The organism is Streptomyces sp. NPDC059851, from assembly GCF_042732005.1.
Classification (GTDB): Bacteria; Actinomycetota; Actinomycetes; order Streptomycetales; family Streptomycetaceae; genus Streptomyces.
Genome location: NZ_JBHWJJ010000061.1, coordinates 1 through 42,492 on the forward strand (window position 1 = coordinate 1; position 42,492 = coordinate 42,492).

General features: G+C 70.9%; 36 protein-coding genes and 4 pseudogenes. 22 read left to right on the plus strand and 18 right to left on the minus strand.

The genetic code is table 11. The annotated features are described in order from the left end of the window. Window positions 1–596 (plus strand): LuxR C-terminal-related transcriptional regulator (locus tag ACFV7Q_RS21155; protein WP_385430493.1); only part of this gene is annotated, 596 nt, incomplete at its 5' end. Here ACFV7Q_RS21155 and ACFV7Q_RS21160 read toward each other — a convergent pair. The 4 genes from ACFV7Q_RS21160 to ACFV7Q_RS21175 form a co-directional block, all read right to left on the minus strand. Then, the gene (locus ACFV7Q_RS21160) at window positions 561–812 is read right to left on the minus strand and encodes a transposase (RefSeq protein ID WP_385430548.1); all 252 of its coding nucleotides are present in this window, start codon (window positions 810–812) and stop codon (window positions 561–563) included. The two genes, ACFV7Q_RS21155 and ACFV7Q_RS21160, sit on opposite strands and share 36 nt — an antisense overlap. A gap of 130 nt (window positions 813–942) precedes the next feature. Then, a complete protein-coding gene (locus tag ACFV7Q_RS21165) occupies window positions 943–1,224 on the minus strand; it encodes a transposase (RefSeq protein ID WP_385430495.1) in 282 nt (93 codons plus the stop codon). Further along, complete coding sequence (locus ACFV7Q_RS21170; protein WP_385430496.1) at window positions 1,221–1,427, minus strand: transposase; 207 nt, start codon at window positions 1,425–1,427, stop codon at window positions 1,221–1,223. Before ACFV7Q_RS21170 ends, ACFV7Q_RS21165 begins: the two co-directional genes overlap by 4 nt. Next, window positions 1,396–2,001, minus strand: coding sequence for an ankyrin repeat domain-containing protein (locus ACFV7Q_RS21175; RefSeq protein ID WP_385430497.1), 606 nt, complete (start codon window positions 1,999–2,001; stop codon window positions 1,396–1,398). The genes ACFV7Q_RS21170 and ACFV7Q_RS21175 overlap by 32 nt, the downstream gene beginning before the upstream one ends. Window positions 2,002–2,222: 221 nt before the next feature. Between ACFV7Q_RS21175 and ACFV7Q_RS21180 the strand changes: the two genes are divergently transcribed. After that, entirely contained in the window at window positions 2,223–3,053 is an 831-nt protein-coding gene (locus ACFV7Q_RS21180) for a helix-turn-helix domain-containing protein (RefSeq protein WP_385430499.1), read from the plus strand. A gap of 132 nt (window positions 3,054–3,185) precedes the next feature. Beyond that, complete coding sequence (locus ACFV7Q_RS21185; RefSeq protein ID WP_385430550.1) at window positions 3,186–4,157, plus strand: methyltransferase; 972 nt, start codon at window positions 3,186–3,188, stop codon at window positions 4,155–4,157. A gap of 120 nt (window positions 4,158–4,277) precedes the next feature. Here the strand turns inward: ACFV7Q_RS21185 and ACFV7Q_RS21190 are convergent. Beyond that, window positions 4,278–4,458: pseudogene (locus tag ACFV7Q_RS21190) on the minus strand (DUF3291 domain-containing protein); the annotation flags it as partial. Between the two features lie 326 nt (window positions 4,459–4,784). Here ACFV7Q_RS21190 and ACFV7Q_RS21195 point away from each other — a divergent pair. From ACFV7Q_RS21195 to ACFV7Q_RS21225, 7 genes and pseudogenes are all read left to right on the plus strand, one after another. Next, window positions 4,785–6,257 (plus strand): sialidase family protein, encoded by a 1,473-nt coding sequence (locus tag ACFV7Q_RS21195; protein ID WP_385430501.1) that lies wholly within the window; start codon window positions 4,785–4,787, stop codon window positions 6,255–6,257. Window positions 6,258–6,592: 335 nt separating this feature from the next. Next, window positions 6,593–6,721 (plus strand): hypothetical protein, encoded by a 129-nt coding sequence (locus ACFV7Q_RS21200; RefSeq protein WP_385430502.1) that lies wholly within the window; start codon window positions 6,593–6,595, stop codon window positions 6,719–6,721. 174 nt (window positions 6,722–6,895) lie between these two features. Further along, the gene (locus ACFV7Q_RS21205) at window positions 6,896–7,519 is read left to right on the plus strand and encodes a hypothetical protein (protein WP_385430504.1); all 624 of its coding nucleotides are present in this window, start codon (window positions 6,896–6,898) and stop codon (window positions 7,517–7,519) included. A gap of 282 nt (window positions 7,520–7,801) precedes the next feature. Next, a complete protein-coding gene (locus ACFV7Q_RS21210; protein ID WP_385430506.1) occupies window positions 7,802–8,023 on the plus strand; it encodes a hypothetical protein in 222 nt (73 codons plus the stop codon). 367 nt (window positions 8,024–8,390) lie between these two features. Next, entirely contained in the window at window positions 8,391–8,855 is a 465-nt protein-coding gene (locus tag ACFV7Q_RS21215; protein WP_385430508.1) for a barstar family protein, read from the plus strand. A 411-nt stretch (window positions 8,856–9,266) separates the two neighbouring features. Beyond that, window positions 9,267–9,464: pseudogene (locus ACFV7Q_RS21220) on the plus strand (site-specific integrase); the annotation flags it as partial. Window positions 9,465–9,491: 27 nt separating this feature from the next. Further along, window positions 9,492–10,121, plus strand: coding sequence for a hypothetical protein (locus ACFV7Q_RS21225; protein ID WP_385430510.1), 630 nt, complete (start codon window positions 9,492–9,494; stop codon window positions 10,119–10,121). 5 nt (window positions 10,122–10,126) lie between these two features. Here the strand turns inward: ACFV7Q_RS21225 and ACFV7Q_RS21230 are convergent, their stop codons facing one another. Continuing rightward, window positions 10,127–10,273 carry a hypothetical protein gene (locus ACFV7Q_RS21230; RefSeq protein ID WP_385430511.1) on the minus strand — a complete coding sequence of 49 codons (147 nt, stop codon included), beginning with the start codon at window positions 10,271–10,273 and terminating at the stop codon, window positions 10,127–10,129. Window positions 10,274–10,351: 78 nt separating this feature from the next. Here ACFV7Q_RS21230 and ACFV7Q_RS21235 point away from each other — a divergent pair, with 78 nt between their 5' ends. From ACFV7Q_RS21235 to ACFV7Q_RS21245, 3 genes and pseudogenes are all read left to right on the plus strand, one after another. Continuing rightward, the gene (locus ACFV7Q_RS21235; protein ID WP_385430513.1) at window positions 10,352–10,975 is read left to right on the plus strand and encodes a TetR/AcrR family transcriptional regulator; all 624 of its coding nucleotides are present in this window, start codon (window positions 10,352–10,354) and stop codon (window positions 10,973–10,975) included. Next, on the plus strand, window positions 10,972–12,345 hold the full coding sequence (locus tag ACFV7Q_RS21240) for a carotenoid oxygenase family protein (protein WP_385430514.1): 1,374 nt from the start codon (window positions 10,972–10,974) through the stop codon (window positions 12,343–12,345). Before ACFV7Q_RS21235 ends, ACFV7Q_RS21240 begins: the two co-directional genes overlap by 4 nt. A gap of 38 nt (window positions 12,346–12,383) precedes the next feature. Further along, window positions 12,384–13,017, plus strand: a pseudogene (locus tag ACFV7Q_RS21245) (transposase); the annotation flags it as partial. 333 nt (window positions 13,018–13,350) lie between these two features. Here the strand turns inward: ACFV7Q_RS21245 and ACFV7Q_RS21250 are convergent. Further along, window positions 13,351–14,232: a LysR family transcriptional regulator gene (locus ACFV7Q_RS21250; RefSeq protein WP_385430516.1), complete on the minus strand. Its 882-nt coding sequence runs from the start codon at window positions 14,230–14,232 to the stop codon at window positions 13,351–13,353. Between the two features lie 60 nt (window positions 14,233–14,292). Between ACFV7Q_RS21250 and ACFV7Q_RS21255 the strand changes: the two genes are divergently transcribed. Further along, complete coding sequence (locus ACFV7Q_RS21255; protein WP_385430518.1) at window positions 14,293–14,658, plus strand: DoxX family protein; 366 nt, start codon at window positions 14,293–14,295, stop codon at window positions 14,656–14,658. Window positions 14,659–15,420: 762 nt separating this feature from the next. Here the strand turns inward: ACFV7Q_RS21255 and ACFV7Q_RS21260 are convergent. Then, on the minus strand, window positions 15,421–15,546 hold the full coding sequence (locus ACFV7Q_RS21260) for a hypothetical protein (protein ID WP_385430520.1): 126 nt from the start codon (window positions 15,544–15,546) through the stop codon (window positions 15,421–15,423). 360 nt (window positions 15,547–15,906) lie between these two features. Then, window positions 15,907–16,758, minus strand: coding sequence for a LysR family transcriptional regulator (locus tag ACFV7Q_RS21265; protein ID WP_385430522.1), 852 nt, complete (start codon window positions 16,756–16,758; stop codon window positions 15,907–15,909). 95 nt (window positions 16,759–16,853) lie between these two features. On the opposite strand from ACFV7Q_RS21265, the gene ACFV7Q_RS21270 reads away from it, so the two are divergent. After that, window positions 16,854–17,585, plus strand: coding sequence for an SDR family oxidoreductase (locus ACFV7Q_RS21270; protein ID WP_385430524.1), 732 nt, complete (start codon window positions 16,854–16,856; stop codon window positions 17,583–17,585). Window positions 17,586–18,161: 576 nt separating this feature from the next. Here ACFV7Q_RS21270 and ACFV7Q_RS21275 read toward each other — a convergent pair. Beyond that, a complete protein-coding gene (locus ACFV7Q_RS21275; protein WP_385430526.1) occupies window positions 18,162–20,621 on the minus strand; it encodes a SpoIIE family protein phosphatase in 2,460 nt (819 codons plus the stop codon). Window positions 20,622–21,251: 630 nt separating this feature from the next. Next, the gene (locus tag ACFV7Q_RS21280) at window positions 21,252–21,635 is read right to left on the minus strand and encodes a VOC family protein (RefSeq protein ID WP_385430527.1); all 384 of its coding nucleotides are present in this window, start codon (window positions 21,633–21,635) and stop codon (window positions 21,252–21,254) included. Between the two features lie 440 nt (window positions 21,636–22,075). Here ACFV7Q_RS21280 and ACFV7Q_RS21285 point away from each other — a divergent pair, with 440 nt between their 5' ends. Both ACFV7Q_RS21285 and ACFV7Q_RS21290 read left to right on the plus strand, forming a co-directional pair. Continuing rightward, on the plus strand, window positions 22,076–22,375 hold the full coding sequence (locus tag ACFV7Q_RS21285) for a hypothetical protein (protein WP_385430528.1): 300 nt from the start codon (window positions 22,076–22,078) through the stop codon (window positions 22,373–22,375). A 617-nt stretch (window positions 22,376–22,992) separates the two neighbouring features. Beyond that, entirely contained in the window at window positions 22,993–23,271 is a 279-nt protein-coding gene (locus tag ACFV7Q_RS21290) for a hypothetical protein (protein WP_385430530.1), read from the plus strand. Between the two features lie 9 nt (window positions 23,272–23,280). Here ACFV7Q_RS21290 and ACFV7Q_RS21295 read toward each other — a convergent pair whose 3' ends face one another. The 3 genes from ACFV7Q_RS21295 to ACFV7Q_RS21305 all read right to left on the minus strand — a co-directional run bounded on the left by ACFV7Q_RS21295 (window position 23,281) and on the right by ACFV7Q_RS21305 (window position 25,331). Beyond that, on the minus strand, window positions 23,281–23,478 hold the full coding sequence (locus tag ACFV7Q_RS21295) for a hypothetical protein (protein WP_385430552.1): 198 nt from the start codon (window positions 23,476–23,478) through the stop codon (window positions 23,281–23,283). 342 nt (window positions 23,479–23,820) lie between these two features. Beyond that, window positions 23,821–24,522 (minus strand): NADPH-dependent F420 reductase, encoded by a 702-nt coding sequence (locus ACFV7Q_RS21300; protein ID WP_385430551.1) that lies wholly within the window; start codon window positions 24,520–24,522, stop codon window positions 23,821–23,823. Further along, window positions 24,519–25,331 carry an inositol monophosphatase family protein gene (locus ACFV7Q_RS21305; protein ID WP_385430531.1) on the minus strand — a complete coding sequence of 271 codons (813 nt, stop codon included), beginning with the start codon at window positions 25,329–25,331 and terminating at the stop codon, window positions 24,519–24,521. The genes ACFV7Q_RS21300 and ACFV7Q_RS21305 overlap by 4 nt, the downstream gene beginning before the upstream one ends. 114 nt (window positions 25,332–25,445) lie before the next feature. Between ACFV7Q_RS21305 and ACFV7Q_RS21310 the strand changes: the two genes are divergently transcribed. After that, window positions 25,446–26,387: a LysR family transcriptional regulator gene (locus tag ACFV7Q_RS21310; protein ID WP_385430533.1), complete on the plus strand. Its 942-nt coding sequence runs from the start codon at window positions 25,446–25,448 to the stop codon at window positions 26,385–26,387. Between the two features lie 351 nt (window positions 26,388–26,738). Here the strand turns inward: ACFV7Q_RS21310 and ACFV7Q_RS21315 are convergent, their stop codons facing one another. Beyond that, entirely contained in the window at window positions 26,739–27,698 is a 960-nt protein-coding gene (locus ACFV7Q_RS21315) for an alpha/beta hydrolase family protein (RefSeq protein WP_385430535.1), read from the minus strand. 156 nt (window positions 27,699–27,854) lie between these two features. On the opposite strand from ACFV7Q_RS21315, the gene ACFV7Q_RS21320 reads away from it, so the two are divergent. From ACFV7Q_RS21320 to ACFV7Q_RS21335, 4 genes and pseudogenes are all read left to right on the plus strand, one after another. Beyond that, a complete protein-coding gene (locus ACFV7Q_RS21320; RefSeq protein WP_385430537.1) occupies window positions 27,855–28,445 on the plus strand; it encodes a TetR/AcrR family transcriptional regulator in 591 nt (196 codons plus the stop codon). Window positions 28,446–28,635: 190 nt separating this feature from the next. Beyond that, window positions 28,636–29,058 (plus strand): annotated as a pseudogene (locus ACFV7Q_RS21325) (winged helix-turn-helix domain-containing protein); the annotation flags it as partial. Window positions 29,059–29,172: 114 nt separating this feature from the next. Continuing rightward, the gene (locus ACFV7Q_RS21330) at window positions 29,173–29,616 is read left to right on the plus strand and encodes a hypothetical protein (RefSeq protein ID WP_385430539.1); all 444 of its coding nucleotides are present in this window, start codon (window positions 29,173–29,175) and stop codon (window positions 29,614–29,616) included. 8 nt (window positions 29,617–29,624) lie between these two features. After that, a complete protein-coding gene (locus tag ACFV7Q_RS21335) occupies window positions 29,625–30,275 on the plus strand; it encodes a hypothetical protein (protein ID WP_385430541.1) in 651 nt (216 codons plus the stop codon). 464 nt (window positions 30,276–30,739) lie between these two features. On the opposite strand, the gene ACFV7Q_RS21340 is transcribed toward ACFV7Q_RS21335, so the two are convergent. From ACFV7Q_RS21340 to ACFV7Q_RS21350, 3 genes are all read right to left on the minus strand, one after another. After that, the gene (locus ACFV7Q_RS21340; protein WP_385430543.1) at window positions 30,740–31,270 is read right to left on the minus strand and encodes a flavin reductase family protein; all 531 of its coding nucleotides are present in this window, start codon (window positions 31,268–31,270) and stop codon (window positions 30,740–30,742) included. A gap of 51 nt (window positions 31,271–31,321) precedes the next feature. Continuing rightward, entirely contained in the window at window positions 31,322–32,896 is a 1,575-nt protein-coding gene (locus ACFV7Q_RS21345) for a tryptophan halogenase family protein (RefSeq protein ID WP_385430545.1), read from the minus strand. A gap of 131 nt (window positions 32,897–33,027) precedes the next feature. Continuing rightward, window positions 33,028–42,492 (minus strand): amino acid adenylation domain-containing protein (locus tag ACFV7Q_RS21350; protein WP_385430546.1); only part of this gene is annotated, 9,465 nt, incomplete at its 5' end.

Sequence of the window (42,492 nt, forward strand, 5' to 3'; positions counted from 1 at the left end):
GACCCTTCCGGGGGCTTCCTGCTTCACCGCGCTGTGCGGGCACGTGTGCCCGTCTCCTCGACTCCTACGTATACGCCGCCCTCGCCGCCGGGGCCAGCGGCTTCCTCCTCAAGGACGTCACGCCCGCCCACCTGGCAGCCGCCGTACGCCTCGTCGACACCGGCGACGCACTGCTCGCCCCCTCGATCACCCGCCGCCTGGTGGAACGCTACGCCTCCACCACCGGCCGGACCGCTACGGGCCTGGCACCCCACGCCGTCCACCGCGACCTCGCCGTACTGACACCACGCGAACGCGAGGTACTGACACTCATGGGCAAGGGCCTGTCCAACACGGAACTCGCCCGGGAACTGACATTGAGCGAAGCGACGGTGAAGACCCACGTGGCCCGTATCTTCGCCAAGCTGACCCTGCGCGACCGAGCACAGGCGGTAGTCCTCGCCTACGAGACAGGACTCGTCGCACCCGGCGAATCCGCGCAACCTGCCGACGTTGATCGCGAGGGCCGCTATCACCCTCGGTCGAGGACACGTCAGGCTTCTTGTGTAAGTCGGTTGGTGTCATTGGATGCTGAGCCGGTCCTCGAAGAAGAGTGAGAACTGGTTCAGTGCCTGTCCCCTGTGCGGCGACATGGTTCTTGCCGCGCGCTTTCGGGTTGATCTGCTCGCGGCCGGGAGGTAGAGGACCTTCAACGCGGCCTGTTCTGAGGGGAAATGGCCGTGGATGCGGGTGGCCTTGCGCAGGCGAGCGTTCATCGATTCGACCAGGTTTCTGGAGTAGACCACCGTCCTCACGGCCGGCGGGAACGTCAGGTGGGGGCGGTGACCGAGTCGGCCAGCCCTTCAACCCGTCGCAGGCGACGATGCAGACGTCCTCGATGCAGACGTCCTCGATGCCCCTGTTCCGCAGCTCGACAGAACCGCCATTCAGGTTGTGGCGCCTTCACCCTCGGCTCCGACCCACAGCCCCAGCACGTCCTCGCGGCCGTCCATATCGACGCCGACGCCGTACGGCCAGGTAGACCAGCTTGGAAACCACGGACCCGGACCGGATCTTCACCCACGGCGCGTCGATGTAGATGATCGGCCGGACTGCGTCGAGGGACTGGTTCGGCCAGGCCACCAGCTCGTCGATCACCGCGTCGGTCACCTTGCTGATCAGGTCGGGGCCGACCTCGACCCCATAGATCTGCGCGAGGTGGGAGCGGATGTCACGCACGCTCATCCCGCGCGCGTAGAGCGAGAGGATCCGGTCGTTGGACCCCGCGAGCCGGCGGGCGTTCTCGGGACCGACCGCGGTTCGAAGTCGCCGTTGCGGTCCCGAGGAACCGCCAGCGTGACCGCGCCAGCGTCGGTCAGGACGGTCGTTCGTCGCCGAAGATGGATGGCCCGAGGTTCAGTCCTCGACGCCCGCGGCGTGCAGGGCATCGACGACGAGCGCGTACTCAGCTGCGGCCCTCGGGGACCGCTTGGCGCCGGCCCGGGCCGCGCTCAGCGCCTTTGCTGTGGGTGTTGCGCCTAGGGCAAGCAGGTGGTGCAGCATGCGCACCTGTCCGAAGGCGGCCGCCCACTCAAGGGGCGTCTTGTCCTTCATCGCCCCGTTGATGTCCGCTCCGTGGTGCAGCAGCAGGTCGACGGTCTGCGGATGGCCTTGTGCCGTTGCGGTCGCTGCCAACACCAGCGGTGTATGGCGCAATCTGCCCTGGGCGCCGGTGGTGGCGCCGGCCTCGAGAAGGGTCCGTACCACGGCCGTGTGTCCGTGCATCGCCGCCAGGTTCAGCGGCGTGGACTCGCCGTACTCTCCTGCGTCCTGCTGCGGGTCTGCTCCTGCGGCAAGGAGCACACGAAGAACGCCGGTGTGCCCTGCATGCGCCGCGAGGTCCAGCGCTGTACGCCCATCGCTGCTCGGGGCGTCCACCTCCGCGCCCTCACCCAGCAACTGCGCCACCACGCTCACGTCGCCATTTCCTGCAGCACATACCAGCTGATCCGTCATCTCCATACGTCGATCATGCACGGCCATTCGTCTTCGCTGACAAACGGTCCAGGCGGCCGTGCGCCGGTGCTTCTGCTGCTGCAGGCGTCTCCGGCCGGACGCGGCCGTCGGCCGACCGGCCCGCCGCCCGATCCGACCCGTACACGGCAGGACCGCTGAATCGACCGCGGAACGGCCGCGGAACTTTCGTCCAAGACAAGGCCTGCGACTTCAGCGAGCCTTGAGCCATGCCCAGAGACGACGCGGGGGACGCGCCCCCACAGCGCACTGCCGATGACCGCTGGGAGGTCGCCCGCCCGCTGGGCGGCACCTCTCTCGACGGCGTTCGCATGGCCGGGTTCCGGGACCGCATGGCCAGCGGACTGGACATGCGGGTGCTGCCGCAGCCCGCCGTGATCATCGTCATCGGGCTCGGAGCCGGCCCGGTCACAGTGGAGAGCGCTTCCGGGCACCGGCCGCTGAGGGGTCTGGTCGCCTCCCTGTCGCCCGGTGCGGCCCGTATCCACGGCGAGGGCGTCGAATGCATCGAGGTGGCGTTGTCACCCCGGGCCGCCTATGCCCTGCTGGGCGTATCCCCGCTCGAACTGGATGGCTTCATCACCGGACTCGAGGACCTGTGGGGGCGGCACGCTCGGCTGCTGCGCGAGCAACTGGCCGACACTGCGTCGTGGCAGGAACGCCTCGCGCTTACGGACGCATTCCTCAGGCAGAGGGCCGCAGGGGCCCCGCCCATGGCGGCCGAGGTCGCCGCCGCCTGGGACGCCATCGTGGCCGGCCGGGGCCGAGTGCGGGTCGGCGACCTCGCCGCGTCCTGCGGGTGGAGCCGCAAGCGGCTCTGGGCCAGGTTCAGCTCCCAGGTCGGCCTGACCCCCAAGCGCGCCGCCATGCTGGTCCGCTTCGACCACGCCGCCCGGGCGCTCCTTGCGGGCGAGCGCGCCGGCGACGTCGCCGCGGCGTGCGGATACGCCGACCAGTCCCATCTCCACCGCGACGTTCAGGCCCTCGCCGGGTGCACGCCCGGCGCACTGGCCGGCCTGACCGCGTCCACCGAACCCTGACTGTCCCTCTCCAGACCGATCGGTGATCGGTCGACTCCGAGGAAGGAAGTAAAACCTGTGGTGAACACCGAGGTCCGAGCAGCACAGACGGCGGCAGGCCGGGAGCTCGTCGTCCGGCTCGCGTTCGGGAGCATGGCCGCGCACACCCTGCGCGCGGCGGTCCGCCTGGGGGTCGTGGAACTGATCGGCGACGGGCCGCGCACAGCTGCCGAGGTGGCCGTCGGAGCCGGGACCGCGCACCAGCCCATGACACGCCTGCTGCGTGCCCTGACCGCCCTCGGCCTGCTCGCGGAACACGCCCCCGACACGTTCTCGGTGACCCCGGCGGGCGCGCTCCTCGCCCCCGGCCACCCCGACTCCCTCGCGTCGTTCGTCCGGATGTTCACCGATCCGGCGATCACGCGCGCATGGGAATACCTGGACAGCAGTGTCCGTACGGGGGAGACCGCGTTCGACTCCGTCTTCGGCACCGACTTCTTCAGCCACCTCGCCCGGCACCCCGAGCTCTCCGCGGACTTCAACGCGGCAATGAGCCAGGTCGTCTCCGAGACCGCCTCCGTGCTGCCGCGCGCTTTCGACTTCGGCCGGTTCGCCTCGGTCACGGACGTCGGCGGAGGCAGCGGCACACTCCTGGCCGGCGTCCTCGAAGCGCACCCGGGTCTCACCGGCGTGGTCTTCGACACGGCCGATGGCCTGGCGGAGGCTGCGAAGACACTGGCGCGGCACGGCCTGGAGGAGCGCGGCTCCCTCATCGTCGGGGACTTCTTCCATTCGGTCCCGCAGGGATCGGACGTGTACCTGGTGAAGAGCATCCTGCACGACTGGACGGACGACCGTGCGGTCACGATCCTGCGTCACTGCCGCCAGGTGCTGCCGCCCGGCGGCGTCGTGCTGATCGTGGAGCCGGTGCTTCCCGAGGTCGTCGGCGCCGAGGATGAGGGCACCTACCTGAGCGACCTCAACATGATGGTCAACGTGGGCGGCAGGGAACGCACCCGCGGGGACTTCGAGGAGGTGTGCCGCCGGGCGGGCCTGCGCGTCACGTCGGTCACCCCGCTCGCGGAGGCCGCCCCGTACTCCCTGATCGAGGCTGAGGCCGGCTGACCACAGACCGTGCGCCGAGTAACCGCGCACCCGGTTGAAGCGGCGCGCGTGGTGAGTGGCTTCGGTGCTTCTGGCGGGACCGGTGACGGAGAGGACCGCCCAGTTGTTTCGGCTTCCTTGTCAGCGGACCTGGTCGCTCTTGGGCCCCGCCGCCCGCTGCCCGCTGCCCCTGATCCTGGTCGGGGTTCCGTCTGAGGCGAACGGGTGGTGGAAGGTGAAGGCGTGCGGCGCGGAGCCGTTGTCGTGGAGGTGCTCCAGTCTGCAAACCCCGTCCTGCCAGGGGCATCGCACCGTCGGAGACCCGCTGACCGCCACCCCCTCGCCCCAACCTGACCCCTGCCCAGGACGGCGAGTACCTGGCTGAGGGGGCGGTGGTGTAGCGCGCTCCCGGCACGGTGCACCACCGCTCGGCACCACCGCTCGGCCCCGCCGCTCGGCCCCGCCGTGTTCCTCGTCGACGCCAGGGAGGGCTCCGCCGTCCGGCCCATCAAGGGCACCGGCCACGACGCCGAAAAGGATCAAGCGGAGTCGTCCCACCCCCGCGTCCCGGTATGCCTCCGCGCCCCACCGCCGCCCCGATGACGGCGGTTCCGCACCCCGGCCGCCGAGGCCCGGAGGAGATCCCACATGCGCGCCGCCCTGCCCTTTACCGCTGTCGCCACCGCCGCACTCCTGATCACCACGGTCACCGGCGCCACTCCCGCCGCGGCAGACCGCAGCCCCGACGGCGCAGCGCTGACCAAGGTCTCCCACGGTGACCCGTACGCGGACTGCACCATCGGCGCGAGGTCCCCCGAAAGTGTCGTCTATCCGGGCACCGAGGTCGAGCCGTACCTGTCCGTCGATCCGCGCGACCCCAAGCGCGTGGTTACCGTGTTCCAGCAGGACCGCTGGAACGACGGCGGCGCCCGTGGCCTGGTGGCCAGCTGGACCACGGACGGCCGCACCTTCCGCCGCAGCACGCTGCCGTTCAGCCTGTGCGCCCCGGGCGGCGCGAACTTCGAACGGGCCTCCGACCCCTGGGTGAGCACCGGACCGGACGGCACCGTCTACGCCGGCGGGGAGGGCGTCGACTTCACGAGGAGCACGCGCAGCGCCCTCCTGGCTGCCACGTCCCGCGACGGCGGCCGCACCTGGCAGAACCTCACCACCACGCACGTCGACGAGCAGCCGTTCTTCAACGACAAGCCCTCACTCACCGCCGACCCGATCCGCAAGGGCACCGCCTACCAGGTCTGGAACCGCCTCGACAACGACCCACCCGGCTCCAGCTCCCTCGACGGTCCGGGCTACATCTCCCTCACCCGCGACGGCGGCCGCACCTGGAGCGAGGCCCGGCCGTTCGTCGACACCAGTACCGTGCCCAACACGCAGACCATCGGCCATGTGATCGTCGTCGACCGGCGCACCGGCACCCTGTACGACTTCTTCGACCGGATCACCTACTCCGACGACCTGAGCACCGTCGTCGAAGCCCACTACGCGGTGGTCACCTCGACCGACGCCGGGAAGACCTGGAGCGCCCCGACCACCGTGGCGCGGGACACCTCCGTACCGGAGGTCAACCCGAACGACCCCACCGAGCTGCTGCGCGCCGCGGCCACCCTGCCCAGCCCGGCCGTCGACCCGAAGACAGGCACGCTGTACATGGCCTACGAGGGCTCGGACTTCTCCGGTGGAAAGTTCGACTCCGTCCAACTGGTGCGCTCCACCGACGGCGGACGCACCTGGGGGACCCCGGAGCTGATCAGCCCGGAGGGCGTGCCGGCCTTCTCCCCGTCGATCGCGGTCGACGAACGAGGCACGGTCGCGCTCACCTACTACGACCTGCGCTTCCTCAAGCCGGGCGACACCACCACCCTGCCCACCGCCTACCAGCTGGCCACGCTGCCGCACGGAAACCCGAAGCTCCGGACTGAACGACGGATCTCGCGGGTCTTCGACTGGCTGCAGGCGCCGTTCGCCGGGGGCTACTTCCTCGGCGACTACCAAGGCCTGGCGGCAGACGGCAAGGGAGTACGGGCGGTGCTGACCGAGACCCACTCCGGAGCACCACAAAACCGTACGGACGTGTACAGCGGCCGTTTCCGCACCCGGTGACCTACCCGGGCGCCGTCGCCGCCGCCCGCCCCGAAACCGCTTGAACCGATCGTGTGGCCGCTGAGCAGCGCCTACCACCATCTGCCTTGGATCACAGTCATTGCCTTTCACCGGTGGTGGCGGCTGGGAGTGCCCGGAGCCTTCCCCGTCCATCCGGCGGCCCAAGCCGGCTGCCTCGTACACTTTCACCGCCAGGGCGAAGAACCCGAAGCAGGATCTGCGCCGTGCCCACTGGGCCGGCTGGACGTTCGGCCATGCCGTACAACCCGTAGCTGGACGGGGCCGAGGCCTTCGACAACCTGCACACCCGAACCGGCGCACTCGCGGACGCCACAGTGCTGTACTACCACCCCGACGAGGACGGCTGGAGCCCGTCCAACATCTGGCCCCGGGACCGGTCCTGGGGCTTCTGCACGGACTACGAGCTCTGGGCCACCGAGGTGGCCGCCCCGCGCCACTCGTAGAGGCCCTCCTCGACGACACGGAGATCGAGGCGGCACGACTGCCCTGGGCCACCTGACCTGATCCCGCCCACCCGCCAACGGTCGGCGTACCAAGGGCTCGCGGGGTGCTGCCGGCGTGCAACGGGAGGGGCGGCCCGCGTCGGTGCTGCGCGGGGGCCCGCCTATGCTGCGGTGATGGGTTTGGATCTCTCGTTGTTCATGGCGGACTGGGAACGGTTGTGCCGTTTCCCCGTCGAGGACCGGATCGAAGCACTTCACGACACGACCTGGCCGCCGGAGCTCGACGACGGCCACCTACGGTACGAGCGGGCCGGCGGCTGGCAGTGGCCCCCGGTGCCTGGGGTGGCATGGTGCGCTGAGTACGACTTCTTCTCCACCACCGGCGCCTACCGCCCGCATGCACACGCGGGCGAGGCATGGGACGACTTGCGCCTCTTGGTCGACCCGTCAGTGCGCGAGGCGGTGGACACCTTTCTCGGTAATCTGATCTGGGATGCGGATCCGGCCGACGATCCTGCGCTGACGGGGGGCGGGGGATTCTTCCCGCCGGTCACCGACCGCTGGCGTCCGCATTTTCTTCTGGTCTGCCCGCCGGAGACAGTTGCGGTCAAGGCCGCCGCCTGGAAGCGAGTCGAGCCCCACCTTGAGGCGTTGCGCGAGCCGTTCGCGGCGGAGTGCGCGGGCTGGGCAGGCCGCCCGGACACCTTCGAGGCCTTCACCGCGCTGCTGCGTGAATGGGGCGACGTGACCACGGAGGCTGCTGCCCGCCGCGGTTGGGGCCTGGTGGGTCTGCCCTAGCCGTCAGCAGCGCGGTGCACGCGACCTGCTCGCGCTGGCCACACCGAGCCGAGCGCCACAGCTGGCGAGCGGTGCCAACTGGGAGCGCATCACACCCACTGGTGCAGTCGAGGTGACCGGGCAAAACAGCGTCTGGGATGGTGTCCCTCGAAACCCCAGGTGATCGCCGTCGCAGGGATTCGGCCGAGGGCGATGGCCTGCGTGACGCTCCACCCGGAGACGCATCCATTGGCTGGACGTGGTGTACGAAGCCGTGCACCATCCCGACTGGGATGCGGCCGCGTGCCTCGCGCGGACGACGGTCACTTCATTGGCCCCGGCCTGTCGTGGCCCAAGCTGATCCGCGCAGCGGACAGCGGCCTGTCCGGCGGCAGCACCACCAACCCCCATGCCCGCCTGCTGCTCTTGCTGCCGGCACTCGGCGACGATGCCCTGTCGGACGACGATGCGCCGTCGATCGCCTGCCGGCGACGTGCACGCCTGCACCGCGGTCGCTGCACCTGAGCGGATCGTCGCCGCGCTCCTGGAGGATCAGGGGCCGTAGGGTCCACTGCACCGAGGATCGGGGCGGCTACCCGATCAACGACGGCGGCTCCTCCGACCGCAACCCGGCCAACCCCTTCCCGTGTCCGGGCGCCCGTCAGGCTCGGGTCGCCGACGCGTTCGTGCTCCTCCCCGCCGGTGACTGGCAGCCGTGACCGCACATGTGCACATGCTGCGGGCGGCGTCCGAAGGCGTACGGGCTGACGGCAGCTGCTCGGAAGCTTGCTGACTCATGCGCCGTAGAGCCGTTCGTTCGGATCTAGACTTTGCAGCTCAGCTGTCAGCGGTCAGCAACGGTCCGCGGCCTGGTGAGGGAGGGAGGGCGGCGATGCACACCGTGCCCTGGTTGCACGTGGTTCCGGAATCAGGCGCTGTGCCAGTCGAGCTGCTGCTTCCCGCGACCGGCAAGACGTACGTAGCTCGGCTCGACGGCCGTGAGATGCGTGACACGGACGCCGTTTTCCAACAGTTCTACGACGGTTTACGGTTGCCCGATTACTTCGGCTGGAACTGGAATGCCCTCCACGACTGTCTGCGTGATCTGAACTGGCTGTCTGCGGACCACCACGTACTGATCATCGAGGCTGCGGACGAGATGCTGCCGGGCGACATCTCCGAACAGCGGACGTTCTTCAAGGGCTTGCTGCGGGCCGGACGGCGATGGTCGTACACGCAGAAGCCCGAGGGCATCGAACTCGGCAGGCTCGTGGTGGTCATGTCGTGCGCTGCCGCATCCGTCGCGCCCCTGAAGGAACAGTTGCGGTCATACCTGAAAGAGACGCCCTCATCGTAGGACGGGCTACATCTTGCGGACCTGAGGAAGATGCCGGTTACGTGAAGTTCGGCCCGGTAGATGGACGTGGCGTGGTCTTCCCCCACGGCCGACTTGGACAGCTACCAGCCGGTCCGTGACCAGACGCTCCGGAGGTAGTGAGGCATCCGTCTGGCACAGGCCCAGGTAATGAGTCGTCAGTGGTGGACGATGTCTCTACCCTGAGTCGGAACGGGAGTGCGCGCATTCCCACAGGTTGCGGTGCCGTGGCAGAGCGGCCCATTGCGATCGACGTGGGCGAGGTCCCGCTCACGGCGACTGACGGGGACGGGGCGGGCCTGCCCCTATCTGTCCGCGGGTTCAAATCCCGCCGGTGCCGCAACCGACCTGAGCTCTCACGGTTCGACGCGGAGCACGGGCTCGGCGGGATCGCCGGACACGGGGTGGGACCTGCACGAGTACCGGCACTCCTCCCTCACCCACCTCGGCGAACAGGGCGCCTCCGAGCTGATGCTGATGGCCGGGTCCCGGCACAAGAAGCCGGAGAACGTCCGCCGCTACTTCAAGCCCTCGGCGGAGGCCGTCGCGGGCATCACCAGCCTGCTGGCCCCGGGCGACGGCCGCCGCTGATCGGCCGCCGCCCACGAGGCCACCGCGGTGCTGGTGCGCGAGGGCAAGGCCTCCGAGGCAGTCGGCACGGTGATGGTCCCCGTCCAGCGCGGAGGCGTGCTGTTCGTGGTCGGCGGCCGGGACGCTGAACTGTACGTCAACAGCCGGCCGCTGGCGCGTGCAGGGCGAGGCCATCTTGCTGCGGCGCCGCTGCTGTCATCGCAAGCGCTACGGACCCGCTTCGCGGTCGGCGGTCCGTGGTGTCACACGGAGAACAGCGGCGTGAAGCCAGCGCTGTGGGCAGCCGGGGTTCGGGGCGGCGAAGAAGGCACGGAGCGCCCTGCCGAGATCGTCGGCGGTGAGGAATCCGTCGCCGCCGGCGAGCTGCTCGCACTCGTCGGCGGCACCCGGGGTGGTGACGTTCCGGGCCTTCAGGTACTGCTCGAACTGGGCTTTGCTGACCTTGTCGCTCTGATCGGTGTCCATGAGGCCGAAGACCCCGACCGCGGATTCCTTGCCGAGCCGAACGGTTTCAGGGCTGGGTTCAACGTGCTGTGGAGGTTGCTGATCCGCAGGTCGACCAGGGATTCAGTCCCGCGGCTGCACGGGGTCGCCGCCGCACCTGGCGGCCGGGACAGCGGTCAGGCGCGCGGCCGTCCGCAGGGCCTTCGGCCGTGACGGCATCACCAGGCGGCGTCCACCGGAGTTGCGGATCTCGGCCGGGACCCGAACCGCTCCCGCAGGGCCAGTACCGGCAGTGCTGCGACCAGGCCCAGCGCCCGCTCCTCCTCGAACCCGAGCCGTGAGTGACCGGCGTGCCACGACGTCACGATGCCTGATCCGGTACGGCTCACCGTTCCGGAAGGGTGATAACAGCGTTTCCCATGAGATACGTTGTTACCGTGATCATGTCCTACCAAGACGCCCAGCGCGTCGGCCAAGAGGCCGTCCGCACCACGATCCTCGACTGTGCCATCGGCCTGCTGGCCGCGGAAGGCCCGGCTGCCCTCACCATGCGCCGGATCGCCACCGAGATCGGTTCATCCACCAAGGTCCTCTACACCATGTTCGGCGGGAAGGAAGGCCTGGTGGACGCCCTCCACCAGGAAGGGTTCGCCCGGCTGCGCGCAGCACAGCAGCGCGTGTCCGGATCGGACGATGCCTTGACGCACCTCACAGACCTCGGTACGGCCTACCGGAGTCACGCCCTTGCCGAACCCGGCTACTACTGCTTGATGTTCGGGCAGGCGGTCCCCGGCCATCGGCCCAGCGCCGAGGCGCTGGCCTCGGCCGAGACCGCCTTCGAGGCCTCGGTCGCCGCCGTCGAGGCCTGCATCGAGTCCGGCGTCTTCGGGCCGGGTGACGCGGGCGAAATCTCAAAGCTCTTCTGGGCCGCCGCGCACGGCGCGGTGAGCCTGGAGATCGCCGGGCACTTCCCGCCCGACGTCGCGGCCCGCCGCTACGAGACCTTGATGGCCGCGCTGGGACACGCGTTCTCCGCCACCGACCAACAACCAGGACGGACTTCATGACGACCAACCGCTACCTGTCGGGGAGTTTCGCACCGGTCACCGAGGAGGTCACGGCGTTCCACCTGCCTGTCACCGGACGCTTACCGGACCACCTCAACGGCCGTTACCTGCGCACCGGCCCCAACCCGCTCGGGGTCGAAGATCCCGCGGCCCACATCTGGACACTCGGCCACGGCATGGTCCACGGCGTGCGCATCCGAGACGGTCGCGCCGAGTGGTACCGCAACCGATGGGTCCGCTCCACCTCGGTCGCCGATCGGCTCGGGGAACCACGGCGCGGCACCCCGGTCGACGAGCGGCTGGACATGGCCCCGAACGTGCAGGTCGCCGGACTCGCGGGCCGTACGTTCACGCTGCTGGAGGGCGGCATACGCCCGTACGAACTCACCTACGACCTGGACACGGTCGGACCGTGCGACCTCGGCGCGACGCCCGAGGGCTACAGCGCGAACGCCCATTCCGTCTTCGACCCGCACACTCGCGAGCTGCATTCGCTCGGCTTCCTGTACGGCTCGGACCACGTCCAGCACATCGTGATGGACGCCGCGGGCACGGTGGTGCGCAGCACCCTGGTCCACGCGCCCGGCAACCCCTATATGCACGACTTCGCGCTGACCGACAACCATGTGGTCCTTTTCGACGCGCCCGTCGTGTTCAGTGCTCCCCATCTGTCGACCGGCGTCCCCTTCACCTGGGATGACACCCACCAAGCACGGGTGGGAGTGATGCCCAGGGCGGGCGGCGAGGTCCGCTGGTTCGAGGTCGCGCCGAGCCTGGTGGGCCACACGCTCAACGCCTACGAGGACGGCACGGACGTCGTCATCGACCTCGTTCGGCACCCCGAGGGCTTCGACATCAGGAACGTCGGCGCCAGCCGTCCCACCCTGGAGCGCTGGACGGTCGACCTGTCCGAGGGCCGGGTTCACGAGGAGCGGCTCGACGACCGCATCCAGGAGTTCCCGCGGCTCAACCCCTGCTACCTTGCTCGCCCCTATCGCTACGGCTACTCCGCTGTGGTCGAGCTCTACGCGCCGCCCACCAGCCCCGACGACCCCCGACCGGACGAGGGTTTCAGCAACGCTCTGTTGAAGCACGACCTGCTGCGGGGCACGACCGAGGCACACGAGTTCGGGCGGTTCGGCGCCGTGGGCGAGGGTGTGTTCGTCCCCGCCGAGTCGCCCACTGCCGAGGACGACGGCTACGTCATGGCATACGTGCACAACCCCGAGCGCGGTGCCGCCGACCTGGTGATCCTCTCGGCGCAGGATTTCACGGGTGAGCCCGTCGCCCGCGTTCACCTGCCCGTGCGCGTACCGTTGGGACTCCACGGAAATTGGGTCGCTGATGCCCCCGGGGGTACACCCACTTAAGAGCGTGTCCTATGTGGCCATGGGTCATTGGGCTCGTCATGGGGCGGGGTACGGGGCGTTGGATTGTTCCGGACGGACTGTGGGAGATCGCGAAACCGTTGATCCCGCCGTCGAAGATCCGACCGCAGGGCGGCGGCACGCAGGACACGCCTGATGAGACGCTGTTCGCCGCGATCATCCACGTGCTGGTCAGCGGCTGCGCCTGGCGGGCCCTGCCACCCTGCTTCGGGATATCGAAGTCCACAGCCCACCGCCGGTTCCTGATCTGGTCCCGGGCCGGAGTCGGGGGCCGGCTCCACGAGGGGATCCTGCACCGGCTCGACGACGCCGGCCTGCTCGACCAGCCAAGCCCTGAAGCCCATGGTGCTCGGCAACCAAACGAGACACGATCCCACCGCGGCCGCCACTTCAAGCCCCAGCGCCTGCACGCCGACAAGGTCTACGACATATCTGAACTGCGGAAATGGCTTCGCGGCAAACGGATCGGCGTCCGCATCGCCCGCAAAGGCATCGAGTCGTCAGAACGACTCGGACGCCGCCGGTGGGTGATCGAACGGACCATGTCCTGGCTCGCCGGCTACCGCCCGACTCAACCACCGCTACGAACGCCATCCCCTCAACCACCTGGCCTTCCTCGGCCTCGCAGCAGCGATCTGCTGCTACGAGCGGCTCACCCCTCGCCGCATAGGACGCGGTCTACGTGGTTCGGTCGGTGCGGTGGGGAAGGTACAGCACCATCATGAGATAGCATGCTCGATCTTGTGCGCCACCGGTCACGCTGGCAGGGCGGACGGTCGGTGACTGACCTGGCGCAGTGAAGGTTGAGTTTTCTCATCGAACCTTGAGTGCCCTCGGTTTGGTACGGTCGGGGTCGAGGCCTTGCGCACCCGTCACGGGCAGTCGCCGCAGGTGTGCACATGGCGGGCGAGCCGTTCAACGCGGTCGGCGCCGGGAGTGGTGCCGATCCGGCCGCGCAGCGCGTCGGCGGTCCGTCGGCCCTCGTCGTCAACTCCGGCTCAGCCGCCGCGCGATGGCCTCCAGCAGTTCATCCAGTGCCGCCTCGTGCGTCCGCCGCCGAGGCCGGGCCAACCCCACCCGGCTGGGCGAGACCCCGGAGACCGGACGGAACACCACGCCCGGGTGGCAGTAGAAACGGGCCGCCGACGCCGGGGCGAGCGCCACGCAGCCGCCAGCCACTGCTCCGAGCCACTCATCGGGGCGGCTGGTGACCGCGCCGACCCGGACGGGGTGTCCGTCGCGCTCCTCGGTGGCCAGCCAGTGCTCCCTCCAGGCTCCGGTCTCGGCTCCGGCCGCGACGAACGGCTCGTTCGCCAGCTCCCAGAACTCCACCGTCTCGCTGCTCGCCAGCGGATGCCGAGCCGGTAGCAGCACCCCACGCTCCTCAACGAACAACTCCCGCACCGTCAACCTCTCCTGCCCCGGAAACGGCAAACGCAGCACTGCCGCATCCACCTCACCCCGGGCCAGGCCCGCGCTCGGGTCCGACCAGTCGCACTGCCGCAGTTCCACCCGCCACTCCGGTCGCGCCTGGCGGAACTCGGCGATGACCTCAGGAACGGCACCCACCGCGCCAGCGTCCAAGAAGCCCAGGCGCAGCACCCGCGCCGCCCGGCCCGTTGCCTGCACCGCCTCGTCCCAGCCGTCCAGCAGTGCGGGCACCCGCGAGGCGAGCTCACGACCAGCTTCGGTCAGCGTCATCCCCGACAGCGAGCGCGTGAAGAGCCGTACCCCGAGACCGTCCTCCAGGCGCCGGATCTGCTTGGTCAGCGCAGGCTGCGAGACGAACAGCCTCTCCGCTGCCCCGGTCAGGCTGCCCTCCTCCGCCACCACGGCGAAGTATCGGAGCAGACGCGTGTCCAGGTCCATGCCACCAGGTTATAGGAGCAGGTATTGGACGGTGACGAAGTGCTCGCGGACCCTGGAGGCATGACCGGCACCCAGCTCGCGCTCCTCGTCGTCACCCTGCTCACCGCCGCCGTCAACGTCGGTATCGCGGCCGCCGACCTCGCCGGGGCGCGCTTCGTGCTGGCCAACTCGGCGGAGGTGGGCGTCCCCCGATCCTGGTTGCCCTGGCTGGCCGCCCTCAAGCTGGCCGGTGCGGCGGGCCTCCTCCTCGGCCTCTTCGACGCCGCACCGCGTCTCCTCGGCGCCGCCGCGGCCTGCGGCCTCGTCCTCCTCTACCTGGGCGCGCTCGCCTTCCATTTCCGCGCCCGCGTGCTCTACAACCTCGCGTTTCCCGGTTTCTACTTCGCCACCGCCGTTGCCTCGCTGGCATTGACCGTGTCCGCCTGATGGCGGCACCACTCAATGTTCGAGGAGAACACTCAACCTTCGCCGCGACGGGTCAGTGACCCTGGCAAGGGGCCAGGGAGGGGAGCCCGTTGTGGCGCTGAGGCCGGCGGTGAAGCCGATGCTGGCGCAGGTCGCGGAGTCGGTTCCGGGCCGGGCTGCGGTGCGGGCGGGTGTGGCGTACGAGCAGGAGCTGGACGGGCACCGGGCGCTGCTGTTCACCCCGGCCGGTGCCCGGCCGGGCCGGGCGGCACGGTGCTGGTGCAGACCCGCTGCGGGGCGCTGGTCCAGGACCGGTGGCCGGACCTGGTGGCAGCCGCCGAGGGGCAGTTGCCGCACGGCCTGGTCCTTGACGCGAGCTGGTCGTGTGGGACACGGAGGCGGGTCGTTCGAGGCGTTGCAGGCCGGGCTGCCGCTCGCGCCCGCGGTGCCCCGGCCCTGGCCGCCCGACGGCCGGCCGCGCCGCCGTGTTGGCGCGCGTTGGTGATGGCTTCCCGCCCGCCACTGAGGCCGTGCACCTGGTGCGCACCACCACCGCCGTCCACGATGCGCACTACACGATGGAGAGGTGCGCCGGGTGGGCTCCGGCCGGTGCGGGGTGGGCGGCGAGGGGCTGGCCCACTCCGAGGCCTCCAACTCGCGCAGGACATCGGCGACGTCCTCGTGGTCGTCCGGTGAGGAACTGCACGGGGAAGTCGATGACGGCGCAGGCGATGCCTTCTGCTGCGTCCGGCCCGGCCTGCGCCCAGGTTCGCAGGAGGGTGGCTACCAGGACTCGCCCGAGGGCCTCAGGGCGAAGGTCTCCGTGGACGGCTCGCCCGCCTCCGGGTCGGGCAGGGCGGTGACGGGGACGACGATCCGCTCGACGACGTCGACGAGCTGTTTGGCCATTCGCGGCTCGGCGCTGGCGAACCGCTGGCGGCTTCGACGTCACCGGCCTGGACGGCCCGGGGGTACCTGCAGGCGCTGATGGCCGCGTGCGGGGCCATCGGGACGAGTGGCGCGGTGTCGGGCATGCGGCTCCTCATGTACGGGCTGCCTCGCTGTTCGCGGCGGCCTCGGCACCGATGCTGGGGCTGGGGCCATGTGGACAGAGTCCGGCGCCAGGGGGAGGGGAGAACTCTCCCCCTGTGGCTGCGACGACGCAGCAAGCTGGCAAATCAGCACGCTTGTTGGCAAGCGACGCCGAAACTGCTCCGTGGCTACTTGAGCCGGGCCGCGATGGGTGGAACCTGACCAGGCATGTGGGAACTAGTAGAGACGTGTCGCAGTCCGGACAAGGTCGGCGACGGCTCTGGACCGGCTGTGCGGTGGCCAGGCGATCACGGTGGTGACTGTCGGCGCGTCCAGCACGGGGACGGCGGCGAGGTCACCGGGCAGTTGGGCTCGGCACGACTCCGGTGAGACCGCGCAGGCACGGCCGAGCGCGACGAGCTGCAACAGCTGCGCGTGGTCGCGGACCAGCGGGCCGGGGCCGGGCGGGTAGGTGCCGTCGGGGTAGGGCCAACGTGGCAGGGGCAGGCCCGGCAGCCCGGTGATGTCGGCCATGTACACATGGGCCCGGACAGTGAGCGGATGCCCGGCCGGCAGGACCACAACCTGGCCTTCCGTGCCGAGCTCTTCGGTGTCGAACCCGGCCGTCGAGTCGAACGGCCGGTGCAGCAGCGCCACGTCGGCCCGGCCCTCGCGCAGGAGTCGTTCCTGCTCGGCCGGCCCGCACAGGTTGACCTCGACCGGGACCGCCCCGGGTTCGGCGGCGTACGCGTCGAGCAGTTTCGCCAGCAGTTCTCTGGACGCGCTGGCCTTCGTGACCAGGACCAGGCCAGGACGGCCGGTGGTGGCAAGCGCGGCGCGGCGGGTCCGGCGTTCAGCAGCGTCGACCGCGTCGAGGGCCGCGCGGCCCTCGGACAGCAGCACCGAACCGGCCTCGGTCAGCGTGACGGTGCGGCTGGTCCGATCCAGCAGCGTTGCCCCGAGCCTGCGTTCGAGCTGCTGGATCGCCCGTGACAGGGGCGGCTGCGCGATCCCGAGCCGCTGCGCGGCGCGCCCGAAGTGCAGCTCTTCAGCGACCGCGACGAAGTAGCGCAGTTCCCGGGTCTCCATACGGCCACGCTACCCCCGATCAATACCCGGCCGGTATCGTCGCCCACCCGATCGGTCTTGGACCCCCGCTGGAGTCCGACGGCAGCATGGTCCCCATGAGTGAGCGAACGATTGCGCTGGTCACCGGCGCGAACAAGGGAATCGGCTACGAGATCGCCGCGGGCCTCGGCGCCCTCGGCTGGAGCGTCGGAGTCGGCGCACGCGACGATCAGCGTCGTAAGGCCGCGGTGGAAAGACTGCGCGCGGCCGGCGTCGACGCGTTCGGCGTACCACTGGACGTGACCGACGACGCGAGCGTCACCGCCGCCGCACGGCTGATCGAGGAACAGGCCGGGGGCCTCGACGTGCTCGTCAACAACGCCGGCATCGCCGGCGGCATGCCGCAGGAGCCCACCCAAATCGATCCCGCCACCATCCGGACGGTCGTGGAGACCAACGTGATCGGCGTCATCCGCGTCACCAACGCGATGATGCCGCTGCTGCGCCGCTCTGCCGCACCGCGGATCGTGAACGTGTCCAGCAGTGTCGGCTCCCTCACCCGGCAGTCAGGAACCGCTGCCGAGCAGACGGCGGGTCCGGTGGCCGTGGCGTACGCGCCGTCGAAGACGTTCCTGAACGCCGTCACCCTCCAGTACGCCCGGGAGCTGAGCGGCACGAACATCCTGATCAACGCCGGCTGCCCCGGCTACGTCGCGACCGACCTCAACGGCTTCCGCGGCGTGCGCACCCCCGAACAGGGCGCGGCGATCGCCATCAAACTCGCGACCCTGCCCGACGACGGCCCGACCGGCCAGTTCTTCGACGACGCCGGCGTAGTGCCCTGGTGATGCGCACGGCGGTCATCACCCGCCGGGTGAGGCGCTTCGCCCGAGTCGGGGACAAACCGTGTCGTTGAAGGCTCTGCTGGCAGATCCGTTCATCCGCTGCGCCGACCAGGCCGGCCGGGTGGGCGCGTGTGACTCAGGGAAGCGTCTGTCAGCGCGCGAACGCCGAAGACTCGCGACCGGTTCCCACGTGAATGGCAACTCACCGCAGGTTGCAAGCAGCGTGACCATCTGGTTCCAACAAGCGTGACCTGCGGGGTCCGAACCGCAAGGGCAGCACACCCTCATGGCCGACCACCGCATCCCGTCACGACCGCCCCTGCTGGTTTCCGGCGGCGGCCGACGGGCAGTGTCTACCGGTTCGCGATGGTCGCGTCTACGATCTCGACCTTCATCTCGGGCTTCGCGCCGCCTGCGGCGCTCTCGCAGGTCGACCAGTGTCGGCGGTCTCCGTCCAGTCTGCGACCCGGCCGATCTGCAAGGCGAAGCCGATGGCTGGAGTACGACCCGGCGCGCGACTGGCTGCCCGGCCCGTCCGCGAACGCGCCGCAGGTCGAGCAGTGACGCCGGTCCGGCGTGTCATGGGGCGTCGTGACGGGAGTGCTCGGTGAGGAGCAGCGCGATGTCGTCGGCACGGTAGGAGGAGCGCCGGGCGTTGTGCAGCAGCCGGTCGGCGAGTTCGTCCAGGGATTGGGCGTGGGCGTGGGCCAGGGACGTCCGCAGGCGGTCGATGCCCACGTCGATGTCGGCCCCCGGTTCCTCGACCAGGCCGTCGGTGTAGAGGGCGAGGAGGGACCCCGGCGGTAGGGCGATCCCGGTCGGGGGATAGGCGCTCGTGGGCTCCACACCGAGGAGTGGGCCGACGTCGAGGTCGAGGGCGCCGGTCGGGCCGTCGGGACGGCGGAGCATGGGTGGAAGGTGCCCGGCGGTTACGGCGTGGGCTTGGTGGCTGCGGGGTTCGACGCGGATGTAGCAGCAGCTGGCCAGGAGCCCGGGGTCGAGATCGATGAGGGTCCGGTTGACTCCGGCCATCACATCGCCGGGTGCGTCGCCCACAGCCGTGAAGGCCCGTACTGCGCTGCGCAGCTGGGCCATGGTGGCCGCGGCGGCGATGCTGTGCCCCTGTACGTCTCCGATGACGAGAGCGACCCCGTCCTCGACGGGGATGACGTCGTACCAGTCGCCGCCGATGTCCATTCCGCTGGTGCCGGGCAGGTAGCGCGCGACGGCACGGATCCCTGGGACCACTGGCAGCCTGTGCGGAAGGAGTGTCTGCTGCAGGCCCCGGGCGACGGCGAACTCCGAGTCGTAGAGCCGCGCCCGTTCCAGGGCCTGGGCGATCAGCCCGGCGAGTGCGGTGAGGACGCCGCGGTCCTTCTCCGTGAAGCGGTGGGCCTCGTCGAAACCCAGGACACAGGTGCCGACAGGGCGGCTGGAGGCGATCAGGGGCAGATACGCCCAGGAGCTCACCTCTCCGACGGGGATGCCGGGGTATCCCCGGGAGAGGTCCTGCTGCGACTCGATGAACAGCGGCGCACCGGAGGTGAGCGTCTCCGTACCGGGCAGGCGGGCGTGCAGCGGAACGCCCTCCAGCCAGTCGAGGAAGTCCTCGTGGCGGCCGGTGTGGAAGAGCCGGTGCATCGTCTTGCCGCGGACCACATAGATCGCCAGTTGCTGTCCCCCGAACGCCGGCAGCAGCTGGTCGGCCAGGACCTGGCAGACTTCCCGTGCCGTGACCGCCTCAGTCAGCGCGCTGCCCAACTGCAGGACGTGGTACATGACGCCCATCCGCGCCGGCACCCCTCCGGCCTCGGAGGCACCGACCGCTGACGCCGGTGGGGGACGTGTGTCGGGGACCACCCGCCCGGTGACCCCGTCCCGTTGGGGGTGGAGGGAGAAGGCGAGCCACTGGTCGGGCGGGCGGCGGGCCAGGAAGGACGAGGGCGTCTGGGAGATCATCGCTGACCGGTGCCGGTACTCGATGTCCGGGTCCGACAGCCAGGGCACCGCGTCCCACAGAACCCGGCCCAGCACCTCCTCACCGGAAACGCCCCACAAGCGCAGGGCGCTGTGGTTGACGTAGGTCAGCCGCCCGTCGGGGGCGAGCGAGAACACCCCGTCCCGCAACCGCTCGACCGCGACGAGCGCCGCATGGCCCGCCCGGGCGTCCACGACCGAACCGACCAGGTGGGTGCGCGCCCGCGCATCGTCGGTCTCCAGTAGGCGCGCCCACACCTCCACCGTGTGGTGGCCTTCGCTGCCGACCCCGCGCTCCCGTACCCGAAGGCGGCACGCGGTGGTCCGGCCTTCGCCGGCTGCCTCCCGGGCAAGGGCCCGGAACGCGGCGAGATCACCGGGATGCAGGCAGGCAGCCAGCGTTTCGGCTCGGCCGTCGAATGCGCCGGGGTCGAAACCGAAGGCCGCGCAGAACTCATCGTCCACGGTGAAGGTGCCGGACGGCAGGTCCCAGTCGAACAAGCCCACCCGCACGGCCCTGGCGGCGGGCGCCGGGATCTCGACCGGAGCCGTGCCGGGATCGCATTCCACCGGATCGCCGGTACGGGCACGCAGGGCGACCAGGGAGTCACCGAGCCGGCCGGCGAGGGAGCGCAACCTGCGGCGCCGCTGGGTCTTGGAAACGTTCGCGTTGCCGGGTGAGGTCGCCCAGACGATCGCCAGCGATCCGAAAGTCTCCCCACGTGCGGCCACCGGCACGGAGCAGGAGCCGAAGGCGTACGGCAGCGCTACGGCGAGCTGGGGAAACCTTCGCATCGTCTCGTCCGCGTCGGCCAGGTGGACGGTGCGCCCGGTGCTGTACGCCATGGCCACGGGAATGGGACTGCTCACCGGGATGAGACGCCAGCCACCGAGCAGGGAGGGCGTTGTCCCGTAGGTCGCGCTCAGCACGAGGGACCGGCGGTCGCGGGAGCGAAGAAAGATACTCCCCGCATACGCGCCGGTTGTGTCTACGGCCTCGACGATGGTTGCGGCGAGCAATTGCTCGCGCTCCGCCGTCCCATCGCCGATCGTCTCGCGCACACCTCCAGTCTGCGCAGGTCACTCGCCGGCACCAACCCGCCAGCCCGGCGTGACACGGCGATCGCAGATCGTGACGGTTGGGGCTTCCTGAGGTATGCCGGGAGGTGCGGCGAGAGGCTCGCGGCGGGTGTGAAGACCGCGGCGGCGGCGAAGGGCCTGCGGGTGGGTGTGCGGTCGGTGGAACGGTGGCGCCGTGCCCGGCGCGAGGGCGGCACGTTCGTTCGCCCTCCTGCACCGGACGATCGATTCGGGGAGGACGGTCCGGTCCGGCTGCGTACTCGCTATTCGGGGCTGAGCGGGTAGAGCCCCGTCCCCTCGTACAGAGTCCAGTCGGTGGGGCCACCAGCAACATGCGGGGCCCCTTGCCGAGGCGGGCACACCGGCTGACGGGAGGGGTCTCGCCTCGCTCGCCCTGGTGCTGGCAGGGGCGTCCCCGCCTGCGACGGCCTCGGTGTCGGCACGGGCCGCGAACACCCTTCCGGCGGACGGGCGCACCGGTGGGCCGTTGAAGCCCCGGCTCGACGTAAGACGACGGGGGACGGGGCCGGACCGGACAACGCGCGCCCGGCACTGAGACGCACATGGCGCACGACACCCGTGCCGGACGGTGCTGGCGCCTTCGGGGCGCGGTCACCCAGGGCAGCGGGCGCCCAGCACCTCCAGGTAGTGCGGGTTGTACATTACGCCGAGGACGTTGCCGAACGGGTCGAGTACGGCTCCGGCCCGGAAGTCGCCGTAGTCGCGCAGTGGCTCGTGCTCCTTCGCGCCGAGCCCGAGCAGCCGGGCCATCTCCGCGTCGACATCGTCCACGTGCCAGTACGCGACCACACCCGCCGGGGCGGAGGGGGTACGCGAGATGCCGAACTCCTGCAGGTGGTCGCCGAGTCGGAACTCGATGTAGTCGGGTCGTACGAAGTACGGCTCCACGCCCAGGACTTCGGTGTACCAGGCGCGGGCGGCGGCCAGGTCGTCGGCGTGGTAGCGGATGGTGGCGAGGCCACGGAAGGTCGTCATGTGGGTAGTGTGGCAGTCATATAGGACAGTTCCTGTCCTTCATCGGCACTGACTTGTGCGGCTGCACGGCGATGCCTGCGGCTGCGGCTGCGGCTGGTGCGTGGTCAACGCGTTCACAGAGTGCGGCGACAGCGGCCGGGATGATTTCCAGGAGCTCGGCGGCCTCGGGTTGAGCTGACGTGGCGTTGGGGCACGATGCGGGCACTGCGGTGACCACCATCCCACGGTAGCCGGACGCCACGGCCCGCCCAGCCCACGTCGGTCGCCGTGGTTGCCGACACCGGCGACATGACTGCCGCACGACCCGTTTCGATGGGCCGCTCCGGTCGAGGTTCCCAGCCATGACAATGGACAGACGGAACGAGGCTTGTGATCTCGCGTGCGCCCGTTGTAGCGGAGATCCCCACTGCCCGGCGGGCACTTCACACAAGGTGGACGGAATGGCTGTGATATTGGAGAACCGGGCTCTGGCCCTGTGGCTGCGCGCGACCCTGGCGGCGGCCCTCTACGCCCTCGCCGCCTTCATGCTGGCCCTGAGCGTCCCGGCGATGGGCAGAGAAATGACCCCGACGACCGACCAGGACGTAAGGGCCGGCGCGAATTTCTGCATCATCCTGTCCGTTCTCTTCCTTGGCGTCACGGCCGTCGTATCCCGCCGATGGAAGTCGGCCCTGGCAGTGTGTCTGCTTCACCTGATCATCACGATGTACGTGTGGACGCAGGTGCCTTCGTTGTTCTGATCCGCGGACGCGAGGCGTCACCGGCGCGGGTCACTGGCACCCTCTGCCGAAGACGCGCGCAGCGTCCTGGAACCCCTGCACCCGACCGACTGCGCGAGGACTTCCCCGCCCTCACGCTGCCCGGCCACTGCATCGCGCATGTAGCCGCCGACTCCCGGTTGGACGAGGTGGTGCAGCACCTCCTCGGTCGTACGGCCGAGGGAGCGTCTCCCCCTGCTCTGTCGGAGGCCGGCACGAGGGTTGTCCACCCGGCTGCCCAGATCGCGACCGTCTTCGTTGGCGGCGCCGGAGCCCACACCGTGCTGCGCCGCGAGCCGATGCTCTCCTCCCGGATCTTCATCCGGCAGCACCCATCCGCCTCACCCCGGCCGAGGTCCCCGAAGCGATCCCGCTCTTCCAATGGACCCCGGCCGGCCCGCGCGGCGCCGTGCTGGTGCAGACCAGTCGTGGGGCGCTGGTCCAGGACCGGCGGCCGCACCTGGTGGCAGCCGCCGAGCAGCTGGCTTCGTCAGCCAGTAGCGGCTCTGGTCCACTTTCCGTGGAGGCTCACGGAAAGTGATGCCGGTGGTGTGTGGTGGGATGGCCTGACTCTGCCGTTGATCTGCTGGGAGACCATCGTGACGTCTTCGTACCCGTCCCTGACTCGTGCCTTGGCCGAGGCCTTGGTCGACGTCCTGTGGTTCATCGACGGCAGCGAAGACGAGCAGATGGATCAGGACGCCGCGGTCAAGGTGATGGAGGGTGTTGCCCATGTGGTCAGCACGCTGCCGAATGATCAGCGGCAGGAACTGGTTGAGCTGGTGGGGGAGATGGCAGCCGCCGAGACCGACCCGGCTCGTCGCGAGTTCCTGGAAGAGTTCCCGGAAGCGTTCGGGCTGGTCGACGACGAGTCCTGAGCAGCCTTTTCAGGAGTAGAGCAGGACGCGCTTGCGTAGGAGTTCGAAGCCGGCGCGGCCGACCATCTGGCGCTCCAGCATCTTGATGCGGTTGACAGGGCCTTCGACGACTTCGGAGTTCCACGGCTGCGAGAGTCCAGCAGTAACGGCGTCGAGGTCACGCTCCAGATGCCGGGCGAATCGCTGGAGGCTGGGCTCCTCAACCATCCCCGGTTCCACCTGCACTTCACCCCGACCGGGTCGTCCCGGCTGAACCTGGTGGAGCGGTGGTTCGCCGCACTCACCAACAAGCATAGGTCTTTGACGTAGTCGTGACGCACAACGGCGCCGTCCGACGGTAGGCGCTGTCCGCCACACGCGGGGTGAAGCCGCGTGCGATGTCGTCCCAGATCGGTTGGGCGGCAGCGGGCACCTTGAGCGGGCGATCTCGCGCTGCCCGTTCGTGATGAGGGCGTCACTTGCAGCCCCAGCGGGCGCCGTCCGTGCCAGCGCCCAGCTGCCTTGCACGAGCCCGCTACCTGGTTTTGGTCTGAACCCGGTCTTGGTGGGTCAGCGGGCGAGGGAGACGGCGAAGGGCTCAAAGCCCTGTCGGCGCAGGATGTGGGGTACGACCAAGATCATGGCCTCGGTTGCGCGGGCTGTGGTGATGTCGCCGAGGTTTTCGATCCATGCGGGCTGCCAGCCCAGGTCGCCGAGCAGCCCGGCGACGGTCGTCTTCGCGTGTTCGTTGTTGCCCGAGACGTAGACGGTCGGTGAGGTGGCCAGGGTTTCGGGAGCGGTCATGACCATGAACAGCATGGTGTTGAGGGTCTTGACCACATGGGTGTCGGGAAGGGCGGCCTGGAGCTGTTCGGCGAGGCTGCTGCCGGGATAGCAGAGGTCGCCGGGCAGGCCGTCACCGGCGTCGCGGGTGGCGTTGGAGACGTCGATCAGGATCTTGCCGGCGAGTTCGGTTCGCAGGCTGGCCAGGCGGTCAAGGGCGCTGTCGCCGGGCGTCGCGTTGATCACGATGTCGGCGGTGCGGGCGGTGGTGCGCTGGTCGGCGAAGGAGACGCGAGGGCCTGTGCCTTCCGCAGCCGCTGTGGTCTCTTCCGTCGGGCTCCGGCGGCCGAGGATGACGTGGTGTCCGGCCTCGGAGAGCTTGCGGGCGAGGTTGGTGCCGACGCGGCCGGCGCCCAGGATGCCGATGTTGGTCATGCGGTGATGCTCCTTGCGGTATCGGGGTGGGGAAGAGCGGAGACCTTCGGTCAGGCGATCGGCGAGAGGACCTTGAGGGCGGTGGCGTGGATGCCGGGGGCGGCGGCCAGGAAGTCGCGGCTGCCGGAGTTCCAGGGATCGCCCGCCAGGTCGGTGACGGTGCCTCCGGCCTCGGAGACCAGCAGGGCGCCGGCGACCAGGCCGGAGCGGACGTCGGAGAACTGCCAGAACGCGTCCATGCGTCCGGCGGCGACGTGGATGAGCTGCATCGTGGCGGGAACGGACACACGCACGACCAGGCCGTTGATGAGCATGGCGGTGACGGAGTCACCGATCCGCCGGAAGGTGCGCTCGTCTTCGCCGGGCTTGGCCTGGCCGGTGCCGATGAGCGCGGCGCCCAGGTCGGTCTTGGCGGACACCTTCAGGGGTCGGTCGTTGAGGCGGGCACCGCCGCCGGCGACGGCGGTGTAGGTGTCGCCGGTCAGCGGCAGGTGGACGACGGTGAGTACCGGCCGATTGTCGCGGACCAGGGTGGCGGTGACGGCCCAGTCCTCCATGCCGTGGACGTGGTTGATGTTGCCCTCGGCGGGGTCGACGACCCACCACTCCCCGGGCGGGAGCGCGCCGCCGGCCAGCTCGTCCTCGGCCCACTGCGACCCTCGCCGGGCCCGCAGCAGCGGTTCCCGCAGCACGGCCAGCACCGCGGAGTCGTTGGCGTGGATCTCCTCGACAACCTCGTCCAAAGTCACGCCTCGGGCGTGCGAGGTGTAGCGGTCGCGCAGCGTGACGCCGGCGGCCTTCACCGCGGCGGTCACGTCGGACAGGAGCGTCGCGTCGGCGTCGAAAGGCATGGCTGTGCTCATGGCTGGCTCCTCTGGGTTCGGTCGACGCGGGGCGTTGTCCGCGCCCGCACTTCGAAGTTAGGCCCCCAAACGGTTAACAACAAGTGCATGCTTTTCACTCGTAGAGTTACTCTCATGCAACTGGATTTGAACTTGCTCACCGCACTGGACGCTCTGCTGGAAGAGGGCAGTGTCGCCGGAGCCGCAGCACGCCTCCACGTCACCGCACCGGCGATGAGCCGCTCCCTGGGCCGCATCCGCAAGGCCACGGGCGACCAGATCCTGGTCCGCACCGGCCGCACCATGGTCCCCACCCCCCGCGCATTGGCCATGCGCGCCCAGGTCCACGCCCTCGTCCAGCAGGCCCACCAACTTCTGTCCGCGCAGCAGGAACTCGACCTGGCGGCTCTGGAGCGGGTCTTCACCGTGCGCTGGCACGACGCCCTGACCGCCGCTTGCGGCACCGCCCTGGTCTCCGCCGTCCACCGCCAGGCCCCCGGCGTCCAGCTGCGCCTGCCTGCCGAACCCGGCACGGACACCCCCGAGCTGCGGCGGGGTGAGGTCGACCTCGAATCGAGCTCCAGCGCTCCGACGCTCCCCGACATCCGCCACCGCCTCGTCGGCAGGGACCGACTGGTCGTTGCCGTCCGCCCAGGCCACCCGCTCACCGAAGGCCCGCTGAGTCTCGAGCGTTACGCGGCAGTCGAACATCTCACCGTCTCGCGGCGCGGAAGCCTGCGCGACCCGATCGATGACGCCTTGACCACGCGCGGCCTCGAACGACGCGTCGTCGCCGTCGGGCCCACCGCCGCCTTCGCTCTGCAAGTCGCGCTCGGCACCGACCTGGTCGTCACCCTTCCAGACGCGGTCACCCGCACGGCCCGGGAACAACTCGGCCTGGTCACGCTGCCGCCGCCACTCCAGTTGCCCGACGTCCCCCTGTACCTGCTGTGGCACCAGCGCTACGACGACGACCGCGCCCACACCTGGCTGCGAGACCTGGCCACCGGAACCGTCCAGGCACTATTCGCACCACCGACCGCCTCTCAACAGCCCCTCACCAACCGGACCGGGTAGTGACGGATACGCCCCGGGAAAGGCCCGCGGCAGCTGACTCCCGTACTCAGGAGCACCGTCTTTTCGCCCGAGCGTGCGACGCCCAATGCCATGTCAAAACGACGTCGCCACTCGGGGTCCGGCCCAACTTCTGTGGTGCGGCGCAGCCGCTCGGTGCATCGCGACGAGAGAGTGAGGGAATCTCCAGGCCTGTGGCTTGCCCCGAGTCGGACGTCGGCCCACAGGATCCGACATCCGACACCACAGAAGTTGGGCCGGAACCGCTACTCGCGTACCAAGCCAACAGGCCGTCCAAGAGCTCACGGGGGACCAGCAGACGGGGGGCATCCCGTGGAGCCGGCCTGCACGGACCTACTTGGATTCGATCCGTCCGACCGGGTTGGGGCCGGACGTCAACGCGTCGCGGGCTACCTGCCAGGCGGAGTCCCCGGGGTAGAGCTCGCTGCGCAGGTAAGCCCAAGCGAGCGTGGCGAGGGCGGCGACCCGCTCGGGGTTCTCGTCCGTGGTTTCGGCGACGTCGTATCCCGAGACCCCTCCGAGCCCGTGCTCCGCGTCGAACAGGGTGAGCAGGGACTTGGGGCCCGGGGAGAGAACGTAGGGGTCGGCGTGCCAGTCCGGGCCGCTGACCGTCAGGAAGGCGGAGTCGTCCTTGTCTCCGGCGACCACGAGCGCGGGAGTCGTCATCGTGGAGAAGTCGGTGGTCAGGAAGAAGGAGTAGTTCTCGACGGTGAACTCGGTGAGGGCGTCGCCGCCCCGGCCGGGCGCGGCGAGCAGGACGCCCGCCTTGATCCGGGGATCGGCCAGGTTCACCGTCGTTCCGTCGTGGGGATCGGTGAGCCGGGCGCCGAGCAGCAGGCTCGCGGTGTGCCCGCCCATGGAGTGCCCGGCGACGGCGACCCGGTGCCGGTCGAGGCGGCCGGCGAGCTGCGGGACGGCCTCCTCAATCACGTCGAGCTGGTCGAGGACGCGCGTCATGTCCTCGGCTCGGGTGCGCCAGTGTGCGACGGCCCCGGGGGTATCGGGCTCCAGGCTCAGCGTCCTGGAGTCCAGGTGGGTGGGCTGGATCACGACGAAGCCGCGTGCGGCCCAGAAGTTCGCGAGCGGGGCGTAGCCGTTCAGCGAGGAGAGGTTGTTGGAGAAGCCGAGACCGTGCGAGAGGAGAATGAGCGGCAGGTCGCTCCCGGTCACCGGCGCGGAGATGCGCACCTGGAGGTCCACGGCGCGGCCGGGGGCCGGAAGCACCACCGGGCTGACCGAAAGGACAGGGGTGGGCGAGTGGAGGGTGTCGGCTGTGTAAGCAAGTTCACTCATGAGGGGCATGCCCTTCGATGACCCGCGCCGCCGTCTGTGGACGGTGGCGGGTACGGCGGAGTGGCCGCAGTCAGCTAATCTGAAAGCGGATCGTTGTTCCACTTAAGATACGGAACGCTGATCCGCTTCGTCAACGGTCGCAGGAAGGAGAGCGTGGTGCCCACAGCAGGCCCGGCCAAAGGAGCGTCCGCCCGCAGCAAGCGAGCAGACGCGGTACGCAACCAGCAGACGCTGCTCGACGCCGCCGCGGAAGTGTTCGTGACCTCGGGGATCGACGCACCGATCCGCCAGATCGCCGCCCGGGCGGGTGTCGGGCTGGGGACGCTCTACCGCCACTTCCCCACACGGGCGGACCTGGTCACCGCCGTCTATCACCATCAGATCGAGGCCTGCGCCGAAGCCGGCCCGAAGCTGCTGGCCGATGCCACCTCCCCGTTCGACGCGCTGCGCCAGTGGGTCGACCTCTTCACGGACTTCCTGGTCACCAAGCACGGACTGGCCGACGCCCTCCAGTCCGACAGCGACCGCTTCGCCACGCTGCACACCCAATTCCTCGACCGGCTGATGCCCGTCTGCGCCCAGCTGCTCGACGCGGCCGTCACCGCCGGCGAGATCAGGCCCGGCAGCCAGCCCTACGAACTCATGCGCGGCATCGGCAACCTCTGCATCGGACGCGACAGCGACCCCCACTACGACCCTCGAAGGCTGATCGAACTGCTCCTTCAGGGGTTGCGGCTCTCATGCTGACTTCGGCTCGTCGGGGTGAATCTTCGTGAAGTCCGTGCTGGGCCCGGCGCGGTGGCTGTATCCGTGGTGTGTGAGGTATGCGGATGGGGGCGGGTTGACCGCCGCGGGGCGTCAGCGCCGTGAATCGGTACGCATGCAGGCGGCTGAGCTGTTCGAGTAGAAGGTCAAGCCGTCGGAGGTCGCTCAGCGTCTGCGGGTGAGCCGCAAGTCGGCCTACCAATGGCACCTGCTCTGGCGGGACGGCGGGGCTGTGTCGGCTGTCGCAGTACTGCCTGGAGAAGCTGGCGGGGTTTTGGAGGAGGGACCGGCCGCGCACGGCCGGGTGGAGGACCAGGTGTGGACCGCCGCCCTGGTGGCCACGCTGATCGGCCGGAAGTTCCACGTCTCCCACAGCGTCTCGGGTGCCACCCGCTTGATGCACCGGCTTGGGTTCAGCCCGCAGGTGCCCGCGCGGCGGGTCGCCGAGCGTGACGAGCAGGCCGTGAGCGTGTGGAAGGAGGCGACCTGGGCGGAGGTAGAAGGGTCCGGGCGGCCTGCCAGGGCTACGTCTGTTTCGAGGACGAAGCGGGCTCCACCCGCAGGCCGCCCCGGGGACGGACCTGGGGCCGCCGCATCACGTCCCGCCGGTGCGCTCCACGAGGAAGGCGTCCCGGTACGACTTTGGTCGAGGGGTACGAAGCCCTTCGGCCGATGCACCGCCGACCGCACTCCGTACAGGCTTGCCGGTATGACTTCAGCACCGATCGCCCGCCGGACCCTGCTTGCTGGCACCGCGGCCCTGTCCACCGTCTGCGTCGCCGGCAACGCGGGAGCCCTCCCGATGCCCACCGACGCCGCGGCGTCGCTCCGGACCGCTGGACCGCTCACCTACAAGGGCGTCAACTTCGATACGGACCGTGAGGTCTGGCGGACGGAGTACGTGCGCCGGGAGATCGCGGCCATCAGGGAGCAGTTGCACTGCAACGCGGTCCTACTGCTGGGCCACGACCTTGATCGGCTGACGGGGGCCGCATCGATCGCGGCCGAGTACGGCCTGTTCGTCTGGTTCGAACCGCGCCAGTTCGACAAGGACTCGGAGCAGACCCTCGCCTTCCTCGGCTCGGTGGCGCGCGCTGCCGAGCGGCTGCGCACCCGACATCCCGGCGTGGGCATCGCGGTCGGACCGAGCTGACCATCTTCATGTCCGGGCTGGTGCCGGGCAAGGACTACAACGAGCGCGGCCAGGCGCTGGGGCGCCCCGAGTCGGCCGGCTACCAGGAGCGGCTGAACGCCTTTTTGAACCGGGCACTGAAGACCGTACGGCCGCTGTTCAAGGGGCGGGTCATGTACAGCTCGGGGGAGTGGGAGGAGGTCGACTGGCGCGGCTTCGACGTCGTGGGGGTCAACCTGTACCGGAACGCGGACAACAAGGCCACCTACGCCAGAAGGCTGGGCGCCCTGCAACGGCACGGCAAGCCCGTCGTCATCACCGAGTTCGGCTGCTGCACCTTCACGGGGGCCAAGGAGCAGGGCGGGAGCGGCTTCAACGCGGTGGACTGGGAGCGGGAGCCTCCGGTGGTCAAGGACGGCCATGTGCGCAACGAACGGGAACAGGCAGCCGAGATCGGGGAGCTGCTGGACCTCTACGCGGCCGAGCGAGTGCACGGTGCGTTCGTCTACAACTTCATCGCCCCCGACTCGCCCCACTCCCCGCAGCGCCGCCACGACCTGGACATCGCCAGCTTCGCCCTGGCCAAGACGTTTCCCGCCGGGACGCGGCGCGGCTACGCGGAAACCGGGCACTGGGAGCCGAAGCAGTCCTTCCACACGGTGGCCAGCCGATACCGTTGACACCTCCCGCCACCGGCACCCCGGAGCTTCCGCTCCTCGGGAACGACACTGACACCACCCAGCTGCCAGCCCCCAGGACGAGCACCAGCAGGCCGTCCCACGAGCGGAGGTGGGCATCCGAAGGCTGATCAAGGAGGGCGAGGGATCAACTTCCGGGCCGTCGCCCGCACGGCGGGCGGCAGCTTGGACTTCCTCCGTGCCCACACCGACCTGCGTCAACGTATTGAGACCGTGCGCGGCCAGCAACGGGCCGAAGACCGGCCCTCCCCACAGTCCGCGGCCGTGACGGCGGACCAGCTCCGCGCAGCCGCGGCAGCCCATGCCCGAGGCGACACCGTGCTCGTCCCGACCGCCCCCGGTTCCCGCCCGACCCGGCGTGCCGGGACCGGAGCGCTGCTCCGCACGTCCCGGCACGCGACGCGCGCCGCACCGGCCGCCCTCATACTGCCCACCCGCGGCGCGTCTCAGCCGACGGTCTCCGCGCCGGGCCACGGACTGTAGGTGCGCAGCCCGTACAGCAGGGGACGGCAGTCCCCCTGCCGGGTGACGCGGACCACCTCGCCGAACACGGCCACATGGTCACCCACCGACTGCGACATGCGGACCGTACAGTCCGCCACGGCGTGGGCGTCCCGCCACAGATGGGGGCCGGATGCGTCCCTGTCCGCGTGCCATGCGACCTTGCCGAACCGGGCGGGGTCGCCGGACGCGAACAGCTCGGCGGTGGCGCGGCCGCCGTCGTGGAGCAGGTTCACCGCGAACCGGCCGCGTGCGAGGACCGCGGCCAGCGTGGAGCTGGCGGCCCGCAGGCACACCAGCAGGGTGGGCGGCTCCAGCGTGACGCTGCACACCGACGAGCACGTCATCCCCCACGGGGCGCCCGCGGCGTCGGTCGCGGTCACGACGGCCACACCGGTCGGGAAGCCGCGCATCATCCCGCGCAGCCCCTCGGAGACGGACGGTTCGGGGGCCGGGGCGGTGATCGGGTCGATCATGAAGGTCCCTCCTGCGAGGCGGATGCGGCGGGGTGCAGGCCGAAGAACCGGTCAGGCACGCTTCTGCATCGCGGCGAAGTACTCGTACTGGCTCGGCAGGGTGTCGACCAGGAACCGCGCCCTGTCCCGGATGGCTGCGAACTCCTTCTCCGCCGCCGTGGGGTCGGCCAGGGCCAGCGCGGGCGAGGGGCGCAGCCCGATCGCGCCGGTGCCGAGCAGGATGGCCATGTAGGAGTACGGCGGCAGGCCGTGGTAGTAGGGGAAGACGTTCTCCGAGTCGGGCAGCTGCACCTTCCAGCGCTCGATGCGCTCGGCGAGGGCGTCCGGGATCGCCCGGGTCTTGGTGTCCTTCCAGTACTGGGTGTCGTTGCGTGCCGCGCCCTGGTAGTGCAGGACGAGGAACTCCCGGACGCCGTCCATCACGTTGGCGACGGCCGAGTTGTAGCCCGCGCGCAGCTGCGGGTGCCAGTCCGCGGCCGGGAAGTGCTTGACCAGCTGCTCGATGGCGTGGTGGATGAAGAAGATGCCGGTCGACTCGAGCGGTTCGACGAAGCCGCTGGACAGCCCGATGGCGACGCAGTTGTTCTTCCAGGACTCCTCGCTGCGCCCGATCCGCATGCGGATGTGGTTGGCCTCGACGTCGGCCGCCTCCGGGCCGACGAACTCGCGCAGGGTGCGCTCGGCCTCCTCGGGAGAGCAGTAGTCCTTGGCGTACACGTATCCGGTGCCGATCCGGCCGAACAGCGGGATCGTCCATATCCAGCCCGCGTCCTGAGCGGTGGCCTGGGTGTACGGCGGGATGCCGCGCGTCTTCATGTCGAGCGGGACCTGGAGGGCGACCGCGCTGTCGTTGGGCAGGGTGTCCTGGTAGGAGACGAAGGGCACACCGAGCGCCTGGTTCAGCAGCACGCCCCGGAACCCGGTGCAGTCGACGAACAGGTCACCGCCGATGTCCCCGTGCTCCTTGGTGACGACGTGGCTGATCCAACCGCGCTCGTCGAGCTTCACCTCCTGAACCTCGTCGATGACGTGCTCCACCCCGCGGTCCGTCGCGTACGCGGTGAGGAACTTGGCGAGCAGGGCCGCCTCGAAGTGGTAGGCGTACGGGAACTGCGTCTTGCCCTGGTGCTCGGACATGGTGAGCCCGGCGGGTTCCTCGGCGCGCTCGTCGAACTCCTGCTGCAGGAGGGAGCCGTTGAGGTAGCGCGGGCTGCGCCCCGCATCGCACAGGGACGCCATGACGAAGCAGTCCCGGTCGAACCTGTCGGTCGGGCCGTTCTGCAGCCACCAGTCGGTCAGGGGAAAGCCGTCGACCGAGCGCATCTGCTCGAACGGGTGGTAGAAGTGGTGGCCGGGCCGCTGCCAGTCCTGGAAGCGGACGGCGAGCTTGTAAGTGGCGTTGCAGGCCGGCATCCAATCCTCTTCCCTGAGGTCGAGGAACTCGAAGAAGTGCCGGATGTCGCTGAAGGTGGCCTCACCGACGCCGATGGTGCCGATCCTGCCCGATTCGACGAGGGTCACGGCCACGCGGTCGCCGAATGCCTTCTTCAGGTACGAGGCGGTCATCCAGCCGGCCGTGCCGCCGCCGACGATCACGACCTTGTCGGGGTTCTTCTTCGTATTCATGTCAGCAAGACCTCGCAAGTCTGGGGGAGGAAACGGGTTGAGGGGTGCCGGGCCCGCGGGGTTCCGCGGGCCCGGACGGGTTCGATGGGGAGGCGGCGCGCAGCGGCGCCGACGGGCTGCCCGGAGCCGGGTCAGTCCTCCCAGTCGGCCTCGATTTCGTCGATGTCGTCCTGGAGCAGATCCACCAGGAGGAGGTCGGACGGCATCAGACCGCGGGTGTCCGTGGGGGCGGGGGAGTAGGCCGCCAGCATCTCCAGTGCCTCGAACCACAGGTCGGTCAGCGACCGGATCTCCTGCTCCTCGAAGAGTCCGTCCGGCCAGGACCAGGTCACGCTCAGCTCCGCGCCGCCCGGGCGGTCATGGGCGACCGCGTTCAGCTCCAGGGAGTGACCGAACGGCATCTCGGGGTCCGCGGGGGCGATGCGCACCTGCTCCGGTGCCGCCCCCCAGTCGGCCGGCCCGGCCTGGTCGGTCCGTACCCGCCCCAGGTAGTTGAACGCGACCTGCGGGCCTGGGGCACCGCGGAGTGCGGCGGCCGTACGCGGGTTGAGGTGGCGCAGCAGGCCGTACCCGGTGCCCTTGCCGGGCAGGGCGCGGAGCTGCTCCCGGACCCGGTTCAGCGCGGTGCCCGTGGCGGGCCCGCCGTCCCGGACCTCGTGCCACTTGGCGCCGGGATCCAGCCGGATCGGGTGGGCCGAGGTGAACCAGCCGACCGTGCGCGACAGTTCTGCCGTGCCGGTCTCGTCCCGCCCGTGTCCTTCCAGGCTGAGCAGGACCTGGCTGCCGCCGCCGCGTCCGCGCCGCCGCCGCCACTCGGCGAGGGCCAGCGCGAAACCGGTGAGCAGCACCTCGTCCACGCGGGCGTCCACGGCGGCGGGCACCGTGCCGAGGAGCGGTTCGGTGAGGCCGGCTGGCAGTACGGCCGTGTGGTGGCGGGCGGTCGCCTTGGTGTCCCGGGCGGCGTCCAGCGGCCGTTCGGCGAGGACGGGGTCCGGCCCCGATGCCATCCGCTGCCAGAGGGGCAGTTCGGCTTCGACGGCTTCGGTGCCGGCCCGTTCTGCGAGCCCCCGCGCCCAGGTGCGGAAGGAGGTCCCGGCGGGCTCCAGGAGGATCTCACGGCCGGCCGCGGAGTCGAGCCAGGCCGACATCAGGTCCGGGGCGAGGATCCGCCACGACACGCCGTCGACGACCAGGTGGTGCAGCATCAGCAGCAGCCGGCCGGGACGGTCGCCGCCCGCGTCGAACCAGACCGCGCGGATCACGGCGCCGTCGTCGGGGGCGAGCTCCCGGCGGGCCGCCTCGGCGTGCTCGGCGAGGACGGGCTCCAGCGCGGCCTCCGCGAGCGCGGACACGTCGACCCGGCGGACGCAGGTCGCCGCGTCCACCGTCCCGGCGGGCGGGACCTCAAGGGTCCAGCCGTCCGGGCCGGACCGGTCGAGCCGCGCGCGCAGCAGGTCGTGCCGGTCCAGCAGGGCCTGCACGGCCGCGACCAGGGAGTCCCGGCCCAGGCCCGCGGGCACCCGCAGCAGCACCGCCTGGTTGAACCCGTCGATCGGGCCCCCCAGCTCCCGCAGCCACCCCATGATCGGGGTTTGCGGCACCGTGCCCGTGCCCTGGTCGGGCTCCGCCCGCCGGCCGTCCGGTGCGGCGGCGACCAGCGCGAGGCCGGCCACGGTCTGGTACTGGAAGACGTCCCGCGGGGTGAGCACGAGGCCGGCCTGCCGGGCCCGGCTCACCAGCTGGATGGAGACGATGCTGTCGCCGCCCATCGCGAAGAAGTTGTCGTCCACCGTGACCTCGGGCACTCCGAGCAGTTCCGCGAACAGCGTGCACAGCAGCTGCTCCTGCTCGTTGCGCGGGCCGCGGCCGCCGCCGCCGGAGTAGTCGGGCGCGGGCAGCGCCGAACGGTTGAGCTTTCCGGTCAGGGTCAGCGGCAGGGCCTCCAGGGACACGATGGCCGAGGGCACCATGTAGTCCGGCAGGAGTGCGGCGAGGTGAGCCCGCAGCGCGGCGGGGTCGACGGCGCCGTAGGCCGCCGGTACGACGTAGGCGACGAGGCGCTTGTCGCCCGGACGGTCCTCGCGCACCATGACGACGGTCTGCGCCACGCCGTTGAACGACCCCAGCGCGGACTCGACCTCGCCGAGCTCGATGCGGAAGCCGCGGACCTTGACCTGGGAGTCCGCGCGGCCCGCGAACTCAAGGACACCGTCCGTGCGCCAGCGCACCATGTCACCGGTGCGGTACATGCGGGTGCCCGGGGGGCCGAAGGGGTCCGCCACGAACCGCTCCGCCGTCAGCGCCGGCCGGCCGACGTAGCCGCGGGCCAGGCCGTCGCCCGCGACGTACAGCTCGCCGGTGACACCCGGGGGTACGGGCCGCATCCCCTCGTCGAGGACGTACACCCGGGTGTTGTCCATGGGCCGGCCGATGGGGAAGGAATTCCGCTCGACGTCCTCGTCGGTGATCGCATGGTGGACGATCGCCAGGGTCGCCTCGGTCGGCCCGTAGCTGTTGGTGAGCCGGGCTCGGGCGTTGTGTTCGCGCACCCTGCGGACCGCGGCCGCCGAGACGGTGTCGCCGCCGATCGTGACGTGGCGCAGGTCGCGGAAGCTCGCCGGGTGGTTCTCGGCGAGCAGCCGGAAGATTCCCTCGCTGAACGGGCCGACGGTGACGCGGCGTTCGGTGACGGTCGCGGCCAGGGCGGCGATGTCCGTGGACTCGCCCTCCAGGGCGACGATCCGCACCCCGCTCAGCAGCGGCACCCACAGTTCGTAGGTGGAGGCGTCGAACGACGGCGGCTGGTGCATCAGCTGCCGGTCGCCCGCTTCGAGCGCCCACCAGCGGTCCTTGACCAGGCCGACCACGTTGCGGTGGGTCACCGCGACGCCCTTGGGCTCACCGGTGGATCCCGACGTATACATGATGTAGGCGAGCTGGTCGGGGTGGACGGCCACCGCGGGAGGGTCCGCGGGGCCGTCGGCCCGCAGTTCCGGCCCGTCGACGAGGACGACAGGGGCCGAGGTCTCCGGGAGCAGCCCGCAGGACGTTCGGTCGGACAGCACGACCACGCTGCCGGTGCCGTCCAGGATGTGCCGCAGCCTGGCCTGCGGGCTGCGGCCGTCCAGAGGCACGTAGACCGCGCCGGCCTTGGCGACGGCGATCGTCGCCACGACGCTGTCGACGCGCCCGCCGAGCAGCAGGGCCACCCGGTCCTCCGGGCGTACGCCGCGGTCGAGCAGCAGCCGCGCCACCCGGTTGCTGCGGGCGTCCAGCTCCTCGTAGGTCAGCTCCAGAGCCCCGCATTCCAGCGCCGGGGCCTTCGGCGACCGGGCCACCCGCTCGCGGAACAGCTCGGGCAGCGACACGTCGGGCACGTCATGGGCGGTGTCGTTGCGGACGACCAGGAGCTCGTGCCGCTCTTCCTCGCCGAGCACCTCCAGGCTGCCGATGGGGAGATCGGGTTCCGCGACCGCCGCCGCCAGGAGCCGCCCGAACCGCGCCGCGAGGGCCTCGACCGTAGGCCGGTCGAACAGGTCCTCCGCGTACTCGATCTGCCCCAGGATGCCGTCCGCCGCACCGTCGGCGGCGTACTGCTCCCAGAGGCTGACGGACAGGTCGAACTTCGCGACGGGGGCCTCGGCGCCCTCGACGCTCACGTCCAGTCCGGCCAGTTCGGCCTCGGGCCGCCCGGTGTTGTGCAGGATCAGCATGATCTGGAACAGCGGGTGCCGGGCCAGCGACCGCGCCGGGTTCAGTTCTTCCACGAGCCGTTCGAACGGCAGGTCCTGGTGCGTGTAGGCGGCCAGGTCAGTCTCGCGGACCCGCGCGAGCAACTCCCGGAACGTCGGATTTCCGGCGGTGTCGGTGCGCAGCACCAGAGTGTTGACGAAGAAGCCGACCAGTTCGTCGAGGGCGTCGTCGGTACGGCCCGCCACCGGGGTGCCCAGCGGTATGTCGGTGCCCGCCCCCAGGCGGGTCAGCAGGGCGGCGAGGCCGGCCTGGAGCACCATGAACGCGCTGACGCCGTTCGCCCCGGCCAGTGCCACGAGCCCCGCGTGGGTCCCGGCGCCGACCGCCAGGGGTACGCAGGCCCCCCGGTAGCTGGCGGCCTCCGGACGGGGCCGGTCGGTGGACAGGTCCAGCTCCTCCGGCAGCCCGTCCAGCGCGGCCGTCCAGTAGTCGAGCTGCCGGGACAGCAGGCTGTCGCGGTCGTCCGCGTCGCCCAGCAGTTCACGCTGCCACAGGGTGTAGTCGGCGTACTGCACCGGCAGCGGCGTCCAGGCGGGCGCGCCGCCCCGCCGGCGTGCGGCGTACGCCTGCGACAGGTCGCGCAACAGCGGGGTGAGGGACCAGCCGTCACTGGCGATGTGGTGCATCACCAGGACGAGCACCGCACTGCCGCCGCAGGTCAGCAGCCGCGCGCGCAGCGGCGCCTCGGTGACGAGGTCGAAGCCGCGCACGACGGTCTCGTGCATCGCTTCCGGCAGCTGCCCGGGGGACACGTCGGACTCCTCCAGGACCGGCGCGCCCGCGACGGGGTCGAGGACGTGCTGGAAGGGCGTGCCGTCCTGCTCGGGGAAGACCGTCCGCAGGCTCTCGTGCCGGCCGGCGACGTCGCGCAGGGCGGCCCGCAGTGCGTCGCGGTCGATCTCGCCCGTGATGCGCAGGACGAGCGGGACGTTGTAGGTGGCGCTGGGGCCCTCCAGTCGGCCCAGGAACCACAGGCGGCGCTGGGCGAACGACAGCGGGACGCGGTCGCCCCGGTCCGCCGGGACCAACCGCGGACGGGCCTCGTCCGGGCTGGCGAGGCGGCCGGCGAGCCCTGCGACGGTGGGGGAGTCGAAGATCGCCTTGACGCCCACCCGCACGCCGAGGGTGGAGGCGATGCGGCTCAGGAGCCGCATGGCGAGCAGCGAGTGGCCGCCCAGGGCGAAGAAGTCGTCGTCGATCCCCACCCGTTCCGTGCCGAGCACGTCGGCGAAGAGCCCGCAGAGGATCTCCTCCTCCGGGGTGCGCGGCGAACGGCCCCCCGCGGAGGCGTCGGACCCGGGAGCGGGCAGTGCCGCCCTGTCGACCTTGCCGTTGGCGGTCAGCGGCAGCCGGTCCAGGACGACGACCGCGGACGGCACCATGTACTCGGGGAGGAGCTCCGCGAGCTGCGTGCGCAGGTGGCGGGACGTCACCTGCTCGCCGTCGCCGGGGACGGCGTACGCCACCAGCCGCTCGTCGCCCGGCTGGTCCTCGCGCACCACGGCGAGCGCCTGCCGCACGCCGCGGGCGGACAGCAGCGCCGACTCGACCTCGCCGAGCTCGATGCGGAAGCCGCGGAGCTTGACCTGGTGGTCGGTGCGGCCGGCGTACTCCAGCGTTCCGTCGGCGTTCCACCGGGCGCGGTCCCCGGTGCGGTACATCCGCGTGCCGGCCGGACCGTACGGGTCGGGTACGAACCGCTCCGCCGTCGCGGCGGGCCGGCCCAGGTAGCCCCGGGCCAGGCCGGTGCCCGCGATGTACAGCTCGCCCACCACGCCGTCCGGTACCGGCTGCAGTGCGGCGTCCAGCACGTAGGCGCGGGTGTTCCACATCGGCCGGCCCAGCGGGACCGGCCCCGCGGGCAGCGGACTGCCCGCCGGGAAGCGGTGGTCGAGGACGCCGATGGTGGTCTCGGTCGGGCCGTAGTGGTTGACCACCTCGACGCCGGGGTGCCGCTCCCGCCACGCGGCGAGCTGCTCGCCGTGCAACGCCTCGCCGCCGGTCATCAGCTCGACGGTCGGCGAGCAGGCGTCGGGCAGGGAGTCGAGGATCGTCAGGTGGCTGGGGGTCGCCTTGAGGAACGTCAGACCGCCCGGCACCGCGAGCCGTTCGTCCAGGTCGGCGATGTACAGGCAGCCGCCGGCCAGGAGGGTGCCGTACAGGGTGGTGAGCCCGAGGTCGAAGGAGAGCGGCGAGTGCAGCAGGGTGCGGCCCGCCAGGCCCGCGTACCGGTCGGCGGCCCGTGCCGCGTACGCCGCGACGGAGCGCTGCTCTACGAGGACGCCCTTCGGGGTGCCGGTCGAACCCGAGGTGTAGACGACGTATGCGGCGTCCGACGGGTTCGGCGGCGCGGGCCGGTCGCCCTCACCGAGGTCGCTGCCGGAGTGCTGAGCGAGCGCGGCCGCCACCTCCGCCCGGTCCACTGCCAAGACCTCCCACGGGCCCAGCGCCAGTCGGGGGGCGGAAGCGAGGACATCCTCCGTCGCCAGCAGCAGGGCCGGCCGCGAGTCCTCCAGCAGGACGGCGAGGCGGTCTCCGGGATGTCCGGGGTCCAGGGGCAGGTAGGCGGCGCCCGCCTTGCCCACGGCCAGCATGGCGGTGACGGCCTCGGCGGAGCGGGGAAGGGCGAGCGCGACCAGGGCGCCGGCGGCCGCACCGCGGTCGACCAGCAGCCGGGCCAGTCGGTTGGCACCGGCGTTGAGCTGTTCGTACGTCAGCTCCAGCTCCCCGCACACGATCGCCGCCGCGTGCGGAGTACGCGCTGCCTGCGCCTCGAACAGCTGCGGGAGCGTGGCCTCCGGAACCTCGTGCGCGGTGTCGGTACGGACGGCCAGCAGCTCGTGCCGCTCCCGGTCGTCCAGCACCGGCAGGCCGCTGATCGGCAGGGCCGGATCGGCCAGCGCGGCCTCCAGCAGACGGGCGAACCGGACGGTCAGGGCCTCCACGGTGGACCGGTCGAACCGGTCGGCCGAGTAGCCGGCGGCCGCCTCGATGCCGAGGGGCGCGCCCTGCCCGTCGAACCGCTCCGCCGCGCTGAACAACAGGTCGAACTTGGCCATTTCTGGATCGAACTGCTCGATCCGGGCGTGCAGGCCGGGGAACTCCACCTGCGGCCGGGCCAGGTTCTGCAGGACGAGCTTGACCTGGAAGAGGGGGTGACGGCTGAGCGATCGCCGCGGGTTCAGCGCCTCCACCAGCCGCTCGAACGGCAGGTCCTGGTGGCCGAAGGCGGCGATGTCCGCCTCACGGGTGCGCTCCAGCAGCTCGTCGAAGGACGGATCGCCCCCGCTGTCCACCCGCAGGACCACCGAGTTGACGAAGAAGCCGACCAGGTCGTCGAGGGCCTCTTCGGAGCGGCCGCTCACCGATCCGCCGACGGGGATGTCCGTGCCGGCGCCCAGCCTGGTCAGCAGTGCCGTCAGCGCGGCGTGCAGCACCATGAACACCGTGACGCCGCGCGCACGGGCCAGGCGCAGCACCGCCGCGTGCGCCTCGGCCGTCAGCGCGAACGGCACCAGCCCGCCGCGCCCGCTGGGCACCGCCGGACGGGGCCGGTCCGCGGGCAGGGCGATCTCCTCCGGGAGGTTCGCCAGCGCCTCCGTCCAGTAGGCGAGCTGTCGGGACACCGCGCTGTCCGGGTCGCTCTCGTCGCCCAGCAGGCCGTTGTGCCAGAGGGTGTGGTCGGGGTATTGGACGAGCAGCGGCTCCCAGGCGGGCTCCCGGCCGTCGAGGGCGGCCGCGTAGGCGGCCGACAGGTCGCGGGCGAGCGGAGCCGTGGACCACCCGTCGCTCGCGATGTGGTGCGTGACGACGACCAGCACGTGCTCCTGCGGACCGAGCACCAGCAGCCGGGCCCGCAGCGGCGGTTCGCACGTCACGTCGAAGCCCCGGCCGACCTCCTCGGCGACCAGCGCGTCCGGGTCCCGGCCTGCCGTGTCCACCACCGGCAGCGCGGGACGGGCCCCGGCGGGATCGAGGACGACCTGCCGGGGCACGCCGTCCTGCTCGGGGAAGACGGTGCGCAGGCTCTCGTGGCGGGCCGCCACGGAGGCGAGGGCCTCGGCCAGCGCACCGGTGTCCACCTCGCCGGAGAGGCGCACCACCAAGGGGATGTTGTAGGTGCCGTCGGCAGGATCCAGCCGGTTGATGAACCACAGCCCGCGCTGGGCGTGGGACAGCGGGACCACCTGCGGCCGGTCCGCGCGGACCGGGCCGCGGGCGGCCGGCGCCGCGGCCGGGAGCTGTCGGGCCAGGCCCGCGACGGTCGGCGCGGAGAAGAGGGCGGCGACACCCAGGTCGGCGCCGAGCACCGCGCGCACCCGGGCCATCAGCCGGGTGGCCAGCAGCGAATGGCCGCCGAGCGAGAAGAAGTTGTCGTCGATGCCGACGGCTTCGAGCTCCAGCAGGTCCGCGAAGATCCCGCACAGGACCTCCTCCTCCGGGGTCCGGGGCGCGCGCCGGTTCCCGGCCGCGAAGTCCGGTACGGGCAGCGCCTTGCGGTCCACCTTCCCGTTGGACGTCAGCGGCAGGGCGGCCAGCGGGACGAGGACCGACGGGACCATGTGCTCGGGCAGTACGGCGGCCAGCGCCTCCTGCAGGGGCCGGACGTCCTCCGTGCCCACGACGTACCCGACCAGCCGGCCCTGCCCGCCCGGGGCGGTGACCACGTGGGCCACCGCGTCGGCGACCCCCTCCAGGGCCCGCAGCTGCGCCTCGATCTCGCCCGGCTCGATGCGCCGGCCGCGGACCTTCACCTGCGCGTCCCGGCGGCCGAGGAACTCCAGCTGCCCGTCCGGTCGGTGGCGTACGCGGTCCCCGGTGCGGTACATGACGCTGCCGTCGGCCGCGAAGGGGTCGGGCACGAAGGAGGCGGCGGTCCTGCCGGGGTCGTCCAGGTAGCCCCGGCCGACGCCGGCGCCGGCGACGTACAGGTCGCCCGTGATGCCGGCGGGCACCGGTTGGAGCTCGTCACTGAGCACGTACAGCAGCGTGTTGCGGACCGGTCGGCCGATCGGCGTCGTGGTCCGCCCGTCCTCCGCACCGTCCGCCGTGATCAGGGCGTGGGACACGTCGTCGGAGCACTCGGTCGGCCCGTACGCGTTGACCAGGGGAATGTCCGCGAAGCGGGCGAACCAGCGCCGGCACAGTTCGGCCGGCAGCTCCTCGCCGGTGACGACGAGCAGGCGCAGGTCCGGCAGGCCCGGGCACTGCACGCCCTCGTCCCAGGCGTCGAGCGCCGCCCGCAGCACGGAGGGCACCACTTCGAGCACGGTGACGCCCTCGCGGGCGGCCCGGCCGAAGAGGCCGGGAGCGTCGGCCGCGAGGCCGTCCGCCACGGCCAGCACCCGGCCGCCGACGACCAGCGGTGCGACCATCTGCCACACCGACACGTCGAACGTGAGCGGAGCGTTCTGCACCACCGTGTCCCCGCGGGTCAGCCCCAGGTCGTCGACCTTCGCCAGCAGGTGGTTGTTCATCCCCCGGTGGTGCACCATGGCGCCCTTGGGGCGGCCGGTGGAGCCGGAGGTGAACATGACGTACGCGAGCCGGCCCGGTGCGGGCGCCGACGCTTCCGCGGGCGGCACCGCAGTCCCACCGGGTGCCGGGTCGCCGGCGGAGTCGAGCCACAGCACTTCGGGCGCGCCCTCCGCGGCCGTGGCCGCCCCGTCCGCAGCCTCGTGGCAGCCGGCGCCGGCCAGCAGCCAGTGCGCGTGCGCGTCGGACAGCAGGGCGGCGTTCCGCCCGGCCGGCGCGCGGGTGTCCAGCGGCAGGTAGGCAGCGCCGGCGGCCAGGATGCCGAGGAAGGCGGTGACCGCGTGCCTGCCGCGCTCGGCGAGGACGGC

Coding starts and splice junctions, on each gene's coding strand:
- ACFV7Q_RS21280 (WP_385430527.1), bottom strand. CDS start 21,635: ATGACGACCTTCCGTGGCCTCGCCACCATCCGCTACCACGCCGACGAC.
- ACFV7Q_RS21345 (WP_385430545.1), bottom strand. CDS start 32,896: ATGAATACGAAGAAGAACCCCGACAAGGTCGTGATCGTCGGCGGCGGC.
- ACFV7Q_RS21260 (WP_385430520.1), bottom strand. CDS start 15,546: ATGGCCAAACAGCTCGTCGACGTCGTCGAGCGGATCGTCGTCCCCGTC.
- ACFV7Q_RS21340 (WP_385430543.1), bottom strand. CDS start 31,270: ATGATCGACCCGATCACCGCCCCGGCCCCCGAACCGTCCGTCTCCGAG.
- ACFV7Q_RS21240 (WP_385430514.1), top strand. CDS start 10,972: ATGACGACCAACCGCTACCTGTCGGGGAGTTTCGCACCGGTCACCGAG.
- ACFV7Q_RS21265 (WP_385430522.1), bottom strand. CDS start 16,758: ATGGAGACCCGGGAACTGCGCTACTTCGTCGCGGTCGCTGAAGAGCTG.
- ACFV7Q_RS21195 (WP_385430501.1), top strand. CDS start 4,785: ATGCGCGCCGCCCTGCCCTTTACCGCTGTCGCCACCGCCGCACTCCTG.
- ACFV7Q_RS21185 (WP_385430550.1), top strand. CDS start 3,186: ATGGCCGCGCACACCCTGCGCGCGGCGGTCCGCCTGGGGGTCGTGGAA.
- ACFV7Q_RS21170 (WP_385430496.1), bottom strand. CDS start 1,427: ATGCCCTGCACGCCGCGGGCGTCGAGGACTGAACCTCGGGCCATCCAT.
- ACFV7Q_RS21310 (WP_385430533.1), top strand. CDS start 25,446: ATGCAACTGGATTTGAACTTGCTCACCGCACTGGACGCTCTGCTGGAA.
- ACFV7Q_RS21285 (WP_385430528.1), top strand. CDS start 22,076: ATGGCTGTGATATTGGAGAACCGGGCTCTGGCCCTGTGGCTGCGCGCG.
- ACFV7Q_RS21205 (WP_385430504.1), top strand. CDS start 6,896: ATGGGTTTGGATCTCTCGTTGTTCATGGCGGACTGGGAACGGTTGTGC.
- ACFV7Q_RS21255 (WP_385430518.1), top strand. CDS start 14,293: ATGACCGGCACCCAGCTCGCGCTCCTCGTCGTCACCCTGCTCACCGCC.
- ACFV7Q_RS21175 (WP_385430497.1), bottom strand. CDS start 2,001: ATGGAGATGACGGATCAGCTGGTATGTGCTGCAGGAAATGGCGACGTG.
- ACFV7Q_RS21250 (WP_385430516.1), bottom strand. CDS start 14,232: ATGGACCTGGACACGCGTCTGCTCCGATACTTCGCCGTGGTGGCGGAG.
- ACFV7Q_RS21165 (WP_385430495.1), bottom strand. CDS start 1,224: ATGAGCGTGCGTGACATCCGCTCCCACCTCGCGCAGATCTATGGGGTC.
- ACFV7Q_RS21315 (WP_385430535.1), bottom strand. CDS start 27,698: ATGAGTGAACTTGCTTACACAGCCGACACCCTCCACTCGCCCACCCCT.
- ACFV7Q_RS21335 (WP_385430541.1), top strand. CDS start 29,625: ATGTCCGGGCTGGTGCCGGGCAAGGACTACAACGAGCGCGGCCAGGCG.
- ACFV7Q_RS21305 (WP_385430531.1), bottom strand. CDS start 25,331: ATGAGCACAGCCATGCCTTTCGACGCCGACGCGACGCTCCTGTCCGAC.
- ACFV7Q_RS21215 (WP_385430508.1), top strand. CDS start 8,391: ATGCACACCGTGCCCTGGTTGCACGTGGTTCCGGAATCAGGCGCTGTG.
- ACFV7Q_RS21295 (WP_385430552.1), bottom strand. CDS start 23,478: ATGGTTGAGGAGCCCAGCCTCCAGCGATTCGCCCGGCATCTGGAGCGT.
- ACFV7Q_RS21330 (WP_385430539.1), top strand. CDS start 29,173: ATGACTTCAGCACCGATCGCCCGCCGGACCCTGCTTGCTGGCACCGCG.
- ACFV7Q_RS21235 (WP_385430513.1), top strand. CDS start 10,352: ATGTCCTACCAAGACGCCCAGCGCGTCGGCCAAGAGGCCGTCCGCACC.
- ACFV7Q_RS21270 (WP_385430524.1), top strand. CDS start 16,854: ATGAGTGAGCGAACGATTGCGCTGGTCACCGGCGCGAACAAGGGAATC.
- ACFV7Q_RS21180 (WP_385430499.1), top strand. CDS start 2,223: ATGCCCAGAGACGACGCGGGGGACGCGCCCCCACAGCGCACTGCCGAT.